General features: G+C 40.9%; 63 protein-coding genes and 1 riboswitch (2 of these 64 running past the window's edge). Of the genes, 5 read left to right on the top strand and 58 right to left on the bottom strand.

Going from position 1 to position 57,671, the window contains the following annotated elements:
- The 7 genes from ACTQX6_RS06720 to mraZ all read right to left on the bottom strand — a co-directional run.
- Positions 1-54, bottom strand: partial view of a hypothetical protein gene (locus ACTQX6_RS06720; protein WP_117445653.1) — the 5' end (the start) only. The gene continues 381 nt to the left of window position 1, outside the view; only the first 54 of its 435 coding nucleotides appear in the window; the start codon lies at positions 52-54; its stop codon lies beyond the left edge, outside the window.
- Entirely contained in the window at positions 54-1,145 is a 1,092-nt protein-coding gene (gene ftsZ / locus ACTQX6_RS06715; protein ID WP_022789730.1) for a cell division protein FtsZ, read from the bottom strand. The genes ACTQX6_RS06720 and ftsZ overlap by 1 nt, the downstream gene beginning before the upstream one ends.
- A 15-nt stretch (positions 1,146-1,160) precedes the next feature.
- Entirely contained in the window at positions 1,161-2,426 is a 1,266-nt protein-coding gene (locus ACTQX6_RS06710) for a cell division protein FtsA (protein ID WP_294689034.1), read from the bottom strand.
- A 73-nt stretch (positions 2,427-2,499) separates the two neighbouring features.
- Positions 2,500-4,740, bottom strand: a complete 2,241-nt coding sequence (locus tag ACTQX6_RS06705; protein WP_294689032.1) for a penicillin-binding protein — start codon at positions 4,738-4,740, stop codon at positions 2,500-2,502.
- A 19-nt stretch (positions 4,741-4,759) separates the two neighbouring features.
- A complete protein-coding gene (locus tag ACTQX6_RS06700) occupies positions 4,760-5,077 on the bottom strand; it encodes a hypothetical protein (protein ID WP_022789733.1) in 318 nt (105 codons plus the stop codon).
- Between the two features lies 1 nt (position 5,078).
- Entirely contained in the window at positions 5,079-6,011 is a 933-nt protein-coding gene (gene rsmH / locus ACTQX6_RS06695) for a 16S rRNA (cytosine(1402)-N(4))-methyltransferase RsmH (RefSeq protein WP_117445656.1), read from the bottom strand.
- Position 6,012: 1 nt separating this feature from the next.
- Complete coding sequence (gene mraZ, locus ACTQX6_RS06690) at positions 6,013-6,438, bottom strand: division/cell wall cluster transcriptional repressor MraZ (RefSeq protein WP_206198251.1); 426 nt, start codon at positions 6,436-6,438, stop codon at positions 6,013-6,015.
- Between the two features lie 230 nt (positions 6,439-6,668).
- Here mraZ and ACTQX6_RS06685 point away from each other — a divergent pair, with 230 nt between their 5' ends.
- Positions 6,669-8,195 carry an L-lactate permease gene (locus ACTQX6_RS06685; protein WP_294689031.1) on the top strand — a complete coding sequence of 509 codons (1,527 nt, stop codon included), beginning with the start codon at positions 6,669-6,671 and terminating at the stop codon, positions 8,193-8,195.
- Positions 8,196-8,234: 39 nt separating this feature from the next.
- Here the strand turns inward: ACTQX6_RS06685 and mscL are convergent, their stop codons facing one another.
- From mscL to ACTQX6_RS06490, 39 genes are all read right to left on the bottom strand, one after another.
- Entirely contained in the window at positions 8,235-8,648 is a 414-nt protein-coding gene (mscL, locus tag ACTQX6_RS06680) for a large conductance mechanosensitive channel protein MscL (protein WP_117445658.1), read from the bottom strand.
- A 22-nt stretch (positions 8,649-8,670) separates the two neighbouring features.
- Entirely contained in the window at positions 8,671-9,072 is a 402-nt protein-coding gene (locus tag ACTQX6_RS06675) for a hypothetical protein (protein WP_195222061.1), read from the bottom strand.
- A 72-nt stretch (positions 9,073-9,144) separates the two neighbouring features.
- Positions 9,145-9,435: an HU family DNA-binding protein gene (locus tag ACTQX6_RS06670; RefSeq protein WP_181965569.1), complete on the bottom strand. Its 291-nt coding sequence runs from the start codon at positions 9,433-9,435 to the stop codon at positions 9,145-9,147.
- Positions 9,436-9,574: 139 nt separating this feature from the next.
- Entirely contained in the window at positions 9,575-10,564 is a 990-nt protein-coding gene (locus tag ACTQX6_RS06665) for a dipeptidase (protein WP_294689028.1), read from the bottom strand.
- Positions 10,551-11,381 carry an HAD-IIB family hydrolase gene (locus ACTQX6_RS06660; RefSeq protein WP_294689026.1) on the bottom strand — a complete coding sequence of 277 codons (831 nt, stop codon included), beginning with the start codon at positions 11,379-11,381 and terminating at the stop codon, positions 10,551-10,553. The genes ACTQX6_RS06665 and ACTQX6_RS06660 overlap by 14 nt, the downstream gene beginning before the upstream one ends.
- A gap of 79 nt (positions 11,382-11,460) precedes the next feature.
- Positions 11,461-11,988 (bottom strand): DUF4256 domain-containing protein, encoded by a 528-nt coding sequence (locus ACTQX6_RS06655; protein WP_294689024.1) that lies wholly within the window; start codon positions 11,986-11,988, stop codon positions 11,461-11,463.
- A gap of 96 nt (positions 11,989-12,084) precedes the next feature.
- Positions 12,085-13,104 carry a DUF7309 domain-containing protein gene (locus ACTQX6_RS06650; RefSeq protein WP_195222058.1) on the bottom strand — a complete coding sequence of 340 codons (1,020 nt, stop codon included), beginning with the start codon at positions 13,102-13,104 and terminating at the stop codon, positions 12,085-12,087.
- A gap of 74 nt (positions 13,105-13,178) precedes the next feature.
- Positions 13,179-14,492, bottom strand: coding sequence for a phosphopyruvate hydratase (gene eno / locus ACTQX6_RS06645; protein WP_022789742.1), 1,314 nt, complete (start codon positions 14,490-14,492; stop codon positions 13,179-13,181).
- Between the two features lie 66 nt (positions 14,493-14,558).
- Positions 14,559-16,643 (bottom strand): peptidase U32 family protein, encoded by a 2,085-nt coding sequence (locus ACTQX6_RS06640; protein ID WP_294689020.1) that lies wholly within the window; start codon positions 16,641-16,643, stop codon positions 14,559-14,561.
- Positions 16,644-16,682: 39 nt separating this feature from the next.
- Positions 16,683-17,051 (bottom strand): metal-dependent transcriptional regulator, encoded by a 369-nt coding sequence (locus tag ACTQX6_RS06635; RefSeq protein ID WP_022789744.1) that lies wholly within the window; start codon positions 17,049-17,051, stop codon positions 16,683-16,685.
- Positions 17,052-17,417: 366 nt separating this feature from the next.
- Positions 17,418-17,834: a hypothetical protein gene (locus ACTQX6_RS06630; RefSeq protein WP_117445666.1), complete on the bottom strand. Its 417-nt coding sequence runs from the start codon at positions 17,832-17,834 to the stop codon at positions 17,418-17,420.
- 127 nt (positions 17,835-17,961) lie between these two features.
- Positions 17,962-18,603 (bottom strand): CBS and ACT domain-containing protein, encoded by a 642-nt coding sequence (locus ACTQX6_RS06625; protein ID WP_117445667.1) that lies wholly within the window; start codon positions 18,601-18,603, stop codon positions 17,962-17,964.
- Positions 18,604-18,606: 3 nt separating this feature from the next.
- Entirely contained in the window at positions 18,607-19,311 is a 705-nt protein-coding gene (locus tag ACTQX6_RS06620; RefSeq protein ID WP_027969049.1) for an ABC transporter ATP-binding protein, read from the bottom strand.
- A 7-nt stretch (positions 19,312-19,318) separates the two neighbouring features.
- Positions 19,319-20,098 carry an ABC transporter ATP-binding protein gene (locus ACTQX6_RS06615; RefSeq protein ID WP_117445668.1) on the bottom strand — a complete coding sequence of 260 codons (780 nt, stop codon included), beginning with the start codon at positions 20,096-20,098 and terminating at the stop codon, positions 19,319-19,321.
- A complete protein-coding gene (locus ACTQX6_RS06610; RefSeq protein ID WP_117445669.1) occupies positions 20,098-21,051 on the bottom strand; it encodes a branched-chain amino acid ABC transporter permease in 954 nt (317 codons plus the stop codon). Before ACTQX6_RS06610 ends, ACTQX6_RS06615 begins: the two co-directional genes overlap by 1 nt.
- A gap of 3 nt (positions 21,052-21,054) precedes the next feature.
- A complete protein-coding gene (locus ACTQX6_RS06605; protein ID WP_117445670.1) occupies positions 21,055-21,933 on the bottom strand; it encodes a branched-chain amino acid ABC transporter permease in 879 nt (292 codons plus the stop codon).
- A gap of 58 nt (positions 21,934-21,991) precedes the next feature.
- The gene (locus ACTQX6_RS06600; RefSeq protein ID WP_294688496.1) at positions 21,992-23,170 is read right to left on the bottom strand and encodes an ABC transporter substrate-binding protein; all 1,179 of its coding nucleotides are present in this window, start codon (positions 23,168-23,170) and stop codon (positions 21,992-21,994) included.
- A gap of 139 nt (positions 23,171-23,309) precedes the next feature.
- Complete coding sequence (locus ACTQX6_RS06595; RefSeq protein WP_117445672.1) at positions 23,310-23,957, bottom strand: site-2 protease family protein; 648 nt, start codon at positions 23,955-23,957, stop codon at positions 23,310-23,312.
- Positions 23,958-23,959: 2 nt separating this feature from the next.
- On the bottom strand, positions 23,960-25,063 hold the full coding sequence (ychF, locus tag ACTQX6_RS06590; protein ID WP_117445673.1) for a redox-regulated ATPase YchF: 1,104 nt from the start codon (positions 25,061-25,063) through the stop codon (positions 23,960-23,962).
- A 2-nt stretch (positions 25,064-25,065) separates the two neighbouring features.
- The gene (locus tag ACTQX6_RS06585; RefSeq protein ID WP_167697901.1) at positions 25,066-25,266 is read right to left on the bottom strand and encodes a DUF951 domain-containing protein; all 201 of its coding nucleotides are present in this window, start codon (positions 25,264-25,266) and stop codon (positions 25,066-25,068) included.
- Positions 25,259-26,119 (bottom strand): bifunctional methylenetetrahydrofolate dehydrogenase/methenyltetrahydrofolate cyclohydrolase FolD, encoded by an 861-nt coding sequence (gene folD / locus ACTQX6_RS06580; protein ID WP_272006701.1) that lies wholly within the window; start codon positions 26,117-26,119, stop codon positions 25,259-25,261. The genes ACTQX6_RS06585 and folD overlap by 8 nt, the downstream gene beginning before the upstream one ends.
- Complete coding sequence (gene dtd, locus ACTQX6_RS06575) at positions 26,119-26,565, bottom strand: D-aminoacyl-tRNA deacylase (protein ID WP_195222051.1); 447 nt, start codon at positions 26,563-26,565, stop codon at positions 26,119-26,121. The genes folD and dtd overlap by 1 nt, the downstream gene beginning before the upstream one ends.
- Positions 26,562-27,038, bottom strand: coding sequence for a 2-C-methyl-D-erythritol 2,4-cyclodiphosphate synthase (gene ispF / locus ACTQX6_RS06570; RefSeq protein WP_117445677.1), 477 nt, complete (start codon positions 27,036-27,038; stop codon positions 26,562-26,564). The genes dtd and ispF overlap by 4 nt, the downstream gene beginning before the upstream one ends.
- A gap of 71 nt (positions 27,039-27,109) precedes the next feature.
- Entirely contained in the window at positions 27,110-28,162 is a 1,053-nt protein-coding gene (locus tag ACTQX6_RS06565; protein ID WP_117445678.1) for an NlpC/P60 family protein, read from the bottom strand.
- 101 nt (positions 28,163-28,263) lie between these two features.
- Entirely contained in the window at positions 28,264-29,010 is a 747-nt protein-coding gene (gene tpiA, locus ACTQX6_RS06560; RefSeq protein WP_167697905.1) for a triose-phosphate isomerase, read from the bottom strand.
- Positions 29,011-29,027: 17 nt separating this feature from the next.
- A complete protein-coding gene (locus tag ACTQX6_RS06555) occupies positions 29,028-30,212 on the bottom strand; it encodes a phosphoglycerate kinase (protein WP_117445680.1) in 1,185 nt (394 codons plus the stop codon).
- Positions 30,213-30,305: 93 nt separating this feature from the next.
- Positions 30,306-30,779, bottom strand: a complete 474-nt coding sequence (locus ACTQX6_RS06550) for a 23S rRNA (pseudouridine(1915)-N(3))-methyltransferase RlmH (protein ID WP_294688488.1) — start codon at positions 30,777-30,779, stop codon at positions 30,306-30,308.
- Positions 30,776-32,002, bottom strand: a complete 1,227-nt coding sequence (gene glyA, locus ACTQX6_RS06545; RefSeq protein WP_117445682.1) for a serine hydroxymethyltransferase — start codon at positions 32,000-32,002, stop codon at positions 30,776-30,778. Before glyA ends, ACTQX6_RS06550 begins: the two co-directional genes overlap by 4 nt.
- A gap of 67 nt (positions 32,003-32,069) precedes the next feature.
- The gene (locus tag ACTQX6_RS06540) at positions 32,070-32,285 is read right to left on the bottom strand and encodes a hypothetical protein (RefSeq protein ID WP_117445683.1); all 216 of its coding nucleotides are present in this window, start codon (positions 32,283-32,285) and stop codon (positions 32,070-32,072) included.
- Entirely contained in the window at positions 32,272-33,207 is a 936-nt protein-coding gene (locus ACTQX6_RS06535) for an NlpC/P60 family protein (RefSeq protein ID WP_294688485.1), read from the bottom strand. Before ACTQX6_RS06535 ends, ACTQX6_RS06540 begins: the two co-directional genes overlap by 14 nt.
- A gap of 208 nt (positions 33,208-33,415) precedes the next feature.
- The gene (locus tag ACTQX6_RS06530) at positions 33,416-34,594 is read right to left on the bottom strand and encodes a phosphopentomutase (RefSeq protein ID WP_272007574.1); all 1,179 of its coding nucleotides are present in this window, start codon (positions 34,592-34,594) and stop codon (positions 33,416-33,418) included.
- 2 nt (positions 34,595-34,596) lie between these two features.
- On the bottom strand, positions 34,597-35,313 hold the full coding sequence (deoD, locus tag ACTQX6_RS06525; protein ID WP_272007578.1) for a purine-nucleoside phosphorylase: 717 nt from the start codon (positions 35,311-35,313) through the stop codon (positions 34,597-34,599).
- Positions 35,314-35,326: 13 nt separating this feature from the next.
- Complete coding sequence (locus ACTQX6_RS06520) at positions 35,327-36,061, bottom strand: YczE/YyaS/YitT family protein (protein ID WP_411161869.1); 735 nt, start codon at positions 36,059-36,061, stop codon at positions 35,327-35,329.
- A 24-nt stretch (positions 36,062-36,085) separates the two neighbouring features.
- Positions 36,086-36,790, bottom strand: a complete 705-nt coding sequence (deoD, locus tag ACTQX6_RS06515; RefSeq protein ID WP_168965397.1) for a purine-nucleoside phosphorylase — start codon at positions 36,788-36,790, stop codon at positions 36,086-36,088.
- On the bottom strand, positions 36,791-37,399 hold the full coding sequence (locus tag ACTQX6_RS06510; protein WP_294688482.1) for a hypothetical protein: 609 nt from the start codon (positions 37,397-37,399) through the stop codon (positions 36,791-36,793). It lies immediately after the preceding gene.
- 1 nt (position 37,400) lies between these two features.
- The gene (locus ACTQX6_RS06505) at positions 37,401-37,727 is read right to left on the bottom strand and encodes a PTS lactose/cellobiose transporter subunit IIA (RefSeq protein WP_022789768.1); all 327 of its coding nucleotides are present in this window, start codon (positions 37,725-37,727) and stop codon (positions 37,401-37,403) included.
- A 3-nt stretch (positions 37,728-37,730) separates the two neighbouring features.
- Positions 37,731-38,024: a PTS sugar transporter subunit IIB gene (locus tag ACTQX6_RS06500; protein ID WP_022789769.1), complete on the bottom strand. Its 294-nt coding sequence runs from the start codon at positions 38,022-38,024 to the stop codon at positions 37,731-37,733.
- Positions 38,025-38,040: 16 nt separating this feature from the next.
- Positions 38,041-39,975 (bottom strand): BglG family transcription antiterminator, encoded by a 1,935-nt coding sequence (locus tag ACTQX6_RS06495; RefSeq protein ID WP_441657361.1) that lies wholly within the window; start codon positions 39,973-39,975, stop codon positions 38,041-38,043.
- 33 nt (positions 39,976-40,008) lie between these two features.
- Positions 40,009-41,301 carry a PTS sugar transporter subunit IIC gene (locus ACTQX6_RS06490; RefSeq protein WP_294688475.1) on the bottom strand — a complete coding sequence of 431 codons (1,293 nt, stop codon included), beginning with the start codon at positions 41,299-41,301 and terminating at the stop codon, positions 40,009-40,011.
- Positions 41,302-41,527: 226 nt separating this feature from the next.
- Here ACTQX6_RS06490 and ACTQX6_RS06485 point away from each other — a divergent pair, with 226 nt between their 5' ends.
- Entirely contained in the window at positions 41,528-42,136 is a 609-nt protein-coding gene (locus tag ACTQX6_RS06485) for a hypothetical protein (RefSeq protein ID WP_022789772.1), read from the top strand.
- Between the two features lie 88 nt (positions 42,137-42,224).
- Here ACTQX6_RS06485 and ACTQX6_RS06480 read toward each other — a convergent pair whose 3' ends face one another.
- The 7 genes from ACTQX6_RS06480 to ACTQX6_RS06450 all read right to left on the bottom strand — a co-directional run bounded on the left by ACTQX6_RS06480 (position 42,225) and on the right by ACTQX6_RS06450 (position 51,259).
- Positions 42,225-42,983 carry a Fic family protein gene (locus ACTQX6_RS06480; protein WP_168965403.1) on the bottom strand — a complete coding sequence of 253 codons (759 nt, stop codon included), beginning with the start codon at positions 42,981-42,983 and terminating at the stop codon, positions 42,225-42,227.
- A gap of 110 nt (positions 42,984-43,093) precedes the next feature.
- On the bottom strand, positions 43,094-47,383 hold the full coding sequence (locus ACTQX6_RS06475) for a PolC-type DNA polymerase III (protein WP_294688474.1): 4,290 nt from the start codon (positions 47,381-47,383) through the stop codon (positions 43,094-43,096).
- Between the two features lie 11 nt (positions 47,384-47,394).
- Entirely contained in the window at positions 47,395-48,105 is a 711-nt protein-coding gene (rnc, locus tag ACTQX6_RS06470; protein ID WP_441657708.1) for a ribonuclease III, read from the bottom strand.
- Positions 48,075-48,551: a pantetheine-phosphate adenylyltransferase gene (gene coaD / locus ACTQX6_RS06465; protein WP_294688470.1), complete on the bottom strand. Its 477-nt coding sequence runs from the start codon at positions 48,549-48,551 to the stop codon at positions 48,075-48,077. The genes rnc and coaD overlap by 31 nt, the downstream gene beginning before the upstream one ends.
- Entirely contained in the window at positions 48,548-49,099 is a 552-nt protein-coding gene (gene rsmD, locus ACTQX6_RS06460) for a 16S rRNA (guanine(966)-N(2))-methyltransferase RsmD (protein ID WP_294688467.1), read from the bottom strand. The genes coaD and rsmD overlap by 4 nt, the downstream gene beginning before the upstream one ends.
- Positions 49,080-50,366 carry an FtsW/RodA/SpoVE family cell cycle protein gene (locus tag ACTQX6_RS06455; protein WP_117445707.1) on the bottom strand — a complete coding sequence of 429 codons (1,287 nt, stop codon included), beginning with the start codon at positions 50,364-50,366 and terminating at the stop codon, positions 49,080-49,082. The genes rsmD and ACTQX6_RS06455 overlap by 20 nt, the downstream gene beginning before the upstream one ends.
- A 53-nt stretch (positions 50,367-50,419) precedes the next feature.
- On the bottom strand, positions 50,420-51,259 hold the full coding sequence (locus ACTQX6_RS06450) for a hypothetical protein (RefSeq protein ID WP_294688463.1): 840 nt from the start codon (positions 51,257-51,259) through the stop codon (positions 50,420-50,422).
- Positions 51,260-51,531: 272 nt separating this feature from the next.
- On the opposite strand from ACTQX6_RS06450, the gene ACTQX6_RS06445 reads away from it, so the two are divergent.
- Both ACTQX6_RS06445 and ACTQX6_RS06440 read left to right on the top strand, forming a co-directional pair.
- On the top strand, positions 51,532-51,849 hold the full coding sequence (locus ACTQX6_RS06445; RefSeq protein WP_294688461.1) for a hypothetical protein: 318 nt from the start codon (positions 51,532-51,534) through the stop codon (positions 51,847-51,849).
- Positions 51,813-52,058: a Fic family protein gene (locus ACTQX6_RS06440; protein ID WP_294688460.1), complete on the top strand. Its 246-nt coding sequence runs from the start codon at positions 51,813-51,815 to the stop codon at positions 52,056-52,058. Before ACTQX6_RS06445 ends, ACTQX6_RS06440 begins: the two co-directional genes overlap by 37 nt.
- Before the next feature lie 95 nt (positions 52,059-52,153).
- Here the strand turns inward: ACTQX6_RS06440 and rnjA are convergent, their stop codons facing one another.
- From rnjA to ACTQX6_RS06425, 3 genes are all read right to left on the bottom strand, one after another.
- Positions 52,154-53,944 (bottom strand): ribonuclease J1, encoded by a 1,791-nt coding sequence (rnjA, locus tag ACTQX6_RS06435; protein ID WP_259295313.1) that lies wholly within the window; start codon positions 53,942-53,944, stop codon positions 52,154-52,156.
- 102 nt (positions 53,945-54,046) lie between these two features.
- On the bottom strand, positions 54,047-54,598 hold the full coding sequence (def, locus tag ACTQX6_RS06430) for a peptide deformylase (protein ID WP_117445710.1): 552 nt from the start codon (positions 54,596-54,598) through the stop codon (positions 54,047-54,049).
- A 47-nt stretch (positions 54,599-54,645) separates the two neighbouring features.
- Positions 54,646-55,599 (bottom strand): L-lactate dehydrogenase, encoded by a 954-nt coding sequence (locus ACTQX6_RS06425; protein ID WP_117445711.1) that lies wholly within the window; start codon positions 55,597-55,599, stop codon positions 54,646-54,648.
- A gap of 793 nt (positions 55,600-56,392) precedes the next feature.
- A riboswitch (TPP riboswitch) is annotated at positions 56,393-56,493 on the top strand.
- A gap of 34 nt (positions 56,494-56,527) precedes the next feature.
- Between ACTQX6_RS06425 and ACTQX6_RS06420 the strand changes: the two genes are divergently transcribed.
- Positions 56,528-57,046 carry an energy-coupled thiamine transporter ThiT gene (locus tag ACTQX6_RS06420; protein WP_022789785.1) on the top strand — a complete coding sequence of 173 codons (519 nt, stop codon included), beginning with the start codon at positions 56,528-56,530 and terminating at the stop codon, positions 57,044-57,046.
- Positions 57,047-57,094: 48 nt separating this feature from the next.
- Here ACTQX6_RS06420 and ACTQX6_RS06415 read toward each other — a convergent pair whose 3' ends face one another.
- A complete protein-coding gene (locus ACTQX6_RS06415) occupies positions 57,095-57,250 on the bottom strand; it encodes a hypothetical protein (RefSeq protein ID WP_181965572.1) in 156 nt (51 codons plus the stop codon).
- A 6-nt stretch (positions 57,251-57,256) separates the two neighbouring features.
- A protein-coding gene (locus tag ACTQX6_RS06410) for a M20 family metallopeptidase (RefSeq protein WP_168965419.1) crosses the window boundary here: on the bottom strand, positions 57,257-57,671 show its 3' end. Its footprint extends 764 nt past the window's final position; 415 of the gene's 1,179 nt are visible here — the last part of the coding sequence; its start codon lies off the right edge, out of view; its stop codon occupies positions 57,257-57,259.

Below are 57,671 nucleotides of genomic sequence, written 5' to 3'. Positions count from 1 at the left end.
CCGGGAGAAATCAGATGTCCCAAAGAAAGAATCATCAATATAAATGACAAACATTAGCGGTTAAAGAAGAAATTAGGAATCGTATCGTCCCCGTTTGTTTCCTCAACACTTGTGACAACACCGGCTGTAGCAGGTGCCTGTACAGAAGGCTGTGTGAACAAAGATTCCTTCGGTTTTGATTCACTGCGCTTTTTGGAAACTTTCTTTGGTTCTTCAAATCCTGTAGCAATTACAGTAACGATAATGGCATCTCCCAACTGTTCGTTGATCGCAATACCAAAGATACAATCAACATCACCACCGGCTGCATCCTGAATCACCGCAACGGCATTCTGGGCATCAAACAAAGATACTTTGTCGCCACCTGTGATATTGATAATTGCACTTGTAGCACCGTTGATCTGTGCTTCCAATAACGGAGACTGAATGGCTTTTTCAGCTGCGTTAACGGCTTTATCTTCTCCTTCAGCCATACCGATACCAATCAAAGCACGTCCCTGATTCTGCATAACGCTGCGAACATCAGCAAAGTCTAAGTTGACTAAAGCCGGTACGGCGATCAAGTCAGAGATGGTCTGTACACCTTGACGCAATACATTATCGGCTGCCTGGAAGGCTTCTTCGATCGGTTTACGTCCGATGACTTCCAACAAGTTATCATTTGATACGATAATCAAAGAATCTACGTGTTTTTTCAGTTCTTCAATACCTTCAGCAGCATTGTTGGAACGTCTTCTTCCTTCAAATGTAAATGGTTTAGTCACAACGGCAACCGTCAGAGCGCCTTCTTCTTTAGAAATCTTGGCAATTAACGGTGCAGCACCAGTTCCGGTTCCACCGCCCATTCCGGCTGTGATGAAAACCATGTCGCTTCCTTTAATTGCTTCACGAATTTCGCTTTCACTCTCTTCAGCTGCCTTACGTCCGAATTCCGGATTTCCTCCGGCACCCAGACCCTTTGTCGTTTCACGACCTAATACGATCTTATTTTGACATGGAGAGTTTTTCATGACCTGCACATCTGTGTTGCAGATATAGAAATCTACTCCCTTTACGCCATCGGCGACCATGCGGTTCACGGCATTGGAGCCTCCACCACCGACACCGAGCACACGAATCGTTGCTACCTGATTGAATTCTGTCATCCTATTTACCTCCATTTATTCTTTTTCCGTTAGAATCGCATTCTTCAATTTTTGTGTAAATCCGCCATCTGCTCCACTTTTGGCACGTTGATTGATCGAATCAATACTGGCTTCCAGTTCGTTGTTGTTGACGCTGATCTTATCATCATGGCGAATCTTGTTGACATATTGCCAGGCATAAGCCATACCTAAGCCACATACAAAGGCTCCATCTCTGGCCCCTATAGTCTGTTCTTCAAATACAGTGGTCGGAGCATTAAAGGCCGAAGGCATCATCGACAATACTCGAATATTGGCACCTTGTCCGGTCAACACATAACGCATGGATTGTACCGACTGACCGGCAATCGGAGCACATGCCTCATTGATATCTGAAATCCAGAGACGAATCTTGGAAAGACATGACTGCGCCAGCTCTTTTAATGTGATTTCTACGCGCATTTCTTCTTTTTGTTCGATGTAACAGATCACATCGCTGGCTTCATCCTGATCCTCTGTAAAGATATTTTGCAGCAGGCGATAACAGATCGCATCACTCAAATGATATTTCTTCTGTAATTCTTCCGTAAATGTTTTATAACCATGTTCCAATGTCGTCGTATTTAATAAGCGTCCATGTTGGAAAAGCGCCAATGTACAATGATCCTGTTCCAGATCAACGACAACGATCGGACGACTCGGATCGGCAATCAAAGCTCCTGTTTCCTGAGCAATCGCATAAGCATCGATACATACATCCAGAATCTGAAGATTGGACTGTTCTACACAACGGGCATAAGCGTACATCGTTTCCTTATCCGCATACAACAAATCCACTTCCATAAAGAAATCATCACATTCTTTGCCAATCGGCCTTTTTGTTGTCTGTTCACCATTCACAATATACGATACTTGATTGATGTTGACAAAAACGACTTCCTCACTCAACTGTTTTTCCACGGCTTTATTAAATCCCTGCTGAATATGGAACAATCGAATTGTCTTTGTTCCATCCGGAATCTGCACATGGATCTTTTGAGAACAGCGTTGTACATTGATGCTTGGAATAGCCAAAAGCACTCTTTCTATGCGAAAACCTAATGCACTCTGGGCATTTTTGCAGGCTTCCTGTATAGCTTTGACGACTGCAGCTTCATCTATGATCTTTTGATTTTGAACACCGGAACAGTGCACACGTTCTACGCGCAATACATTGTTTCTGCCTTCAAAGATCTCCAGAACGATTAGGCGTATTTCCTGATCTGCGATTTCTAGAGTCGCATACACTTTTTTCTTACGCATTCGCATTCTCCTTTTATCTGTTTTCAAATCATGTTTAATTATATCAAATTTCTTTTTAGAAGTTTAGTACTATTTACTCCATTGTGACAGAAATTGCCGTATCTGCGGATATCGGCGTCTCTGGCTCCACGCTTTGGGAAGTCACGACTCCATAGCCATCGGTCTGAATCTGGATACCGGTCAGTTCCCAGAAAGCTGTAATATCTTTTCTTGTCCAGCCAGTCATATCCGGCATGGTGATCGCATTGCCATCGGTCAGCAGGAACACTCGATCCTGACTGCTGATGGTCGATCCCGCTTGTGGATATTGACGTAAGATCGTAGAACCTCCGCCAATATAAACCATCTGACATTTCCAGTTTTCTGTTTTTGATCCCGCATAACTGACGGAATGATTGACTAGGTTTGGCATCGTGTAAGTTTCCCACTTTTCTTCTGCCTGGGTCTTATCGCTTTCTTTGGTTTCACTGCTGACACCATAAGCAATCAAAGCAGCGCGCATGATATCTTGAAACTGCTTGGCGCTGTAGGCTTCATAGTTAGGACCGATCATGCCCCAGTAAACCATGATCTTAGGATCTTCAGCCGGTGCAGCAGCCATGACACTGGACGTATAGTTGACTGTATCGTATTTTCCCTGCTCTACATTATAAATCTCCCCGGTACCTGTTTTGGCAGCCATACTGACACCATCGATCGCAAAACGATCTCCGGACATGCCTTCGTCCAAAACATGCTTCATCATCTCGGTAACTTTGTTTGCGGTTTCCTTTGAAATCGGAGTTCCCTTGGCCTTGGTCGAATATTGTTTTTTGACTTCCCCGGTTTTGGCATCTTCAATGGAATCGACCACATAGGGGCGTACCATCACACCATCATTAAAGATGGCAGAATACGCCTGCATCAACTGTAAGACCGTGATGGAACTGGACTGTCCAAATCCGGTACGAAGATAATCCATCGGAACATCGATGTTTTTAGTACCTGTCTGCTCACTGATATAAGGAATGCCTGTTTCCTGGAAGAAACCAAAACGATCCAGATATTTACCCAGTGAATCATAATTCATATAATTGGCCAGCAATTCACAAATACCTACGTTACTCGATAATGCCAGACCATCTTCAAAAGTCAGCGTTCCATAATCATTTCCCTGTGCATCGTAAATGGTTGGATAGCCCGTAGCGACACCACTTACACGATTGATTTTATTATTGGCGGCATCATAGCCATATTCAAAACTGCCGGCGCGATACATGGTATTATATGGGAAAGTTCCTGTATCAATAGCCGTTGCATATGTAAAAGGTTTCATAACAGATCCCGGCTCATACACCATAGAGCTGACGGCATCTGTATAAGAAGGAATTTCCTTATGTTCATTTTGGTCATACGTCGGATAACTGGCCCAGGCCAATATCTTACCGGTCTCCACCTCCATAACAACCGCCCAGGCACTGGTGGCCCTGTTATTTTCTATGGTTTCTTTCATAGCTTTTTCAACGACCGATTGTAAAGAACTATCCAATGTCAATACGACATTATCTCCATCTACCGCTTCTTTATATACCGTTGTAGTTCCAGGAAGGATACTTCCATCGACCGTCTGCTGGTATTGCACATGCCCATCTTCTCCGGCAAGGAGATCATTCATGGTCTGTTCCAGCCCCATCTTACCAACGATTTTCTGCTCATCTTCATCATAAGCCGCAAAACCAACCATCGTGCTGGAATATGGTGTCGTCGGATAATAACGATTGGTCGTTTCGATAAAATCAATTCCCGGAAGATCTAAATCTTTTATCTTTTCCATCGTTTCTTCATCCAAACGCTTTGTTCCCGTACCTAATTCTGTTTGGCTCAATCCTTGATCCATCGCTTTTTCAAGGATCTTTTCGACATTAGATTCCTTGGCATCCGGCAAAACTTTACAAAGCTTTTCAGCCGTCTTTTCGGCATCTTTGACATAATCCGGATCGCCATTTTCATCGACGACGCTTTCATCCAGATAAGCCACGATGGTCCAGGCATCCACTTCCTGGGCAATGACTTGATGATTACGATCATAGATCGTTCCTCTTTTAGCTTCCACTTCCGTATCCACGATGGAAGAAGAAATCTTTGAATTTAAAACACTTTCCTGTGACCAGATATGTGTTTTCGTGACCATAGTGAAAAGAACATTAGCAATCACTAATGTTCCTATGATACTCATCACTTGAATCATTCGATAAAGCTGGCGGTTACTGCGGCGAACACTTAAACGCTGTGTTCGCTTATCCAGCTTTCTTCTAACTTTACGTTTTATGGCCATTCATATCCATCCTGTTCAACTAGTTATTGATCACATAGACATTGTCCTGATTTTCATTCAGGTCATCGCCAGCTAAGCCTAACATCTTATTCTTATCTTGTAAAGCTGAAATATCTGTCTTCAACGAATGCACTTCGTCTTGTTTTTCAGCTACCTGACTGGCAAGCTTTTGTTCTTCTACAGATAACGTAATATTGTATGAATTCAAGCCGATTTTGGAAAAGCAATAGAAGACGCATGAAAGAGCAAACGCTAAAATAAGCAGCTTCTCCGGACGAAGCTGGCGCAGTTTTCTTCTTTTTCTATTATGCTTCTTTGTTGTACCTTTCTGCACCATTTTAGTTTGCCCCCAATTTTTTCAATCCCCTAAGCTTGGCACTGTGTGATCTGAAATTTTCTTCCAGCTCCTGTCTTGATGCCGTTACCGGTTTTTTTGAAATCAACTCATATTCTAATTTTTCTATCCCTAATTGCGGCAGCCTTCGATCTGCCTTTTTCTGAACAGCTACATCCCGAAACATTCGTTTTACGATCGTATCCTCCAATGAATGAAACGTGATCACGGCCAGTCTTCCACCCGGATTTAATAAACTTATCGCATCCTGCAGTACGATCTCAAGCTGTAAAAGCTCGCGATTGACTTCAATGCGAACCGCCTGAAAGATCTGCTTGGCCGGATGTCCTTTTTTACTTAAAACCTTGGCCGGTAAACAACTTTTGATCACATCCACTAACTGAAACGTCGTATCGATCGGATGTTGCTGACGAGTTTTGACGATCTGTGATGCGATTCGATATGCATTTGGGTCCTGGCCATAATCTCTAAAGATCCTGAACAAGTCTTTTTGATCATAGGTATTGATCACTTTCCAGGCATCCATTTCCTGACTCTGATCCATTCGCATATCAAGTCGTGCATCAAATCGATAGCTGAATCCTCGAGACGGATCGTCAAACTGCGGGCTGGATACCCCCAGATCCATCACGATGCCATCGACACCAAATACACCTTCTTTGGCAAGAACTTCTTTGAGATTTTCAAAAGATGTATGGATACATTTAAAATTATTTGAAACCTTAAGCAGACGTTTTGTACTTTGATCAATTGCTTCCTGATCACAATCCAGGCAGTACAAAAATCCCTGTGGACAACGTTTGAGGATCTGTTCACTGTGGCCCCCTCTGCCCAGTGTACAATCCACATAAATGCCATCCTTTTTCACATCGAGCATGTCGATTGTTTCTTTTAACAGTACACTTTGATGTTCCATACTACTCCATAAAGCCATTCAAGGCTTCTGCAGCTTCTTCAAATGAACCGGACTGTTCTTCTTCCAACTGCATCCAACGCTCTTTTGACCAGATCTCCAAATGGTTAGCCATACCTACGATCAGGCATTCTTTTTCCAGTCCTGCCAGTTCAATCAAGGTACGAGGTATCAAAATTCGTCCCTGACTGTCCAGATCTACCTCCGCTGCTTTCGACAACATCATACGCTGAAACATACGCGCATCCTTATTTGTTGATGGCAGCGCCGATAACTTTTGATATACTGTTTCCCATTGCTTGGCAGTATATACATACAAGCAGCCATCCAAACCACGGTTAACGACAACGTGTTCACCAAGATCTTCACGAAATTTTGCAGGCATAATCAATCGCCCCTTACGATCGATGTTATGTGCATACTCCCCCATGAACACGTGCCATCACCCCCACATCTAGACACTTTGTGCTACTTTGTACCACCATGATACATCATTCCCACCATTTTTGCCAACTATTTTTTATAGAAATATAATTATTTACAATACTGTTGAACCTTCAACTTTTTTTCTTGCGTTTTTTTCAAGTTTTCTCTAGATTTCCCCGCAGTTTCACGTATAATTGAAACGGTTTATTTGAGATTGATAGGAGAGGTGAAATCTTGGAATTTTTGAATTTTCTTTTAGCCCTTCTTCCCATATTGTGGTTAGTTGTGGCTCTAACCGTTTTTAAATGGCCTACCTTTAAGGCCGCTATTGGCTCCCTTGTCATCAGCGCTATTCTTGCGATCACCAAGTGGCAGATGCCGGTGATGGATATGGCAAGTGCTGCCTTAGAAGGCTTTGCGATGGCTTTGTGGCCGATCATTCTTGTGATCATCGCCGCTGTCTTTACGTACAATTTGACATTAAAAACCGGCGCCATGGAAATCATTAAGCAAATGATTGCTTCGGTCAGCAGCGATAAACGAATTATCGTCTTATTGATTGCCTGGTGCTTTGGTGGATTTATGGAAGGCATGGCCGGTTTTGGAACCGCCATTGCGATTCCTGCCAGCATGCTTGTTGGTTTGGGATTTAATCCTTTGTTTAGCTGTCTTGTCTGTTTGATTGCCAATGGTGTTCCCACACCTTTTGGATCGATCGGTATCCCAACTGTGACATTAGCCAATCTGGTGGGATTGGAAAACACAGCGCTTTCCTTTATGACCAGCTTACAGTTGGCGCCCTTTGTCATTGCCGCTCCATTTTTGATCGTCATGGCAACCGGAAAAGGCCCAAAAGCTATAAAAGGAATGTTACCGGTAACACTGGCCAGTTCTTTAGGTTTTATCCTTCCACAGCTTGCCGTCAGCTACTTTGTGGGTGCTGAACTGGCCGTTGTCGTAGGAAGTGTATGTTCTTTGGCATTAACGATCCTGTTCGCATCCAAAAAGAAAAGCGATCCGCAATACGAAATGCAGATCGCCAAACAGGAAAACATCACTTTATCAAAGGCTTTGATTGCCTGGTGTCCGTTTATCCTGATCTTTGTATTCTTATTATTAACCAGCAAGATGGTCATGCCAATCAATGAAGCTTTAAGTGCTTTTGCCACACAAACAACGATATACACCGGTGAAAACCCTACGGTGATCTCGTTTTCCTGGATCAATACACCGGGAGTATGGATCTTTATTTCCGCATTGATCGGTGGTCTTATCCAAAAGGCAAGCTTAAAAGACTTCGGCAGAGTATTGGTAGATACGCTTAACCAGATGAAAGAAACGATGATCACCATGTTGTCGGTATTAGCCGTTGCCAAGATCATGGGCTATGCCGGCATGATCAGCGATATATCTTCGTTTGTAATTGCGATTACCGGTTCTTTCTACCCATTCTTTGCCCCTTGGTTTGGTGCTTTGGGAACCTTTGTCACAGGCTCCGGGACCAATTCCGGCGTTCTGTTTGGCCAGGTGCAGTTAGAAGCCGCCCAGGCCTTAAATGCCAACAGCCTTTGGATCGTAGCTTTAAACTCCCTGGGTGTAGCCGTTGGAAAAATGCTCAGCCCACAAAGCCTTGCGATTGCCTTGAGCAGTGTGGATTCCAAAGGACAGGATTCCAAACTGTTATCTATGGTACTTCCATATGGCACTGGCATGATCATACTGATGTCCGTTCTTGCCTTCGTCGGCAATATGGTATTATAAAAAAATGTGTATCTCTGAGCTTTCAGGATACACATTTTTTTACGCTTCTAATTGTGAAGTACAATGAGGACAGCGAGTGGCTTCAATACTGATCTCACTTTTACAGTAAGGACACACCTTCGTTGTAGCCGCTTCTTCTATTTCCTCTTCTTTTTTCAATTTAGAGGTTGCTCTGTTCATAGCTTTTACCATACAGAAAACAATCAAAGCCATGATCAGGAAATTGATAATAGCTGTAATAAAACTTCCATATTTAATCGCTACATCGCCAAATTTTAATGAGTAGGCACTGAAATCATATCCACCAAACAATCCAAGGATCGGTGAAATAATATCATTCGATAAACTTGTTACAATTGCCGTAAACGCACCACCAATGATAATACCAATCGCCATATCTAAGACATTTCCACGATTGATAAAATCACGAAACTCTTTCATAAAACTTTTCATATTTTCTCCTTAACACACTTTCTTATTCTACCTTATTCCGAAACAATTTAACAGCATTGTGTACATAATAATACGGTACAATCAATGTTAATGCGTGAATTATAATTTCTATGATGTTTGTAGTATGCATAAAGAACTCTACTAAATTCATCAAAAACAAGATCACGCCTAAAAGAACTGTGAGCAATGAACCTTTTTTTGATTTCACAATGCCAATCAATCCGGCAATAATTTCAAACACATGAATCGCATACAGACCGATGACCTCCATAAAAGCCTGCATAGCCTCTGCATCCTCCATATGGCCTGGATCATCATGTCCTAATAACTGCCAGACAAAAATGATCATACTTATGCCGATCAATACCTCCAAAAAGCCGGCTATTCTTTCAAGCGTAAATCCTGTACCACCGACAAAGTTCAATTTTCTGTCCTCTTTTACCCATCCTAAAAAGAGCTAAGCAAACAAAAAGGCAAAAAATCTTGCCTTTTTAATTTACTTTTGTTTCAAAGCTTCTTTTAATGTCTTGCTGGATTTAAATTTCGCATTACGGCTAGGCTGAATTTCCATCTTTTCCCCAGTGGATGGATTAATGCCTATACGCCCTTTTCTTTCCGTAACAGAAAATCGTCCAAATCCAAAAATATCGATTTCTTTTCCTTCTTTCAATATCGAAGTGATTTCATCAAATACAAACTGAATATAGTCATGAGCTTCTGCTTTTGAAATATCAAATGATTCACTCATTCTCGCTTCCAGTTCTTTTCGATTGATTGTTGCTGACATACTGTTCCTCCTGTGTTTTGCCGACCACTGATAGTTTACTTTAAAAGTCAAATATCGTTCAACTAAAAATACAGAAAAACAGTAAAAATCATAAATTCGTTAAATTAAAATACATTATTTTAAATTAATCATTCAATCCTTATAAGATTTCTTTATAAACACGTAATACGTTTTTATAAAATACCTTTTCGATTTCCTCCTGTGTAAAACCATTTTCCGATAAAGCCTGTGCCAATTGATTCATGTAGGAGGCATCCGGTATTTCCAAGTCGGAATGAATTCCATCAAAATCCGTGCCTAATCCGATACAATCAATACCGGCAATCTTTTTGATATGGCAAATATGACGTACCATAGCTTCTATGTGGCTTGGCCCGTTTGGACTTTCGTGTTCTTCTAAAAAGTCCCCACAAAAATTGATGCCCATGACACCACCTCGAGCATGCAAAGCCTGAATCATCTCATCGCTCAGGTTTCGAGCTACCGGACAAATGCTTCTGGCATTGGAATGAGAGGCCACAAAAGGTTTTGTTGTATTTTTTAAAACATCATAAAAACCGGCATCATTTAAATGGCTGACATCAATGATCATGCCCAGACGCTCCATCTCTTGTACATACTGAATCCCAAACCCTGTCAATCCGTGCACTGTATCGATCTGCTGCAAAGGGCTGGCCTGCTTATAGTCCGTAAAATCATCCATGGAAAAGTTTGGATAGCCGATGCCATTGGGATAATTCCATGTCAAGGCAATCATACGAACACCCAAACGATAATAATTTCTAAGCATAGAAAGATCATTAAAGACAACACCGCCATCTTCCAATGTCAACAAAGCAGACAACTTTCCAGCCTTTTCATTTTTCTCAATATCTTCATAACTGAATACCGGTGCGATATATTCTTTATTTTTTTCCATTTCATTCCAGAAGACATCCATCAATCGCATCGTTTGTTGTTCCGGAATGGATAAAACTTTTTGATCGGTAAACAAGGCAAAATTTTGAAGCAGGTAATTTCCCTTCTGCAGTTTTTGAATGTCAATACTCAAATCGTTTTGAAACAATTCTTTTTCAGGATGATTCAAAAGTTCCAAAATCGTATCACAATGCATATCAACGACTTTCATACGTTTCCTCCAATAATCGATCTAACCAGACCAGACATCCATCTTCATAACACGAAGGCACGATCATATCGGCCACTCTTTTACACTCTTCCTTGGCATTTTCCAAAGTACAGCCCAAAGCGGCCAAACGTATGCTTTCAACATCGCTGTAGCCATCACCAATGGCAGTCACCTGATCCCAGCTTGTATGCAGGCTTTTCAAAAGTTTCTCCAACGCACCTTGTTTAGAAACTTCTTTATGTAGAACATCATACAAAGTCGGTGTACTGCGAATTACTTGAAAATCAGTATTTTTTTCGATTTCTTTTTCAATATCATCAATAACTGCTTCCAGTTCTTCCGGCTTGGCCGCAATGGAGCACTTTACTACATCAGCTTTTAAATATCGTTTAGGATGCATTGTCGTAATATAATCAATATCACAGTTTTTTTGATCCAGTTCAAATCCCATACGCATTTGATTACATATAACCGCATCCGGCTGGGTAAATCCGATTCCGATATTGTGCTTTTTCATTTCTTCCCATAGCCACAAGACTCGGTCCGCATCCATTTTTACACGATCAATTACTTGTTTGGTTTTCATATCATAGACATGCGATCCATTGGAAGAAATCAAATACCCACCAAATTTATCCATACCAATCTGCAACGCTAAAGGATACACACCCTGAAAAACACGGGCGCTGTTTAAGATCACCGTATTCCCCTTTTCCTGCAAGGCAATCATCTTTTCCTGAACAGCTTTTGATACATATAAGCCATCACTGGGTGGCATTAAAGAGCCATCTAAATCACATACGATCCATCGTTTCATACTATCCCTCGCTTCTTGTAGATTCATTATACAAAAAAAGTCACTCTGTGAGAATGACCTTTCAGATACACAAAGAGACCTACTTCGTCTTTAATACGACTTTAGCACGATAGCCACGACTGGAATAATAGGAATCCGCTCCATTACAGTAGATAAAAGTTCTTCCATAACGTTTACTGCCAAATAATGCACCACCTTGTTTACGCATCGAATCTTCTGTTTTGATCCAGCTTGATGTCTTCAAATCCAGATCTTCCATCGACTGCAGCCATAAATACTCTGCTTCCGTCAATAAAAGCAGCTTTCTTTCCTGTGCATCTTCCATGACACTGGAAACCGGTGCATTTTGTTTTCTTCTGACTCTGGCTTCTTTGTCATAGCACAAGCTTCTTCTTTGCGGACTCTCCCTGGAAAAGTCACAGATACAAAGCTGGCCCTCCAAAAAGACAACATCGGGTTCTCCCTTTGTTTCCTCCATATAAGAAACAGCTTCTAATATATCTTTGGTCAGCAGATTTTCTACATCTATCCATCTTATAGCAGAATGACGTTGTATATGGGATTCAAAACGTTCTTTTAAAATGCTTTTAATCACTTGCTCGTTCATGATGATCCTCCCTGCTTCTATTGTACCAAGGCCAAATCGTAATCCCTACTCATATACTCCACAAAATGAAAAGACAACTGACTTGCAGTTGCCTGTCTAGATCGTTTGTTGTATGCCTTGATAAATATCATCTAATTCCTGCAGCGGATCGTTGACAATCTCAATATTCAACTGATCGCAAAGATATTCCATACCGATTAAGATACGTGGATTGCGTGCATAGAGTTTTTTAGGAATACCGTAGTTTTCAATGATATGAAAGAAAATAGAAACCACTCTTTCCATTTCATCATGATCCAATGTCAGAACATCGCCTGCCAAAATGCTATCTTCTTTTAAATCATAAGCCAAGACCAACAATGGATTGATTGGACGATCATAGTCCGGATCATCGATTGGAGTAAACAAATAATTCAGATCCATGACCAGTTCCATATCCGATCTTTCATATTCTTTAAATTCTCCCAGCACCGAATCCTCCACTTTTACCGTAAGAAAGCGCGGAATCGAATTTGGCAAAGGCAGTGGATATATCGACAAATTAGGTTCTTCACCTTCTTCAACAAAATCCCATTCAGCCATTAAGAGCTCCCCTTTTTCAAAATTAGGAAGCCATTCTTCATCTTCCATGACCATATCCACGGTTTTATTTAAAACTTCCATAATTCTGGTACATTGTATAACTTCATCACGATTTAAATTTACCGGGACATAGCGAGGTTCAAACGAATAAAAATACGGCCAGTCATTAGCACCCTCATATTTCAGTCCTAAATCCTGAATTATTTTTCTCTGGTCCGGTTCCATTTCATTTTTATCCCCATAATAACAAGTCATACAAGTAATATCACCCATGATATAAGTTGTCGGAGCCGAGTATTGGTACGAATCCATGATCATACATAGATCAGAATACCCATCCATCCCGTAATACATCGTTATCCCTGGACAGTTTCCTTGTTTACCCATGATACTGCAGAAATATGGTTCTCTTTTTCCTTCCAGCTGTACTGCAATCAAATCGATATCTTCAAAGATCGTCCATGGCCTTTTTTCCTTTAGCGCATCTGCTTCTTTATATAATTTCTTCCATTGTTCCAGTGTTGCCTGTTGCATAAAAATTCTCCTTGTTTTCTATTATTATGAAGGAAAATCAACAAAAAGAAAAGACCCCTTACGGGGTCAAGATCTTACTTATACAAGTTGTAGAAAGATTTCTTTCCTTTGTACTGAGCAATAGAAGTAGCTCCACGCTGATTCAATTCGTCTTCGATACGCATCAAACGGTTGTATTTAGCGATACGGTCTGTACGAGACAATGAACCAGTCTTAATCTGTCCGGCATTGAATCCAACAGCGATATCAGCAATTGTAGAGTCTTCTGTTTCTCCGGAACGGTGAGATACTACACAAGTGTAGTTATGTTTCTTAGCTAATTCCATAGCATCGAAAGTTTCTGTCAAAGTACCGATCTGGTTAACTTTGATTAAGATCGCATTGGCGATACCTTTTTCGATACCTTCCTGTAAGATAGAAGGGTTTGTAACAAACAAGTCGTCACCAACCAACTGAACTTTGTCACCTAAACGATCAGTCAGTTTCTTCCATCCATCCCAGTCACGTTCACCAAGTCCGTCTTCGATAGAGATGATAGGATATTTTTCGATCCATTCAGCATACATATCGATCATTTCATCACTTGTCTTAGTTCCCTGACCAGATTTCTTCAATTCATACAATCCAGTTTCATGGTTGTGGAATTCGCTGGCGGCAACGTCCATCGCAATGCACATATCTTCACCAGGTTTGTATCCGGCAGCCTGCATAGCTTCTACTAACAATTCAAGTGGTTCTTCGTTTCCATCTTTACAGCTAGGAGCAAATCCACCTTCGTCACCAACGTTCGTGTTGTATCCTTTGTCTTTTAATACTTTCTTCAACGCATGGAATGTTTCAGCAGCCATACGGATTGCTTCTTTTTCAGAAGTTGCACCAACCGGCATGATCATGAATTCCTGGAAGTCAACTGTAGAGTCGGCATGACTACCACCGTTGATTACGTTACACATAGGTACCGGCATAGTCTTCGCATTGAATCCACCGAAGTAGTTATACAATGGCATACCATAGAAATCAGCAGCTGCCAAAGCACAAGCCATAGATACACCTAATGTAGCGTTAGCACCTAAGTTTTTCTTGAATGGAGTTCCATCCAGATCTAACATTGTTTTATCAATCAGAACCTGATCACGGCAATCCATACCGATTACCTTTGGTGCGATAATGTTGTTTACGTTGTTTACAGCTTTTGTTGTTCCTTTTCCTAAGTAACGAGTTTTGTCACCGTCACGTAATTCTAATGCTTCTCTTTCTCCTGTACTTGCTCCACTTGGAACCATGGCACGTCCATAAGCACCAGATTCAGTAGTTACTTCTACTTCTACTGTTGGGTTACCACGAGAGTCTAATACTTCACGAGCATATACATCAACAATAATAGGCATATATTAAGTTCCTCCTTTGCCTTAAGCTACAAAAATAATACCACTTTAGCGCTTTAGATTCAATATCTACTCCTGTACTCCAGCCTGAAATTCCTTGAGAATTTTTGCTTTTTTTAGTGCATCTTCCCGTAAGAAGAACAAGTGAAAATTCTGTATGCCAAGCTGCTTATAGTACGCTATTTTATCCAAGTCATTCCATGCTTCTTTTTCAAAAATGCACATATGACATTTCGCATCCCCTTCCAGCAGATACTCCTTTTGATCCTTTCCCTTTAGATAAAAAGAATGCCTATGACATAAAGCACAATTCTTTCTTTGTCCATCTTTTAAGGCCGTATTGACAACACAATGATTCATGATCATCAGCCTTCTTTTTCCATAAAGATATACCATGACCGGGGCCTCAAAGCCGTATCGTTCTTTAAAACCTGTAAGCATGGCCTGTATATCCTTATCTTTACATTCCAAAGAAAGCTCGATGCAGGAAAATCCCAACCGCAATAAACACGCGATCGCATAAGAGTTTGTGACATTGTATCGCAGATCTGCCAAGCCTTCCATCGAAGAATGAATCTTCTCTTGTATCCAGTGCCTTTCCACAATTTTTTGCGGTTCTATTTTCACATCGTATGTTTTTTCTATGATAGGATTAGCCTTTGTCTTTTCTTCATAAAAAGCATCGATAGCCTGATTGCGGATATGATTGAGCGCACCTAGCGGAAAAAAGAAAGGGACATCCAACGCAAAACGAAACGATTGAATTTCTATAAAGCTGTCTTTTGTCTTTGAAAACTGGCGTCTTAAAACCTCTTCGTCACAAGGTCTGTTTTTGGCAACATCAGCCAGCTCTTCACTAATCCAAGTCACACAATGACCGTTTTCAGACAAAGTGCATTCCAACGGATATCCGGGCCCTTTACATGCCAAATGACAAGACACTGCTACTTTTCGCTGTTTCTTTTCAATAGTTTGATCAATTTCCTTTTGAAGCGTTGTATCGATCGTCTTTATCAACTTTGTTTGTGCAGGAAGTCGATCCTTCATATTGATTTCTACAATTTGACCTGCTTTTGCCTGCGCAATCAGCTTTCCCTGCGTGTCATAGAGATAATTCAAGCGAAAGCCTAGCGAGCCTGTCTTCCATACAAAGCGGATTCCATCATTTTGATGTAAAGAATCCTGCAGCTTGACGCGTACACGTTTTCCTTTTTGTCCAATCACATGACCAATCAAGATTCCCTGATGATTGCTGGTTTGGGTATTCATCAAAGCATTACCTCTTTGATCGTAAAGATGACCTTTGGTAAATCCACGATTAAAGGTGACCTGCAGCTCCTTCTGTTCTTTTTTACCCAATGTTTTTCCGTGCAACACCTCATATACCTGATGCACACACTCATACACATATTCCTTGGATTTCATACGTCCTTCGATCTTAATGGAACAAACTCCGAGCTCTTCTAATTCTCGAACTTGTTCGATCAGGGATAAATCCTTAGGGCTTAAAAAATACTGTTCTTTTTCTAAAATCGGCTTTCCATCCTGATAAAGCTTATAGGGCATACGACATGGCTGCGCACACATACCACGATTTCCGCTTCGATCATATTCGATAGAGCTGAAAAGGCATTGCCCGCTGTAACAGATGCAAATGGCTCCATGGACAAAAACTTCCACTTCCATTCCCGTCTGAACCGCTGCCTTTACCTGCTCCAAACTACATTCTCTTGCCAGTACCACACGCTTAACACCTAATTTTTTTAACTGTTCAATCTGCTCAACCTGTGTCACGGAAAGCTGAGTAGAGGCATGTACGACAAGCTGTGGCAATCTTTCATGAAGAAGATGAATTAAGCCTAAATCTTGTACGATCAAGGCATCTACGCCCATTTCGTGAAGGCGTTTTGCCTGTTGATAGGCTTGTTCGATCTCCTGCTCAAACAATAATGTATTCATGGTCACATGCACTTTAATGTTCAAACTATGGCATCGCTTCAATACTTCCTTCATCTGTTCCCAGGTAAAGTTATTGGCATAGGCCCTGGCTCCAAAAGAAGGAAGCGCACAATATATCGCATCACATCCAGCCTGGATTGCAGCTTCTAAGACTTCCATGCTGCCAACAGGCGCTAATATTTCTATATTTTTCATAAGACTAGTATATATAAAGAAAAGCCATGTTTCCATGACTTACTTCTTATTTTCATAATAATTTTGAATCGCATCAAACGTTTCCTGCGAAATCACATGTTCCATACGGCAGGCATCATTTTCCGCAATGGTCTTTGGTACACCGATCTCTTCCAACATTTCTCTAAAAAAGCGATGTCTACGATATGTTTCGGTTGCGATACGGTTTCCTGCATCTGTCAGATATAAAAATTTATTTTCATCTAAATGAAGATATCCATCTTTTTCCAAAAGTTTGACCGCATGCGATACACTTGGCTTAGAGAACCCTAAATAGCTGGCTACATCCACACTGCGAACATGATCGATTTTTTCACTCAATACCAGAATTGATTCCAGGTAATCTTCCAAAGATTCGCCTAATTCCATAGTTCTCACCTCTTCTATGCCATTTTAAAGGTTTACAACACTTCTGTCAAACAGATTGCCATCACAGAAAGTAAACATTATGATTCGCCCAGTAAAATTTCTTTATCCCTTATTTCAAAGCTAGTTGATATGTAGAGATTGTAAAATAATTGGTCTTGATGAAGTTTCTACATCTAACATATTCATGGCTTCGTTAATATTAAAAACAACACGATTTTTGATTAAACTCTATATATTGTTTATAGAATTTATTAAAATCCCCTCTTATTTACCTTCTACTCTTCCTATGCTAATTCTTTTTTCACAAATCCATCGCTAAATGTACACATCTTTCATCTCGTTTTCTTTATATGTTCCAGTCTATTTCTAATGCATCTGTATAGATTTTAAAATAGCCGGTCGTAAAGATGCTTCTACTCCTAATAAATCCATGGCTTCTTCTATGTTGGAAACAACATGTTTTTTGATTAAATTCTGTACATTATTTATCGAAATGATTAGACTTCCTTCTTTTATCCCTCTTTCCATACCTTCATCTCTTCCTTTTTCTATTCCCTTTTTCCAGATCGCATCACTGAATGTGCACATCTTCCTCATCTCGCTTTCTGTTTCCTTTTCCAATAGTTCCTGTATCTCTTCCAGGGAAAGATCCTTATATTCTTCCAGACAGGACTGGAACAAATAGGACAGGATCTGTTTATACGACAGGATCTTCTTGCACTGTTCATCATACAGTCGTTTTGACTCCTGCATGATTTCTTTCAATTCTTTTTTGTCTTCCATTGAGTTCCCTCCTTTTCTCTACACTATTTAATACGTATGAAAAAGAGAAAACTATTAAAAATTCTTTTAAAAACTGTAAGTTAAAACTAATTTAAAACTTATGACAAAAAAGAACCAGCCGTAACAGCTAGTTCTTATACGTTTCTAATACTTGATATCCATGTTCTTCTAATGCCTGAATCAAATTCTTTGGATCTTCCGCATCACATCGTACTACCATATTAGCAATACCATCTTTAAATGAATAAACACCAATATGCGAAATATTGACCTTCTTTTGAACAAAGATATCCGATAACTTCCCGATAGCGCCCAATTCATCTTTGACCGCAATTGTAATACGAGTTCCTTTATCTTCCCAACCAAGTACACTTAAGAAGCATCCAAATACATCATTTTGAGTCACGATTCCTACCACATTATTCTGATTATCGACAATAGGGATACAACCAATATCGTGGGATCGCATGGTTTCAGCACAGGATTCCATCAATTCCTCTTCATTCATGGAAATTACATTTTTGATCATCACTGTGCTAACCGTTGTCTTCGACAATAGATAATTCAATTCATAGATACTTAATGAAGTAGCCGATGAATGGGATGTCGCAATCATACCTTCTGTGATCAATCCCACCAGTTTTTGGTTTTCCACAACCGGAACACGATGAATTCCATGTTCTTTCATTAACTCCAATACTTCTGAAATCGTGGCATCTTTTTCCGTACAAATGACATCTTTTGTCATATAATCTTTGACTTTAAACATTTTTTATCCTCCCAGATACGCTTTTTGGATCTCCGGACTTTCCGCCAGTTCCTTACCGGTTCCACTCAATACAACTTTTCCTGTTTCCAGTACATAAGCACGATGAGCGATTGACAGAGCCATTTTGGCATTTTGTTCGACCAATAACACAGTCGTTCCCTGCTTATTGATTTCTTCGATGATCGAAAAGATCTCTTTGACAAGGATAGGTGCCAACCCCATACTTGGCTCATCCAACAATAAAAGCTTCGGTTTTGCCATCAAGGCTCTTCCCATGGCCAACATTTGTTGTTCTCCACCAGATAAAGTAGAAGCATCCTGATTGATTCGTTCCTTTAAGATTGGAAACTGTGCATACACTTTTTCCAGATCTTGTTGAATACCCTTTTTATCCTTGCGTAAGAAAGCACCCATCATCAAATTTTCATAAACGCTCAAGCCGGTAAAGATACGTCGTCCTTCCGGAACCTGTGTGAGCCCTTTTTGTACGATGAACTTTGGATTCTTCTTAAAAATCGATTCACCTAAAAATAGTATATCACCACTGGTCTTCTTTTTGATACCACTGATACTTTGCAGCATCGTTGTTTTTCCGGCACCGTTGGCTCCAATCAAAGAAACAATCTCTCCTTCATTCACTTCCAGGTTGATTCCTTTCAATGCCTCGATCACTCCATAGTGTACATGAAGATCTTTTACTTCCAGCATCGCCATATTAGATTTCCTCCCCTAAATAAGCCTTAATGACAAATTCATTGTTTCGGATTTCTTCCGGATTTCCATTGGCAATCAGCTTTCCATAATCCAGAACATAGATTCTTTCACAGATCTTCATAACCAAAGACATATCGTGCTCGATCAAGATGATCGTCAAACTGTATTTGTCACGAATACGATAAATCAGATTTGTCAGTTCAGCAGTTTCCTGTGGGTTCATACCGGCGGCAGGCTCATCCAAAAACAAAATTTTCGGTTGAATTGCTAAGGCACGGGCAATCTCCAAACGACGCTGTTCTCCATAAGGAAGATTGGTGGCCTGTTCATTACGTTTTCCATACAATCCAACTTCTTTTAACAGCTCACAGGCTTTTTCTTCTACCCATTTTTCTTCATTATAATAAGAAGGTAAACGCAAAATGGCAGCTAAGGTTCCATAACGAATATTTTTATGCATCGCAACCTTTACATTTTCCAAAACCGTCATTGTCTTAAACAATCGAATATTCTGGAAAGTTCGGGCAATTCCATAAGCTGTGATCTTATAAGGTTTTAAACCACCCAATTGAATTTTTTTACCATCTTCATTGAATTCGATCAAACCACTGCTTGGTTCATATACTCCGGTCAATAAGTTAAATAACGTAGTCTTTCCGGCACCATTGGGGCCGATCAAACCAATCAGCTCTCCCTGGTTGATCTGCATAGATACATTGGATACGGCACAAAGCCCTCCAAAGTTTTTGGTCAGATTTTTGATTTGAAGAATTGGTTCCATTAGCGATTCCCCTTTCTTTTCTGAAACAGCTTTTTAAAGGAGAACTCTTTAGTTCCCAATAAACCAGACGGCTTGAAGATCATGATAATGACTAAAGCCAAACCATAGATGATCATACGAATATCGGAAAAGTTTTGTAAGATCATATTTAAGATTCCGATAGCAGCTGCTGCAATCACACTGGAAGTCATCGATCCCATACCACCGAATACGACCATGACCAAAATATCAATAGAACGATTAAAGGTAAACTGTGTCGGGTTGATGACATAGAAGTTGCAGGCAAATAACGCACCGGCCATACTGGCCAATATAGCACCGATCACAAACGCAATGACCTTATAGCGAGTCGTATTGATTCCCATGGCTTCGGAAGCAATTTCATCTTCACGAATGGAAAGACAGGCACGCCCCGGCGCACTACGGGTAAAGTTACACACAACGACCAGTGCGATGACAACACCGATGATCAATAAAGGCCAAGTGGTTAAACGAGGAATGCCACTCAATCCGGCAGCTCCATTGGTAATTTTCATATTTTGTACAATGATACGAATGATTTCGGCAAACCCTAAGGTCGCAATGGCCAGATAATCCCCTTTTAATCGCAATGTTGGTATAGAAACGATCAATGCCACGATCGCAGAAATCACAAATCCAACCAATAAACCTAAGAAAAGGCCGCCCAGATTCGGCATCATTTTCGTAACAATTCCGGCACTGTATGCACCGATACACATAAAACCGGCATGGCCTAAGGAGAACTGACCACAAATACCAATGACAAGATTTAACGAAACCGCCAAAATGATATTGATACAGATATTATAAAGGGTAATCTGATAGTAGGAGTTGATGATTCCGGCATTCATTAAAACACTGCACACCAGAAAGATCACGACAGCACTGGCAAGCCAGGCGATATTTTCTTTGTTCAATAATTGTTTCGGCATCAATTACACCTTCTCTCTCTGGTTCTTTCCTAACAAACCATCTGGTTTGATGATCAAAATCAGGATCAAAATCAAATATACGATCGCGTCACGATATAACGAGCTTCCATAAGCGACAACCATTGTTTCGGCAATTCCGATAAACAGTCCACCGATCATGGCGCCCGGAACACTTCCAATTCCACCGAAAACAGCGGCAATAAACGCTTTTAAACCGGGAACCATTCCCATTAACGGATCAATCGAATTATAATAAATACCAACTAATATACCGGCAACACCAGCCAAAGAACTTCCCAAAAGGAAGGTAAAGGAAATCGTAGTGTCCACATTGATTCCCATCAGTTTGGCCGCATCCTCATCAACACTGACCGCACGCATGGCACGTCCCATCTTTGTCTTTTTGATAATCAGCTGTAAGGCAATCATCAAAACGATCGTAATCGTAAAGATATACACCTGCTGCATGGAAATCGTAACCGGCCCTAAACTAAAGGAAGAATTGCTTAAAAGAGTCGGATACGTCTTAACTTCACTTCCCATAACATATTGTGTCGTATATTCCAGCACATAGCTGACACCGATGGCGGTAATCAAAGCCGCAATACGGGTCGCATGTCGCAAAGGCTTATAGGCGATTCGTTCAATCAGAACACCTAAAATTCCGCAAACCACCATACTGGCAATCATCGCCGGGAAAAAGCTGAAACCAAAATAGGTCGTTGTGATAAAGGCCACATAGGCCCCCAACATATAAATATCTCCATGGGCAAAGTTGATCAGTTTGATGATTCCGTAAACCATGGTATATCCAAGGGCTATCAAAGCATAGATGGAACCCAAAGACAGACCGTTGATAACTTGTTGTAAAAACTGGCTCATAGTTTCTCTCCTTCTACTAGAAAAAAAGGGGAAGTTTGCTTCCCCTGATACATCTGGATTACTGTTCTACTTCGACTTCAGTAGCCGCTGTCTGTACACCGTTTTCCAGTTCAACGATCATAACCGTCTTGATTGGAGAATGTGTATCATCAAATGTGAACGATCCGGTAATTCCAGAGAATTCAATACCTTCCAACATATTCTTTAGTTCTTCACCGGTAGCTCCGGCTTCTTCTAATGCCTGTAAAGCCAGGTTAGCCGAGTCATAAGCTAATGCAGAGAACATATTTGGCGCTTCACCATATTCTTCTGTATAGGAGTCAATGAAGTTCGTCAATTCGTCACTGGCATTCAGTGTTGTATAACATGTTGTGTAGTAAGTATTACTTAAATTATCAGCACCAGCTAACTGAGAAAGAACTTCCGATTCAAATCCATCTGCACCAATGATCGGTGTATCAATTCCCATATCACGAGCCTGCTTAATGATCAAACCAGCTTCCTGATAATATCCGGCAATATACAAAACATCAAAATCTTTTGATTTCATGTCTGTTAAAATCGATGCGAAATCTGTATCTCCGGAGTTGTAGCTTTGTTCCGCAACAACTTCTCCACCCTTTTCCGTAAATACATCTTTGAATGTGGAAACAAGCCCTTGGCCATAATCACTTACTTCATTGATAATGGCCGCTTTTTTGACGCCCAGGGTATCATAAGCATATTGTGCCATGGCGGCACCCTGATAAGAATCCTCGAAACAAATTCGGAATGCATATGGATACGTTTCGCCATTATCATTAGTTGTCGCATCAATCTGTGTAGCTGATGGTGAAATAACCGGAACGGCATTGTCGCTGGCTACCTGATATGTCGCAATGGATGTACCGCTGGTTGCAGGTCCGATAAGAATAGAAGCACCATCTTCGGTAATCAGACGAGTAGCCGCTGTTGTACTTTCCGCGTTATCTCCTTTGTTGTCCTGTTCGGCAATTTCAATTTTATATTTGGCATCATCACTGGCATTGTATTGATCAATGGCAAGTTTTGCTCCGTTATACTCGGCAGTACCATAGCTTGCGGTTCCACCACTTAACTCAAAATTCAATCCAATCATTACTGTATCGCCATCTGCCAATGTCTTTCCGGCACCGGCACCTCCGCCAGAACTACATCCGGCTAATAATCCTACGGCTAAAGCTGAGGATGTAAAGACCTTAAAAACTCTTCCCTTCATATCGTTTCCTCCTGTACAATCATTAAATATGTTTATATTCTAAACACATTCTCACATATTTTCAAGAGATTTGTGAAAATATTTTGAAAATAGGGAAAAATCTATGAAAAAAGTTTCAAAGACAATAAAAATACTGGGATCATAGTCCCAGTATCATAGAAGAAATATTGATAAAGAATTGAAGGATGTTATTCTGTAACATCGCCAATGGAACATTTAACACATTCATATAGATCAACAAGATCAACACCAGCATAAAGAACGGAGAGCCTTCGATAAAGCGGTAATACTGCTCATCCGGTAAAAACGCGAATAAGATCTTCGATCCATCTAATGGTGGAACCGGAATCAGGTTAAAAAGGCCAAATCCAACATTTAAGGTTGCCGATGTTGATAAAGTAGATACGATAAAGCTTCCGATACCGCTATATACAAATTGTGGCAAAAAAACAATAAGCAAAATGTAAATAAAGACACATATGAAGGCCAGTAAGAAGTTGGCAAGTGGACCGGCAAAGCTGGTCCAGATGATTCCGGTCTTTCTATCTTTATAATAACTGGCATCGATAGGTACCGGCTTGGCCCATCCAAAATGAAACAGTAACAGACATAGCACACCTAACCAATCTACATGGGCAAATGGGTTTAATGAGATTCTTCCCTGCATTTTGGCCGTAGGATCGCCCAGCCAGTACGATACCAGGCCATGTGCCATTTCATGAATGGACATAGCCAATACGACCGCAATAACTAAAGACAACAAGCCTTCCAAATCTATATTAAACATAATTATACATTAAACCGGAAGTGCATGACATCCCCATCCTGCACGACATAATCCTTTCCTTCCAATCGAAGCTTGCCGGCTTCCTTGATCGCATGCTCACTGCCCAGCTCATCCATATCGCTAAAGGCATAAACTTCAGCACGAATAAAGCCTTTTTTGAAGTCTGTGTGAATTACACCGGCACAATCCGGTGCCTTCATTCCCTTTTTAAAGGTCCAGGCACGGCATTCATCTTCACCGGCTGTCAGGAAAGTACAAAGATTCAAGATATGGTATGCTTTCTGAATCAGCGTATCCAGACCACTGGTTGAAATTCCTAACTCTTCTAAGAAAGCAGCTCTTTCGTCTGGTTCCAATCCGCTCAGTTCTTCTTCCATTTTGGCACATAGGCTTACAACTTCGCTGTTTTCCTGCGCTGCATATTCTTTTACCTTTTGATAATACGCATTGGATTCTGGATCCATAGCTCCTTCTTCATCCAGGTTGCAGACATAGATGACCGGTTTTGCCGTCAGCAGGTTATACATCTTCATCAACGCCTGCTCATCTTCTGTTAATTCTAAAGAACGAACTGGTTTCCCTTCTTCCAGACATGGCTTTAACTTGGCCAAAAGTTCCATTTCCATCTTAGCTTCTTTATCCGAAGTCGTCTTGGCCTTACGCTCCACTTTCGCAATACGATTTTCGATCGTCTGCAAGTCTGCCAGCGTTAATTCCAAATTGATGATTTCAATATCTCGAATAGGATCGATGGAATTTTCCACATGCGTGATGTTGGGATCATCAAAACAACGAACGACCTGACAAATCGCATCTGTCAGACGAATATTGGATAAAAACTGGTTTCCTAACCCTTCTCCTTTGGAAGCTCCTTTGACCAAACCGGCGATATCCGTAAACTCAAAGGTCGTATAGATCGTTTTTTTCGGATGAAAGATTTCGACTAAACGATCAACTCTTTTGTCCGGTACTTCGACGACACCTACATTTGGCTGAATCGTCGCAAACGGATAATTGGCAGCCTCCACCTGACTCTTTGTAATGGCATTAAATAAAGTTGATTTTCCGACATTGGGCAAGCCCACGATTCCTGCAGTTAATGGCATTCTTATTCACTTCCTTTCGATACGACCCGCTTTAGCTTCTTTTCAAACTTACTACGGGGCATCAGCACACTGGCACCACAACCTAAACATTTGATTCGAATATCAGCACCCATGCGGATGATCTTCCATTGTTTTGATTTATGACACGGATGTTCCTTTTTCATTTCGATGATATCATTTAAATCATAACTTTTTTCATCCATAGATTTTCTCATGCTCCTTATACGCTTTCAATGTATTCTTCAGTAACATACATACCGTCATTGGCCCTACACCTTTGGGTACCGGTGTAATGGCTTTGGTCTTTTCTTTGACCGCTTCAAAATCCACATCTCCGCAAAGCTTTCCATCCTCCATGCGATTGATGCCAACATCGATCACAACGGCTCCTTCCTTGATATAATCAGCCGTGATCTTCTTTGGTTTTCCAATCGCCGCAATCAAGATATCCGCCTGTTGACAAAGCTCTTTTAAATGCGCTGTTCGCGAATGAGCCATCATGACTGTCGCATTTTGTTTTTGCAGTAGTAAGGATAATGGCTTGCCGACCAGGTTGCTGCGACCGATCACCACGGCATTTAAACCACTTAAATCAGTATAACCGATAGAAGCTAACATCTCCATGACACCTAATGGTGTACATGGCACAAAACCATCTCTTCCCGTCAGCAGCTTACCTGCATTCACAGGATGCAATCCATCCACATCTTTATCCGGTGATATCGCATCGATAACGCTGACTTCATCTAAATGAGATGGCAAAGGCAGCTGAACCAGGATTCCATCAACTTCCGGATCCTCGTTCTGTCTTTTGACCTCTTCCAACAACTCTTGTTGTGTTGTTGAGCCTGGCATACAAATGGTTCGATTTTCCATACCTATGGACGCACAGGCATTGGCCTTGCTTTTGACATAACTTTGACTGGCCGGATTATCGCCTACCAGGATTACACTTAAAACCGGAAGTCGTTTTCCTTCCTTTTGCAGCTTTTCAATTTCCTGTTTTAGTTCTTCTTTTATCTTTTGTGATAACTCACTTCCATAAATGATTTCCATTACAATTCCTCGCTATCTAATACGATGGTAACCGGTCCATCATTACACAATTCGATCTGCATATCAGCACCAAATACACCTGTTTCTACATGTAACCCATTATTTCTTAATTCTTCATTAAAATAATCGTATAAGGGAATGGCCAGGTCCGGTTTGGCCGCATCCGTAAAGCCGGGACGATTTCCTTTTTTACAGGAGGCATATAAAGTGAATTGAGAGATAGATAAAATCGAGCCTTGTATATCTTGAATAGATCGATTCATCTTTCCCTGTTCATCAGAAAATATACGAAGACCGCATATTTTCTTAACAACCTTATCCACAATCGCTTTCGTATCGGTATGTGTAAACCCTACAAGGATACAAAAACCCTGATGAATCTGTCCGGTGATCTCCTGATCGATCGTGCATTTCGCATAGTTTGCTCTTTGAATTACGACTCTCATTTTACTTCCTCCAACAGGCAGACCGAGAATGCCGCCGCCCCTTCTTCATGACCGATAAAACCCATTTTTTCTCCCCTTGTCGCTTTGATGGATATTTGATCCAATCTACAATGAAGAATCTGAGCTATATTATTTCGCATCTGTTCTATATAAGGTGCAAGCTTGGGTCTTTCCATCACAATGGTCGCATCCACATTGCCGACTTTATACCCCTTTTGTACCATCATTTCATAAACACAAGTACAGAGCTGTAAGCTATTGGCTCCTTTATAGCTTGGATCTGTATCCGGAAAATGTTTTCCTAAATCACCCAGACTTAAAGCACCCAAGATACTTTCCATGATCGCATGTGTCAACACATCCGCATCTGAATGCCCATCTAATCCTTTTTCGTGTTCAATAGAAACACCACCTAAAATCAGTGGTCTTCCTTGTTTGAGTTGATGTATATCGATTGATTGTCCTATACGCATGTCGTCACCTCAGCTTAACAGAATCCATTATACAAAAAAAGACCTGACTTTCAAAGTCAGGTTCTAAACAATTATCGAGTTACCTGAATAAACTGAGGAGCACCTCCACCGCCATTATAAACGCTGGAGATAATGGTCTTGCTGGTGCCGTCTGCTGTCCAGAAGTTTCCATGTACACACAGTCCATTTCCGATATAGATCGCAATATGGTCAACTCCACGACCACCATTGTTGTAGTAAACTAAGTTACCAGCCTGTGGTGTATCTGTGTAATATCCATACATAATGTATTGATCCGGCCATAATTGATAAGCATCACTTACACCGGCTAAAGCCAATGCCTGCTGTACAACTTGTGTACACTGCTGTCCATCCGTTACACCAACCAATGTTTGTGCAGCTGCCGCAATACGTGCGTTCAAATCAGCATAAGCCCCTGTTGTATCACCCGATCCCGGTGTTGTAGTATCCTGGGCCGGAGGTGTTACTGGCTGAGATGGTGTTTCTTCTACCGGTGTACTTGGCGTTTCTTCCACTGCCGGCGGCGTTGTTGTAGTATCCTGAGCCGGAGGTGTTACCGGCTGAGATGGTGTTTCCTGTGCCGGATCGCTTGGTGTTTGATCAACCACTGGTGTTGTTGTGTCTGCAGGTGGTGTCTGCACAGTTGTATCTTCAGTATAAGTTGGCTGTGATACATCCGCTGTTGTATCTTCCACTACAGTTACGCTTTCCTGTGCTGCAGCCTGTTCCTGCGCTAAAGCTTCCTGTGCGGCTTTTTCTTCAGCTTCTTTCTGTGCATCTACTGCTTTTACTTCTTCTGTAACAACTTCTTTAGTAACAGTTGATACATTTTTCTGCACCGACTGCGATACATCTTGTGATACAGTGGCAACAGTGGCCTGCTGTGTCGTTTCTTCGTCCACTTCACCGCTTTCATCAAAGTAATAACTTTTTCCTTCGATTTCCTGCCATCCAACAGCTACGGTTGCATCTGTATTAATATAACGGTCTCCGTGCCAGCCTGGCTCCGTTTCCATCGCGTATACGGCTGCTACAACCGGAAAACAACTTGCGACACATAGAACGGCTGCCACTTTTTTACCATGCTCTTCAATGTAATTCATAGAATAACCCCCTTAGTTAATCCAATAGTTACCATAAATTTATCATAAAAAAAGAGGGCATTCAACCCTCTTTTTAAACAATCTGTTATACTTTTTAATAATTACTTTGTTTTTTCGATGATTTCCATGAAAGAATCTGCTTTTAAGCTGGCTCCACCGATCAAAGCACCGTCGATATCCGGGCATGCCATGTATTCAACGATGTTTCCTGGTTTTACACTTCCACCATACTGTACACGTACAGAATCAGCAGCTTCCTGACCATACATTACTTTAACCTGATCACGAACGATGGCACAGCAGTTTTGTGCATCTTCTTTTGTAGCTGATTTACCGGTACCGATAGCCCAGATTGGTTCATAAGCGATAACCATGTTAGCTACATCTTTGGCATCCAAATCAGCAATGGAACCTGTCAACTGATCACGAATGACTTTTTCAGTTTCTCCGGCATCGTACTGTGCTTCCGTTTCACCGATACAAAGAATTGGTGTCATTCCGGCAGCAATCAGACGTTTTGCCTTTTTGTTGACTGTTTCATCCGTATCACCAAACATCTGACGACGTTCACTGTGTCCGATGATGCAGTATTTGATTCCTAATTCTTCCAACATAGGAACGCTGACTTCTCCGGTGAAAGCTCCACTGTCTTCAAAGTGGCAGTTTTCAGCGGCAACGATCAAGTTTTTGGCATTGTCGGCAGCCGTTCTTAAATCAGTAAACGGACAACCGATTCCATATGTTGCGTTTTCACTTGCGGCAGCAGCATCTACTTCCTTGAAGAAAGCTTCTGTCTCCGCATTGTTTTTGTTCATTTTCCAGTTTCCAACAATAATTGGTTTTCTCATTTTTATTTCCTCTTTTCTTACTTCTCACTGATGATTGCGATACCTGGCAATGTCTTACCTTCCATGTATTCCAAAGAAGCTCCACCACCGGTAGAAACATGAGAGAATTTATCGGCATAACCTAACTGTTTGGCTGCAGCGGCTGAATCACCACCACCGATAACAGTGATCGCATCCGGCAATTCAGAAATAGCCTGGCATACTAATTCTGTACCCTTGGCAAATTTCTTCATTTCAAATACACCCATTGGACCATTCCATACAACCGTTTTTGCGCCGGCCAATGTTTCCTTGAACAATTCTACAGAGGCAGGACCGATATCCAATCCCATCCATCCTTCAGGGATTTCTCCGGATTTACATACCTGTGTATTAGCTTCTTCACTGAAAGCATCTGCACATACGTTATCCACCGGCAATACCAGCTTGTCACCGGCTTTTTCTAAATATTCTTTAGCCAGTTCTAATTTGTCATCTTCTACTAAAGAAGTACCGATGCTTCCACCCTGTGCTTTCATGAAGGTATAAGCCATACCACCACCGATGATAACTTTGTCGGCTTTCTTCAATAAGTTGTCGATAACATCGATCTTGCTGGAAACTTTTGATCCACCGATGATCGCAACAAATGGATGTGCTGGATTATCGACTGCTTTTCCAAGCATTGTAACTTCTTTTTCCACAAGGAAACCTAAACCGTTTTCTTTGATGTTTGTTGGGATTCCGACAGTCGATGCATGAGCACGATGAACAGAACCAAAGGCATCTTCTACAAAGACTTCACCAAGGCTTGCCCAGTAAGCACCTAATTCAGGATCGTTTTTGCTTTCGCCCTTTTCATAACGCGTATTCTGCATCAAAACGATTTCTCCGTCTTTTAAATTATTGACAGCTTCTTCCAATTCTGGTCCACGAGTTACCGGACAGAAAGAAACTTTTGTATCTGGTAACAGTTCCTGTAAACGAACAGCTACACATTCTAAGTTATTTTTAGCTTTATCTTCTTCTGTTTTTACTTTACCTAAATGTGACATCAAAATGATCTTTGCGTTATTTTCCACTAAGTATTTAATGGTTGGTAAAGCCATGACGATACGGTTGTCGTCTGTGATCACACCGTCTTTTCTAGGTACGTTAAAATCGCAACGTACGATGACCTTTTTTCCAGAAACCTGAAGGTCTTTTACAGTTCTTTTAGACATTTCCATTCCTCCTACTGTACTAAACGTTTTTATTATATCACTTGATTTTTTGATTTCCTAGATTTTGTTTTTAATTCCCTGATAAAAACGCCCTTACTTGTGGTAAGAGCGTCCATTTTGAATCATAAAAGCACGATAGATCTGTTCTAAGACAAGAATTCTTGTCATCAGATGGGTAAAAGTCAGATCACTGAGCTTCCAGCGAACATTGGCTCGTTTGACCAAATCGTTGCTTGGTCCAAGAGAACCGGCAATCACAAAAACTAAATCCGACGATTTCATAAACCAGCTTTCCAGCTGATTAGAAAACAAAATGGAATCCAGCATCTTGCCATGCAGATCCAACAAGATCACGAAATCCTGTGGACGAATCTTCTCCAGGATGCGTTTTCCTTCTTTTTCCCTGATCAATTCAGCTTCCTTATCTCGTTCCATATGTACATTGGATTCGTCCTTGACCTCAATGACCTGAAGCTTTGAAAACGGCTGGATACGCTTTACATACTCATTTTCCAGCTGGCACAGCGCTTTTTCTTTGTTTTTCCCAACACAAAGAAGCGTGATCAAATTTGTGCCTCCACCGGATAGTTGGCTGTCAAAGCCTGCACTTCTTCTTTAACACGGGCACAAACAGCCTCATCACCGGCCTTTAAGACTTCAATGATCCAGTCTGTCACTTTTTCAAATTCAGCTTCTTTAAAACCACGGCTTGTCATGGCAGCCGAACCAATACGGATACCACTTGTCACAAACGGTTTTTGTGTATCATATGGAATCGTATTTTTATTGACCGTGATGCCCGCCAGATCCAACAATCTTTCCGCTTCTTTTCCAGTCATACCGATACTGGACATCACATCCAACATCAACAGATGGTTATCACTGCCGTTAGATACAACTCTAAAGCCCGCTTTCTGGAAACCAGTTACCATCACTTGCACATTTTTAACAACCTGCTGCATATATTCTTTGTATTCCGGCTGCATAGCTTCATACAGGCAGATGCCCTTAGCAGCAATCACATGTTCCAACGGTCCGCCCTGCATACCCGGGAATACTTTGGAATCCAATTTTTTGGCAAATTCTTTTTTGCAGAAAACCATACCTCCACGAGGGCCGCGCAATGTTTTGTGTGTTGTTGTCGTCACAAAATCGGCATAAGGGATCGGACTGGGATGTAAACCGGTAGCCACAAGACCGGCAATGTGTGCCATATCGACCATCAAATAAGCACCACAGGCTTTGGCAATCTTACCAAATCGTTCAAAATCGATGATACGAGAATAGGCGCTGGCGCCGGCTACGATCAGCTTTGGCTTTACTTCCATAGCCTTTTTTTCTAACGCATCATAATCGATTTCTTCCGTTTCTTTATCCACCATATAAGGTACAAAGTTATACAGCGTACCTGAAAAATTCATCGGATGTCCATGTGTCAGATGCCCACCGGCCGCAAGATCCATTCCCATCACCGTATCGCCCGGCTCTAATAATGTATTGTACACTGCCATATTGGCCTGCGAGCCGGAATGTGGCTGTACGTTGACGTGTTGGGCCCCAAACAATTCACAGGCTCTTTGTCTTGTAAGCTCTTCGGCTTCATCAACATGAACACAGCCGCCATAATAACGCTTGCCCGGATAGCCTTCGGCATATTTATTGGTCAGCACACTACCTTGTGCTTCCCGTACTTCTTTGGATACAAAATTTTCACTGGCAATCAATTCAATATTTCTTTTTTGTCTTTGTTCTTCCTTTTCAATGATCGAAAACATTGTCGCATCTCTCATAGCGCACCTCCATTTTTTGTCATTCTACCACAAGGAGCAAAAAAAAAGAAAGAGCGGCGCTCTTTCTTCAAATGTTTTTCATTTCTTTATCAATCAACCCTAGTGCAATCATCAAAGCTTTGATCCTTCTATGGGCCAGCGTGATCTGTGATCGATAGCGTTGTGGTTCTTCTTTTGATTCTATAGTTTGTACTGTTTTCTCTAATTTATGTACGATCGAATCAATTTGCCGCCTGGCCTCTGCCAATTCTTCGATCGATGGCTCTTTACTACTGTCGCACATGCACATAACCAATCAACGAGTTGGAACAATTTACGGAAAAAATCTGTGTGGTATAACCATTCCATCCACCATGGACAGCCTGACCATTGCCAATATAGATCGCCACATGTCCCTGATACACACAAATATCACCCGGTACCGGATCGTTTGTCAAATCACCCAATGATAAATAGGCACTTGGAGCTCCATGAAAGTTGATTCCCACGGCCTTTAAAGAATTGGTCACCAACATCGTACAATCTTGATGGACACCGATCTGTGCCAAAGCCGCATCCGCAATCTTCTGATAGAAGTTTGGATCTTCTTTTTTATCGACCACTACCTGCACTTCCTTACTGGTTTGATTTCCGGCATCGTCGGTTGCGATAATCGTTGCCGTATAAGAACCAGCTGTTGTGGTATCGATCGTGCCTTGTACATCGACAGAAACATCTTCTGTTTCATCACTGACTTTAATTTCTTTAGAAAGATCAAAATCATCTCCCTGCAGGATATCATAACGATCCTGTACCTGAATCTGCGGGGCTGTAGTATCTTGTACATCCAAAGTTGTCTGAATGATAAAATCGCTGGATACACCTTCCAGAGCCTTACCACCCATCTTTTCAAACATCGCCTTGGAATCCTTTAAGGAATACGTAATGGAAACCGGTTGTTTTCCGGTCTGCATCAAATCCAGACCATTAACCTTAATTTCCATCTGATCGTTTTCATAGACCAACGTATCGCCAATTGTCTTTTTGTATGTTAGTTCTGAACCCATAAAAGCATAACGGTTTGTGATCGCATCAATTACAGAATCTTTATCCTTGACCTGACAAGTTTCAACAGTTTCTTTTATCTGTGCCTCTACAGTTTGTCCCTGTATACCAAGAGTGAACAGTAGTCCTAGACTCAATGCGATAAATTTCGTATTTTTCAAGAGTTCTTCCTCCATTCTATTCATGATTTGTGAACATTTTTTTGCACACAATTTGGCATGATACACAAAAGTTGATGATTTGTAAAGTTTTTTGGCAATTTCACAAATTTCCCACATTTTCATTCAAAGTGCTTTATCTATCGCATTTTTAAGCCATTTTGACAAACAAAAAAGACCTTTCTATAGTCTAAAAAGGTCTAAGAAAAAACTATTTTAATTCGTCTAAAAGACTGGAACCAATCGTTCCTTCCGGCATGGAAACGCCAAAGTTATCGGCAATTGTGGCACCGATCACCGCAAATGTTTGTGCATCCGGTAATACACCCATACCCTTCATGGACGGTGAATAGGCCAGTAAAGGAACCATTTCACGCGTATGATCCGTTCCTTTATATGTTGGATCGTTACCATGATCAGCTGTCACCAAAACCAGGTCATCCTCATGCAGCTGTTCTAATAAAGTACCTAAAGCTGTATCAAATTTTTCCAGCTCTTCACCATATCCAATCGGATTTCTTCGATGCCCCCATAAAGCATCAAAATCCACCAGATTCACAAAACACAAGCCAGTAAAATCTTCTTTGACAATTTCATTGGTCTGCTCCATGCCATGTACGCTGCTCTTGGATTTATAAGCCTTGGTAATGCCTTCTCCATCAAAGATATCTCGAATCTTGCCAACGCTGATCACATCATAACCTGCTGCTTTTAAGGCATCTAAAGCGGTCTTGCCATAAGGCTTTAATGCATAATCATGGCGATTGGAGGTTCGTACGAATTCTCCTTTTTTCTTTCCGGTATAAGGGCGGGCAATGACACGTCCTACCTTCCATTCCGGTTTCATAGTAAGATCTCTTGCAGCTTCACAATAGCGATACAAAGTATCGACACCCATTGTTTCCTCATTTCCACAAATCTGTAATACAGAATCGGCAGATGTATAAACGATCAGATCTCCATTGTGGATTTCCTGTTCTGCCAGTTCATCCAGGATTTCGGTACCGCTGGCCGCTTTGTTTCCAATGATCTTACGACCATCACAGCGTTTGCTTAATTCATCCAACAATTCTTTTGGGAAACCGGTTTCGGTAAATGTCTGAAACGGTGTTGTGATATGCAATCCCATCATTTCCCAGTGGCCTGTCATCGTATCTTTTCCGGCACTGGCTTCCTGTAAGCGCAAGGCATAGCCCATCGTCTGTGTATCTTTTTGAATGCCGATGTTGCCAAGCCCTAACTTCATCATATTCGGAATTTTCAAATCCGGCATCTTTTCTAAGATATGTCCAAATGTATGCGCTCCTTCATCATCGAATTCTTTGGCATCCGGCGCATGACCGATCCCAAAAGAATCGACAACGATCGTAAAAACTCTCTTGTATTTCATAACTACCTCATGATGGCAGCTTCTAAAGCCACTTCCATCATCTGCGCAAAAGAAGTCTGTCTTACCTTGGCACTGGCATGTTCATTGGTCACTAAAGAATCGGAAATTGTCAAGATACAGGCGGCATTCTTGTCTAAGATCTTCGCATTGTGGAATAAGGCAAAGCTTTCCATCTCCACACAGACACATCCATGTTCATTATAAAAATCATTATGATCCGACACATTGGCTTCATGATAGAAAACATCACTGGAATGAATGCGTTCTTCTCGCAGCTTGATACCTAATTTGTCGGCGGCTTCTTTGATGGTTTCGTTTAATTCCGGACTTGGATACTGAATGTCCCCTTTTACACCGGCCTGTGCCATGCAGTAAGTGGATTCACTCCAGCAGCTGTTGGCCAACACCAGATCAAAAATATGAAGATCGCTTGTATAAGCGCCGGCACTACCGATACGGATGATATTTTCTACACCATATTCATGAAACAACTCATAAGAATAGATGCCGATGCTTGGCATTCCCATGCCGCTTCCCATAACGGAAATTCTTTTTCCTTTATAGTCCCCGGTATAACCAAACATATTGCGCACGGTATTAAACTGTACGATATTTTTCAGATATGTCTCGGCGATAAATTTCGCACGAAGCGGATCACCGGGCATCAAAACGGTTTTGGCGATATCGCCAGGATTTGCATTGTTGTGTGCAGTTGCCATAAACATTCCTCCTCTACTTGGCTTTTTTCAGTAAAATTCTTTTTATAGGCTGACTTGTCAGCAGTTTCAAACACAGTTGAATACCGCTTCCCATACATACGATGGCAAGCAAAGTACCAATCGCAGCCGGCGCACCTAATACGATTCCCAGGATCGCAAAGAAGATATCCGCACTGGTTCGAACGATACCGACAGCCAGATGAAAACGATCGCATAACGTAAAGACTAACGCTTCATAAGCTCCCTTGCCATAATCCGCAAGGGCATAAAACGCAATTCCAAAGGCAAGGATCAACAATCCCAATACCATCAGAATGATTCGAAGCAGATAGCTGGCCCCTTCAAAATTCAAATTCACAAACGCATCTGTTGTCAGTGCAATCACAATTGGATTTAAAAGGCTTCCCAAATGAATTTGTTTTCGATCCATGAAAAATACGATCACAAGAAGCACGGCACAGACTAACAGATTGGCCTGTCCGACCGTAATGTGTAAGTGATTGGCGATTCCGATCCAAAATAAGGTCATCGGATCGCTTCCCAGATTCACGGCGATCGTTATGCTGATTCCTACTCCCATGATAAAGGAACCCACAATCACAAGCAACAATTTCCTTAGATCCATACTCTCTCCTTTCCCAAAAAAAGATACCGCAAAGATTTTCTTTACAGTATCTTTTGTGGCTTTTCTTTTGACAACATTACTATAAAAGAAAGCTGGAAAGGCTTCAAATAATCTTTTTCCTATCTTTTCGGAAATGTTCCATAAACCTTAGGCAAAGGAAGCTAATGTATCTAACGCAATCTGAATCATCGCATCAAAGTTTTGTTCACGCTCGGCTACGCTCAACTTTTCTTTTTTCAAAGAATGATCACTGACCGTTAAGATCGTAGCCGCCTTTTTCTGTGCCTGATCGGCATTGTGTAATAACGCAAAGCTTTCCATATCGACGGCCAGACAATGCTTCTGTTCACAGATCAAATGCTTGTCTTCTTTTTTCTTATAGTAAAAACAATCACTGGTATGCAGACGACCGGTTTTGTAGTTTTGGGCATGCTCACAGAGCGATTTCCAAAGCGCTGGATCCGGTTCTACAATATCTTTTTCATAGCCGCTGTACGTATGGGCATAGGTCGATTGACTCCAGCAGGAATCTGGAATAAAGATATCCTTTAAATCTAAATCCATGGTATAGGCTCCGCAGGAACCGGCCCGTACAATGACTTCGACATCGTATTTATTAAACAGCTCGTGCGAATAGATTCCCATTGAACCACATCCCATACCACTTCCCATGACAGTGATACGTTTTCCTTTATACATGCCGGTATAAGCCAACATGCCGCGAACTTCATTAACCAAAGCGGCATTTTCTAAAAACTTACCGGCGATATAACGAGCACGATACGGATCACCCGGCATTAAGACCACCGAAGCAATCTGTTCTTTATCCGCTGAATTATGTACCGTTGCCATTTACCATTGCCATCCATTGAATGTAAAGGTGGTTTCGGCCACATCGCTAGGATCGTATTCTTCCAAGAGCTTGGCATAGCGATCTTTATAATCATTATCCACCTGGGCCTGTGGAATGACGATGCTGGCTTCGTTTAAGAAATGGAAAGAATCTCTTCCCATGGCTTTTCCACGTTTTGTATGCTTGTCCAAAGCCACATCCGGAATTTCCGGTAATTTACCCATCGCAAAGCTTTTCATCACGATGTTTTTCAATAAATCACTGGAGCGATCCTTTTCGCTTTGGCACATATAACAAATTGCGTGAATGAAGTAGATCGTACGATCATTATCCCCATAATCAAAATTTAAACGGGCCTGTGATAAGGCGTTGACCACAACGGCAGCCAGAGGATTGCCCATGCCGATATCTTCTACAGAAATTGTCAAAAGACGACGCCACATTTTTTCTTCCAGCTGTGGTGAAGAAATATACAGCTCATAGGCAAACATACAGGCCTCTTCTTCTTTTCCTCTTCGAATACATTTTTGTAATGAGCTGATCACTTCATCGCAGGCATAACCGTTGCGTGTAGTGATCTGTGCCCATGGATCGTATGAAAATGCCATATTATGCTTCCTTTCCTAATTTTTTATAAATCTCGATAATTTCAAGAACCAGAACCTTGATGGTTTCACAACTCATAAACTGGTCTTCCGCATGTAATACCAACATGGAAACCTGCGGTGTGTTTTCCGCCGCTTCCTTTTGAAGCAGCTGCATATGTGTTTCATGTGCTGTCTTTAGCACTTCGTCCCCTTGAAGGATCTGTTCCTGTGCTTGTTCAAAATTTCCTTCTCTTGCCAAACGGGCCGCTTCAATATAAGTCGATTTGGCCACACCCGAATAGGCAATGATCTCCATGGCAATCTGTGAAAGACGTTCCAGATCTGCCATAACTTACCCCTTTAAAGCTTTCGCCTGTTCGTAGGCAGCCTTACCATCAGCCATCGCATACACACGCATATCGACACAATCGGTTGGTACACCAACTTTAGCTTTGATATCGTTGACCATATAACGAATCTGTGGAGCCACCAGGCATACATCCCATTTTCCGGCTTCATCAGAAGCACTGGCAGAGCTTACCGCCTGCACGGATGCATCCTCTCCGATACTCTGTGCATATTCTGCGATCTTCTTAACTAAGATGGAACTGGACATTCCGGCATTGCATACGACTAAGATTTTCATATTTTTTCCTCACTCTCTATAAGACTTGAACGATACGTTCCAAATAATCAATCAGTTCTCCGGAATTTTCAATCTGGGTCAGGACGTTGACCAGTCTTTCCGAAGCCGCGATCTTATTGATAAGATCATAGATATGAATCATTTCTTTATTGATTTTAGGCTCATGCGCCCCTACAAATACGATACGAACCGGTTTTTGCGCATGCGTAAGCGAGTTTTTTATGATTGCCACACAAATTCCTGTTTTCTTTGCCTGATTTTCCAAAGGGTGTGAAAAGTAAACCCCGTTACGAATATGTGTGGAATAAATCTGTTCTCGCTGCAGCGTCATCGTGGAAAAGAGATCCGGATCCTCAATGTTTTGTTGTTGGTAAAGATTGAAAGCACAAGCTTCGATCACCTGTGCAAAAGAAGTCGCCTGATCAAAGAAAAGCACTCGTTTTCGATCAAAGACCTCATGGAAGATCACTTCACTGGAAGTTAATGTCATCGTTTTGACAATAAAAGTTTCCAGACGTTTTCTTTCGCTTTCTCCCGGTAATTGCGTGATTTCTACGATCGGAATGCCGATTTTTGCTTCAATGGGCATATCCGAAATGACCAGATCCGCACTTCCCTGCTTTAACTGCTCTTTGAGCTGATATAAAGGAATCTGTGAAATAATTTCGATTCGTGAGCCAAATTCCTGATGCAGCCAAACATGCAACATATTCGCAAAGCTCTGGGAAGTGCCACTGACCAAAATCGCCTGTACCCTTGCCTTTTGAGCCCTTAAAAACGGCATGACATACATTGTTAAAAACGATATTTCATCTTCGCTCAAATACAGTCCGTAGCGCTCATGAATAATTGGTACGATCAACATCGTGATCTCATACGCAAACGCATATTTGACCTTGACCTCCTGTAACAGAGGATTGGTCAGCTGATAGTCAATCAATAAGCGCTTGATAGTAAACTGCAGATGAATCTTAAAGTTCTCAAACAATGATGGAATCTGAGTAAAATCCATATTGTATTTTGCCTTCATCTGTAAGGTGAATTCTTCGACGATCTCATCGACTTCCGTGCCCGATACCACATTTTGTTTACTGCTGTAAAAGCCAAGTGTTTCAATGTAGTTTTGAAGCAAGTGACAATCCATTGTCGTCAGATCAAAGCGAAGATCCTGCAACAGGCTGGTCAACATGCGAACCAGCACTTCATTAGGCTGAAACAGTTCTACTTTTTTTGTCAGTGCATATCCGTTTTCTGAACGAAGCATGGTAAAGAAGACCATCCATGCAATCACAAACAACATCTGATCAGAAAGGACAATGGAATTGCTTCGACAAAAGCTGCTGATATAATCTGTAATATCGCTTAATTCTTCCATGTCCGCATCTTCTTTGACCATCTGATATAAATGAATATCTACCAGTTGATTGGAGCGATAGATCTCTTCCTTTGCCAAACGATAGAAAAGCGTTCGAATTTCCACTTCATCACTTTTTAACTGTAATTTACCATTTTCTAGTGTTAAAGAGCAGAAATGATACTTCTGCTCTAGATAATGAATCATACTGTTTAGATCCTTGTATATGGTTTGTTCCGAAACATACAACATATCCGCCATATCACCCAAGCTGATCTGTGGCTGATGAATCAATTTTCCCAGCATAAAATATTTACGCTGTTTGGAAGAAGCGGCAGCCTGCGAACGGTTAAACGAATCCATCACCTTTACACACTCTTTGATACGACTGATATTTTCCTGCATGATAAAGTAACCAGAACGCTTGCTGGACTGAATCTGACACTGCGCATTTTTCAAGACCAGATTGATAGCCGCAATATCATTGCGGATCGTTCGGGTACTGACCTGCATTTTTTCGGCGATCTCATTGGCATAGATGCCCCGGCTGTGATTTAAGATCATCTTGATTACATTTTTCTGACGGTCACTTAACAACAGGCATCCCTCTTTTCCATTTTACTGATTCGTTTATGCGTTTTGTGCTTCTTTCTGTGCTTCGATCTCGCGTTCTTTTCTGACCTCATCGGCTTCCATAGCTTTAAAGAACGGATAATAGAAGACACCCATCAAGACGACATTGAAGATTGCCAATACAGCTGCCTTCCAATCCATCGTCAATAAGAAAGCCTGGAATCCCGGAGGCAAAAATCCTGGTGCTTCTCCTAACGGCAAAGAAACTAAACCAGTAGCCATCGCTTCATAAGAAATAACCGCACAAATCACTGGTCCCAATACAAATGGCACTAACATGTAAGGGTTCATGATCATTGGCAAACCAAAGATGATTGGCTCATTGATACCAAAAATAGAAGGAACGATACCAACTTTACCGATAGAGCTTAATGATTTTGCCTTGGAGCGACACATCATGATGACTAACAACAAAGTCATACCGGAACCGGAAACTTGCAGGAATCCAAAATAGAATCCATACGTAAAGATATGTTCCGGTGTTGCGCCGGCTGCAACGGCAGCCGCATTTTCAGCAGCATAAGTGATCGCAAACGGTGCCCAAACACTCTGTGTGATGGCAGCACCATGTAAACCAAATACCCACAATAGCTGTGTTAAGAAGATAATGATCGCCACAGCCCAAACAGAATCCATCGAAGAAATGGCCGGTGCCAACAAACTGATGATGATCTTAGGGAATGTCGTTCCCGCATATGTCTGGCACAACAAAGCAACCGCAACAGCCAAAATAACGTTGACCGCAAATGGAATCAAAGACATGAAACTTTCAGATACCATTGGAGGTACGCTGTCCGGCATACGAATCGTCCAGTTATGTTTCACAAACATACGAGTAATTTCTACTACCAGTAAACCAAAAATAATACTTACGAATAAACCTTCTGATCCTAAAGAAGTAATGTCGAAGATCATACTGTTTTCGGCATCCACCTTCACACAAAGTACTACCTGGCAAAGCATAGCCATAATTCCAAGCATGCTTGGAGATTTCATCTCATATCGTTTAGCTAACGATTCAGCGATGAAAAAGGCCGAGAATAATGACATGATGTTAGTCGTAAAATAAGTTGGAAAGTTAAAAATGAGAATGTGATCATTGACCCAGGCTCCAAAACCTCCCCCGAAAAGGTTTCCTAAGCCTACCGGAATCATACAGAATGAACCGATGATGATGACCGGAATGATCGCAACCACACCGTCTTTCACTGACTGCAGATGTCGCTGTTGTTCCAATTTCTGTGCAATCGGAAACAACCACTTCTGCAGCGCATTTTGAATTGCTTGCATTTTGTTTCTCCTCTCTCTTTACTAAGTCCACTATGTCATGGCACTCTCTATTTTATGTGATTTTTGTGGGAAAACAAATAATTTATTTCCTTTTTCCTTAGGAAATTGAAAAAAAAGTACCCCCAATCAACTTTCCTAAGCCATGGGAAATTGTTTAGTTGAACAAAAAATAGCTCGTGCTTATAATAAATTCCGTAAAACAAAACATATTTAAGGAGGTACTTTCATGAGTAAAGATTATAGCTTATGGGCAGAAGCCAAAACAAAACACGGTTTAATGGCCGATGAAGTCATTTCCGGATTACAGAAATCCATTCGTCGTTCCATGACAGAACTTGCATGCCGTTATGCGTATGAGCTTTACACAACAAGCCCTGTATTATTGGAAAAGCTGTGGAGTCGTTTGTTAACGATCTCTGTTGAAGATGTCGGATTCGGAAATTTAGATGCCGCAAGACATATGTATGTATTAAATCAGATGCGTAAAGAATATGCCTATGATGATCCAGATCAGCCAATGTATTTCATCCATGCAATTCGTATTTTATGTTCCAGCCAAAAAGATCGTTCCAGCGATTTCTTAAAGAACATCGTCATTAAAACGGCTGCAATGGGTGAAGTTCCGGAAATCATCGATTTGGCATTGGATAAACACACAAAGCGCGGTAAAGCAATGGGACGTGACTCAAAACACTTCTTCAATGAAGCCTGCAAGGTCATTCCACAGGCAGAAGTTGATAATGACTATCGTGAACGCTATGGAAAAATCCTGGAAGAATACGATCCAAGCAAAGTCGAAGAGGATGCTTTCCAATATGCGATCGGCCGTGTATAAAAACAAGTAAATAAATTTCCACTATTAAAAAAAGTGTGCATTCCACAAACTGGTTCGTTCAGCTACGTGATCTGCACACTTTTTCTATTTAATCTTTTGAAGATTCTACTACAAATTGTTCCATTCCTTTTCTATCCGGTTTCTTTATTCTATTCCATGTCTTTTCCTGCTCAAACTCAATGAACCTTTTTAATGGTTCCAGATCTTCATTTTCATCATATTGTTCCAAAGCCTCATAGTAAAGTTGTCTATATTCATTATGCACAATGATTGGTGCGATACCATGAATCATAAAATAGTAGTTCATTAAGGTTCGACCTACCCGCCCGTTTCCATCCGCAAAAGGGTGAATGTTTTCAAAACGTGCATGAAAATAGACTCCTGCGATAAATGCATTTTCATCAGATACGTCTTTTATCTCCGATAATAACGACAATACATCCGATGCAACTTCTTCCGGATCAGAGCCTACCTCATTAACACCTGTCACATAGTCATTTTTCTTAAATTCTCCCGGCCGTTCTTTTCGAATGGTATAACGAAATTCATCATACGTTCCTCTAGTCAGTAAATAATGTACTCTTTTTAATAATTCTATACTAATGGGTTCCTTTTTTAGAATATAGGATTTTAAAACATCAAAACAAATCTTTTGGTTTTGAATCTCCATGAGTGTTTTCAGATCACCGGAATATCCTTTCACAGAGCCTTGTTCAAAAATATCTCTTGTATCGTGATAAGTAATCTTATCGTTTTCTATTTTCCCTGAATGATAGGCAAACAAAATATTAAAATCATAGAATAGATGATCTAAATCCCCTTTCGTTTTAAATTGTATGTTTTTCATATGATCACCTCATTTTCAAAGATTATATCATATATAAATATATCTGAATCAGTCGAACAAGCGATAGAATCAAAAAAGACCGGGATTTTTTATCCCAGTCTTACCAACCATTAAAACAATGTCATCTGATTTTCATCGTCCAAACCTTCCAAAGCATTCATCATATCTAAGCGATCTAATAATGATTTTGAAAGCTGGGTACGTTTTAAAACATCTTCCTTCGATAAGAACGGTCTTTCTTCTCTTGCCTTTACGATGGATTTTCCTACGTTATCCCCCAGACCATCCAAACTGGTAAATGGCGGAATAATGCTTTTATCGTCATCAGGATCCATGATAAATTCATTGGCAGCTGAACGATTGATCGAAACATTGGCAAAGCGATAGCCACGACAAGCCATCTCCAGGGCAAGCTCCAATGTGTCATAGATCGCAAGCTCCTTATCACTGACCTTCTGTGTCTTATCTTCTCTGGCTCTGCGAATATCGGTCATCCGTTGTCGAATGGCCTCCTCACCGGCAATCATTGTCGAAATATCATAGGCATCACAACGAATACTAAAGAACATGCAGTAATAAGCTCTTGGCATATGAACCTTAAACCAGGCGATGCGCACGGCCATCATTACATACGCAACCGCATGTGCTTTTGGGAACATGTACTTGATCTTTAAACAAGAATCAATATACCAGTCCGGCACATTATTGGCCTTCATCGATTCGATCCATTCATCTTTTAAACCCTTTCCCTTACGAACACTTTCCATGATGGTAAAGGCTTGTTTGGGTTCCAGACCCATTTGAATTAAATCGACCATGATATCATCACGACAACCGATAACTTCACTTAACACACATGTCCCATTATTGATCAATTCCTCGGCATTTCCCAACCATACGTCCGTTCCATGGCTTAATCCGGAAATACTGACAAGCTCCGCAAATGTCGTCGGTTTAGTCTTTTCCAGGATACCCCGGACAAATTTGGTGCCGAACTCCGGAATACCGGCCGCCCCGGTTACTTCATTGTAGCGTGTCGTATCGATATTCAAAGAATCCAAGCCGGAGAAAATTGCCATCGTTGCTTCGTCATTCATCGGAATCGTACGCACATCTTTTCCGGTAATTCTTTCCAACATTTTCATAGCGGTTGGATCGACATGGCCTAAAATATCAAATTTCAAGATATTATCATGAATCTGATGGAAATCGAAGTGCGTTGTCTTCCACTCCGCATGAGGGTTGTTGGCCGGATACTGCACCGGTGTAAAATCATGAACATCCATATCCAGCGGAACTACAACGATTCCTCCCGGATGCTGACCGGTCGTTCGTTTTACTCCTTCACATTCTTTGGCAAGGTCGATTCGTTTTGCTTCACTGAATGGTTCAATCCCCATTTCTTCTTCATAGCCTTTGATATATCCATAAGCTGTTTTTTCCTGTACCGTACCTACCGTACCGGCTCGGAAAACATGATCCTCCCCAAAAATCTCTTTGGTGAAGGCATGCGCATTGGCCTGGTAATCCCCGGAAAAGTTCAAATCAATATCCGGAACTTTGTCACCTTCAAACCCAAGGAAGGTTTCAAATGGAATATCCTGCCCATCTCCACGCATGATGGTTCCACATTCAGGGCACGGTTTATCCGGCAAATCAAAACCGGATTTGACTTCTTCACCTTCAATAAATTCATAATGATGACACTTTGGGCAAACATAATGTGGCTGTAATGGATTCACTTCGGTAATGTTGCTCATGGTCGCCACAAAGCTGGAACCAACCGACCCTCGACTTCCTACAAGGTAGCCATCTTCGTTACTTTTCTTCACCAACAAATGAGAAATGTAATAAACTACGTAGTACCCGTGTCCGATGATACTATCCAGTTCACGGTTTAATCGCTTTTCTACGATTTCCGGTAATTGCTCTCCATACATCTTATGCGCTGTTTCAAAACAGATGTCTCGCAATTTCTGATCGGATCCTTCGATATCCGGTGGATACAGTTTATCTTTGATCGGATAGATCGGTTCTGTCATTTTCTTGAGTTTGTTGGTATTTGTTACTACGATTTCATAGGCCAGATCTTCCCCTAACCACGAGAATGCCTGCAGCATTTCATCCGTTGTCAACAAATGCTGGTTCGGTGCACTGGTGGCCTTACGCTGTTGTTGATCATACAGATATAAAGGATGTCTGGCATTACCAATGGCCTTGGCATTGATGTAAATATCACGTACTCGCTTTTGATGTGGGTGTACATAATGTGCATCACTGGAAGCAATCACCAGCTTATTCTTCTTTTTGGCTGCATCCAAAATAAATCCAATGATCTTTTTTAGATCATCCACGCTTTGAATGGCTTTACCACGTCTTCGCATCTGAAGAAGATTGCGGTAACAATCCAAAGGCTGCAGTTCAATGTAATCATAAAAATCCATGGCCTCTTCTAACATCTGAGCATCCCTTGTATGTGCCAAATCAAATATTTCTCCGTTTTGGCAACTGGAACCAATCAACAAGTTTCCGTTCTTTCTTTTGGCTTCCAGTTCAAACCGCGGAATTCTCGGTTCACCGGCGGCCGTTTCCGCAGAAAGATATTTAGTATGACTTAACGTGATCAATTCAAACAGTTCTTTTAAGCCATCCTTATTTTTGGCATAGACTGTTGTATGATAATTTCTAACTTTTGTATAGCTGTTTTCATTCTTTAAGATGGCCAGATCATCCAAGGTGACTTCACTGTCATATTCGTTTAGCATATGGCATAAAACCTGCGAGAGTACCTCGGCATCATAATCGGCACGGTGTGCACCCTCTCCATCATAGCTGACACCATAATGACGACACACACTTCCCAGGTTGTAACGCTTGGCATCCGGAATCATGGCCTGGGCCAATGGCCAGGTGTCAATCACAGGATTAGTTAAATGCCCTTTATTGCACTTTTGACAGGCGGCATTCATAAAGCCAACGTCAAAGGATGCGTTATGGGCTACCAGGATAGAATCGCCGATAAACTCCAACAATTCATCAATGGCTTGTTCAATCGTCTTTTGCCCATCCACATCGTGTTGTGAAATATGCGTTAAAGACGTGATACTGGCAGGAATGGTTCGCTTAGGATCGATAAACATCTGCTTTCGATCGATGACCTCGCGATGCCTCATCTTAACAGCACCAAATTCAATGATCTCATCTAAGCGATTGGAAAGACCGGTCGTTTCCAAGTCAAATACGACAAAGGTGGCATCTTCCAACTTACGATGATCATTGTTGAAAATGATCTTATACTCCGGATCGACCATGCTCATCTCACAGCCATACAACATTTTAAAATTACGGTCCGGATCTTGTTTATTTAAAGCTGTGACCTTATGTTGCGCCATAGGAAAGGCCTGTACGACTTGATGATCACAGATACCAATCGCATCCATGCCCCAATCATACGCCGTTTGAATGTATTCCTCGATGGAACATACTCCATCCATTTCCGAAAAGTTGGAATGCACATGCCATTCCGTACGCTTTTCACTCGCTTTATCCTTTCGCTTAGCCGGCTGTATTTCTTCTAAACTTTGAATCATAAAGGAATCGCATTTAGAAAAACTGTCATAGACAACTTCCCCTTTTAAGCGAACACTCATGCCTTTTTTCACACTGTTGATCTCATCGATAGAACAACGTGCATTTTCAAATCGCTTACAGACAATCGCATCCTGATAATCCGATACATACAACATCTGTAACGTCTTTCCGGATTTCATGACACGATTATCGACCGAGAAAATATGACCTTCGATGATCACCGAGCGCATACCCACCTGCAGCTCCGCAATGGCGCAGGAAACGGCTTCTTCTTTACGATATGTCTTTCGTACCGGTTCTTCTTTAGGCGCATGGATTTCCGGTAATTCGATATGTTGTGTTTCAATGACTTTGTCATCCTCGATTTTTTTACACATCATCTCCATTTGAATCCCGACATTTTTAAGATTTTCAATCAATGAAGGGAGTTTACGATTCATCTTGGTAAGTCTTGTTTCATCTTTTGTCGAAAAATATACCATATCTTCTTCTATAAACGGATGAAGAAAACGAAAATCTTTAAACTGTGTATCTTTTTCCACAAAATAACTGACATATTGATCCAGATTGACCATATCCACCTGCGTATCTTTGGAATGAACAATCAAATCCACATGCACATGTGTCTTTACTTTTAATGTATGCAACAAGCGGGAATACACCTCAAATGGAAGCACGTGCTCCAGTAACAGTGTCATTTCCAGCTGTTCTTTTTTCACATGAAAAACAGGCCCTTTTTCAAAAAGAGCATGTTCAAAATAGTTTTTAAATTCTTCCGGCAAAAAATTGCCTATGCTTTCCCAAACCATCGGATCACTCCTTATCTGACCATTTTGCCAAACGCATCTTTAGCCGCCAGCTGCTCGGCTTTTTTCTTTGTCGAGCTTGTTCCGGTTCCCAACAATATATCATCCAAATATACACCCATCGTAAATGTCGGAGCGTTGCTTGGTCCAATTTCCTGCAGACAGCGATATTGAATGGTCTTACGTGTATCTGCCTGAATGACCTCCTGTAAATGGGTTTTATAATCCTTTACATCTTCACTTTTTTCCGCTTTGAACAAAGGAGACATATGCTCTTTTAAGATCGCATCGCAGGCGCCATACCCCTGATCGATATAAATAGCACCCAGGCAGGCCTCAAATTGATCCGCTAAAATACTGGCACGATGACGCCCTCCGTTTTTTTCTTCACCGACACCAAGCTTTAAATATTCATACCAGCCCAGCTTCTGATTTAACTTCGCCAGGGTTGCTTCACAAACTGTTTGGGCACGCAAGGTTGTCATTTGCCCTTCCCGCATGACCGGTTCCATATGAAACAGTTGATCGGCACTCCATATCTGTAAGACTGCATCGCCCATAAACTCCAGGCGCTCATTATCCTTGCCTTTTTTATGATGTTCATTCGCAAAGCTTGAATGTGTACAGGCTTCCTGATAAATTTGCGGATCCTTGACCTGAAATCCATTTTCTGTCATCCATTCTGTAAATTCCTTCATCTTTTCACCTTCTTTAAATCTTGCCATACACATTCCGGCACCATATGGGATACATCTTGTCCGTACCGAAGAAGTTCACGAACATTGGTGCTGGAACAATACAGATGTGCCGGATCACTCATCAAAAATACCGTTTCGATCTCCGGTGCCATCTGATGATTCATCGCTTCCATATTCTGTTCATATTGAAAATCGATAGAGTTGCGCAATCCGCGAATCAAAACTTTGGCACCTTCTTTTCTACAGGCTTCTACGACCAGACCTGTCTGTATGACACAACGTACATTTTTTAAATGAGAAGTTGCCTGTTTGATCCAATGCATCCGCTGTTCTTTAGGAAACAGCTCTTTCTTTTCACTGTTTACGGATACAAAGACAATCACTTCCTCAAAAATACTGGCAGCTCTTTCGATAATATCTATATGCCCTTTGGTCAATGGATCAAAGGTTCCACAAAAACAAGCTTTAGTCATGATTTGGTTTCCTTTCTATAATACGTTATTTTTGTATCCCGATATGTTTTTTCTTTATATTTATAAAAATGACCTACCTGATCCGGCCAAGTTTGTGTGGCAAGGCTTTCAATAACCACGTGTCCATCTTCATTGACCAGATCGTGAGAATCCAATGCTTCCAATAACTTTATATTTTCTTCTTTTTTATAAGGTGGATCGATATAGACCAAATCAAATGTCGTTTGCAGCTGTGACAAAACAGAAAAGATATTTCCCGAAATCACCTTAACTTGATCCGATACACCTAGATTTTTGACATTGGTGCGAATCACCTGCACAGCCTTTTTATTGATCTCTACACATACCGCATGATCCATTCCTCGTGAGATAGCTTCCAATGCCATATTTCCTGTACCGCTGTAACAATCCAACATAGTACCGCCTGAAAATTGATTTCCTAAACTGGAGAAAATGGCACCCTTAACTTTATCCGATGTTGGTCTGGTCGTCATTCCATCCACGCTGACCAGTTTTCGAGAGCCAAATTTACCGGATACGATACGCATTCGATTTCATCTCCTTTAACCGAATTTGGGAAATACACTGCTGGCATAACCCGACAGTGATAAAAGCCGCCATCAAGGAAGAACCACCACTACTGATAAACAAAAGCGGAACACCGGTCGATGGGATCAAGCCGGAAACACCACCTACATTCAGTACAAAATGGATAAATAAATAAGCACTGGAACCCACAAGCACGGTCTTATAGGTAAATTCATTGGTCTTAAATGCATAGTAGAAAAAGCGATAGATCAACAATCCATATAATAAAGAAAGAATTCCCAAACCAAAAATTCCGGTTTCTTCAATAATGACCGCTAAAATGTAATCATTATCTGCCTGTGTCAAATACCCATATTTACGCAGCGAACCACCAATTCCACGACCAAATAAGCCGCCGCTTCCAATTCCATATAAGGCATTAGCCGGCTGATATCCACTTCCGTAAACATCTGTATAAGGATTTTTCGCATTTTCAATACGCGTGGCAATATGTGCCAGAGGTGTATGCGACAAAATGGATGTACCGATGTCCGTCACCCAGAACAAAACAAGTGCCACGATAAAAACCGTACCGATGATCCGTCGCAGCCATTTTTGAAATGTCTCCATTTGCGGGTACGCCGGAATCATCAAACAGATAAAGAATATAAAGGAAATGATAAAGCCGGTTCCATAGTCATGTTGCAGAACAATTCCTACCATCAACATCGCCCAGCAAATGAACGGCTTTCGAAACAAGATCTGCCAATGTCTTGTCATGCTCGCATCCTTTCTGGCCTGATACAAGGAAGTTGCGAACACAAGGATCAACAAAGGTTTTGCGAATTCTGCCGGCTGTATCGTCACACCTCCCGGCAAACGGATCCAGGCATGGGAACCTCCGGATGCGGCAAACGCTAATGGCATCAACATAAAAATAAACGCAAAGATCAGAATCATATTTTGTGCCTTACTGAACCATTTAAAATTAAAAATATGATTGGCTGCCCACATAAACAAAAATGAGATGACCAAATAGACTACTTGTCGAATTGTTGTCGTCAAAACAATATTGGCATTTGAAGTCGTACCACCAACATTGGTGGAAATGATCATGACCGTTCCACACAGCACTAACAAAAGCACCGCTAATGTTACGATCCTGTCACTTTTAGGTGTTAAAGAAAAAAAGTGACGTACTTTATCAAAAAACAGCCCCCATTGCGGTTTTCGCTTCTTTTTTTCTTTTTGTTGTTTCTGCACTTTTTTTACTTTTCTTTTAAACATAGATCCCCCTGACTGGGTTATTTTATCACAATACCAGGCACAACCAAAGCCTATCAGTTCTTATGTGAAAATAAGAAGTAATGAATTTCCGGGTCGGCATTTAAACGCGCATCCACCTTTGTGCATCCCACACCAGCTGAAAGAATCGTTTCAAACGGCAGATTCACAGATTGTGCCCGATTCAAGGAAGTCGCTCCTTCTACGCTTCGGTAAGCACCGAGGAATGGATACGTTAACTGCGTTCCATGTGCATGTCCTGCCAAAGCCAAGGATATCGCAGTCGATTGCAGGCTCTGATCCAACAAAACATCGGGATAGTGACTGACTACGATATTATATTCTTGTGCCGCATTCGCGCTCAAAATGGAATAATCCGGTGTTGTTGCTAAACCGGTCAAACGAATACAGTTTAAAAGCCGAACAGACGTATTGGATAGAATCTCAAAGCCACTGTTATTTAAGATGCTCTGTACCGGCTGTGCCTTTGTTTCATCCTGATCTTTTTCACCCAACACACAAAACTTACCTAATGGTGCCTCGATCTGATTGAAATACTGTATCAACTTTTGATTGGATTCTTCACTGGGCGTATAAGCATCATCATAGAGATCGCCGCCAAAGATCACAATGCCGGGATCTAAATCCTGTATCGTATGAATCAACTTTTCCATACGGGCATCATCTTGAAATTTGCCATATTGCACATCTGTAAAATACACCATGGAAACTACGCCAATATCTTGCGAAATCTTTGTATCTTCAACGCTTTGATAGCGTACATAAAGCTGATCTGGATTGATCATAAAGGCCATAAACAGACTGGATGCGACAAAAACCATAAAAGCTGTCAAAATACTGATCACAACTAAAAGTCGTTTTTGTAATGTTGTCATGTTATCACCAGTATCCATTCTACCATAGATTTAACAAAAGAACGTGAATATACCTGCAAAATGAAAAAGCGTGGACTTTCTAAGTCAATCTAAACTTCTGCTGATTTCTCATTTTATTCCCAAAAATATAGATAAATTTGATGTTTTTTATTCATCTTTACACCCTTAACAAAAAAACTTGTTTAAAAAGGATTACCCGTCATTTTTTAGTAAGATTCTCTACTTAGAATTTTCTTTAAGAAAAAATTTTTATTTTCTAGAAGGAGAATCACATGACAAAGGATATTGTACTATTTAAAAATGGTGAATTGGAATTAGAAGTAACTGTAAGTGAAAATTGTGAGGATGTTTGGCTATCACAAGACCAGATGGCCACACTATTTGATGTAGATCGAACAAGAATCACTCGTCACATTCGAAATATTTATAATGACAAAGAACTTGATGAAACTTCAACATGTGCGGAAAACGCACAAATTCAATTTGAAGGAAAGCTAAAAGGAATTCTTGAAACGATCTATCAAAATGTCTTTGGTCAGGAGCTTATCCAAGCATGGAAGAAAAAGCGGCTCACCTTCTCTATTTTTTGATCAAAGATCATCCGTTTGTGGATGGTTGTAAAAGAATTGGGGTGACAATATTTCTAGAATTTTTAAACAAGAACCATCATCTTTTTGTCGATGGCAAACAAATTATTTCCAATAATACTCTGGTTGCGATTACTTTGATGATTGCTCAATCTATGCCGGAAGAAAAAGAAACCATGGTGAATCTAGTCATGCATTTTCTGTCTACATAAAATTTTAATATCTCTTTTTCTAATTTGTAGGCTTATATTCATTAAAATCGAGTTTTAAAAAAGGAGAGCGTTTCTTGCTCTCCCAGACTACATTTTTATGCTTCTTCCTTCTTACGAACCCGTTGTTTTGCCAAACGCTTCTGTTGAATTTCTTCCATCGTTTGGCGTGAATTGATGATGACCGGAATCACGATTGGATTTCGATGTGTCTTCTTATACAAATAAGGTTCCAAGGTAGAACGAACACAGTTTTTAATTTCTGAGAATGTCGTCTTTTCCTTCATTTTCTCTTGTAAGGAATTATGTACGATAAATTCAGCCTCTTTAATCAACCCCTGTGAGTCTTTAATGAAGACAAAGCCTCGACTCACAATAACCGGACGCATCAAAATTTTATTTGTTTTTGAATCAATCGCGATAATAACAGACACTAAACCATTGTCGGCCAATATGCGACGATCCTTTAATACAGCTGTTGATAAACCGGAAATATCATTTCCATCTACATAAATATCGTCCCCTTGATATCGCCAATCACTTTGAAGGACCTCATGGTTTCGTAAAATCAGGATATCTCCATTGGCGCAGACAAAGATCTTTTCTTTGGGAACACCGACTTCCATAGCTGTCTGTCGGTGCTGCATCAACATCTTATATTCGCCATGGATCGGCATAAAGTAACGTGGTTTGATCAGCTGCAACATCAGCTTTTGTTCTTCTTTAGAAGCATGTCCTGTTGTATGCAGATTGTTTAATATCGACTTTGTCAACACAGTCGCACCGCTTCTAAACAAGTTATCGATCACTTTATTAACGCTGGAAGCATTGCCCGGAATCGGATTGGAACTAAACACAATCGTATCTCCCGGTTTGATATGGATATAGCGATGCGTTCCGTTACTAATACGGCTTAAAGCTGCTAACGGTTCTCCCTGCGATCCGGTACAAATAATGCAGACCTTCTCATCCGGTATATGGGCTAATTCATCCGGACTTAAAAAATCACTGTTTTTTACTTTGATCGTACCCATCTTTCGACCAATATCGACAACATTTTCCATGCTTCGACCAAAGACAATGACCTTACGTCCGCACTTGATAGCCGCTTCTAATATTTGCGAAACACGATGAACGTTAGAAGCAAATGTCGCAACGATCAATCGCTGTTTGGTTTTACGCATAATATCCAGAATTTCATTGGCGACCTTCTTTTCCGAAATCGAAAAATCTTCTACGCCGGAGTTTGTTGAATCGGACATCAAAAGATCCGGCTTCAATACACCGATATATGCCATTTTTTGATAGTCGGCATTGGTTCCAACCGGTGTCAAATCAAATTTGAAATCTCCAGTATGCACGATCGAGCCATTTGGCGTTGTGATCAAAACGCCTAAAGAATCCGGAATGGAATGAATCGTATTAAAGAAACCTACGGTAAAATACTTTGTATGAATGCGGGATTCATCATTGATCTCAATGATTTTTGTACGCTCCAGTCCTTTATGTTCCGAAAGTTTTTTCTGTATCAAAGCTTTGGCAAATCGCGGTGCATAAATGGCATCGATATTGACCTGCTTCAATAAGAAGGGGATACCTCCGATATGATCTTCATGACCATGGGTAATCACTAAAAATTTTCTTTTTTTGTTCATGCGAATCAAATGATGGTAATCCGGAATGACGTAATCAACACCTAAAAGATCATCTCCGGGAAATAACACACCACAGTCAACGATACAAATTTCATTCTCATGTTCGTAACAATACATATTTTTTCCGACTTCACCCAGTCCCCCCAGGGCGTAAATCAATGTATCGTTTTTTTCAACACGATTCTTTGTATGATATGTTTTCTTTGATTGAGCATGACCAAAACTACTGTTCATCTGTTTTGGCATAAATTCCTCTTTTCTATACAATAAACATATGTTAATCTTTCTTAAATTATAACAAAACCCCTATACCTTAACAATTAAAAAAGCAGAGTATTAGATAACTTCTGCTTCTGGATCTTCTTTCCATGGATCGTTTTCATCAATGCGATCATAGAATAAAATACCGGATAGATGATCAATTTCATGTTGAAGGGCTATCGCAAAATAACCTTCTGCACTGATCGTTACATTTTTATCCTGAATCAGATCATAGCCACGTACTTTGATGCGGGCATGACGGAACACATGTCCGGGATGCTCATCTTTAACCGATAAACAACCTTCGCCATTTTCCAAATATCCGTTTTGTACCGATTCGGAAACGATTCTCGGATTGGCTAATGCAGCTTCCTGTACCCCATCTTCTTCCGGCACAACAACCGCAATCAACTGCTTAGGGATCCCCAACTGGATTGCCGCAATTCCTACAGCCGGCTGTAACCCCTCTGCCTGCGCAATCTCATCATTCTGAGAATGGCGAACATAGGTCAGCATATCTTCCAATAACTGACGATCCTGCGCCGATAATGGCAGTTCTACTTTCTCGCTTTTTGTACGAATTCTTGGATCACTGTCTAATATAATGGTTTCACTATTAATTTTCATGAAACTATTCTAATCCATTTCGGTCTGTTTCGCAAATAATTTAAACTCTACACCTGTAAATCTGTATAAATGGACTTCAAAAGTGCAGCCGATTCCAACAAGGCTTTCTTTTCCTTTTCATCTAAGCGAATTTCAACCGTTTCCTTAGCACCGGAACCATTTAAAATGGTCGGCACCGATAAATACACATTCTCAATACCATAAATACCATTGACCAAAACACTGACTGGTAAAATTCGGTTTTCATTAAATAAGATGGATTTTACGATAGCTGTCGTAGAAGCGGCAATCCCATAGCACGTATTTCCTTTGCGGCTGAAAATTTCCCAACCTGCCTGTTTGGTCTGTTCCAATAAACTCTCTTCTGTCTCATTTTGGGTGCGCTCTGCATTATCACTCAATACATCGGATAACAGCTTTCCACCGATCGTAGAAGAAGACCAGGCAACCATCTCACTATCACCATGTTCGCCCAAAATATAGGCATGTACGCTTTTTGAATCCAGATCATACATTGAAGCCAGGCTGCAGCAAAGCCTTGCCGTATCTAAAGCGGTGCCGCTTCCAATGACCTGACTGGCAGGAAGTCCTGAAAATTTCCATACCAGATACGTCATGATATCGACCGGATTGGACACAACAATAAAAATTCCATTGAAGCCGCTTCCCATCACAGATGAAACAATATCTTTCATAATATGAATGCTTGGCTGCAACATTTCTAAACGATCATTCGAATCTTTTGGCATTGGTGCACTAGCCGTAATGATGACAATATCCGCATCCTTACAATCTGCATACTCTCCGGCACGTACCACCATGTTTCGATTCATAAAATGAATGGCCTGCTGCATATCCAGTGCTTCCCCCACTGCTTTTTCTTTATTGACATCGATCAGTACGATTTCTTCGCAGAGTCCCTGATTGATAATACTATAAGCCGTCGTTGCTCCTACATTGCCAACACCAACGATCACAACCTTTGATTTTTGAAATTTCATATTGAACCTCTTTTCTGTTTCGTATTGTATCATTCTTTCATTGTTATATCTATTTATAGGCTTTATATCCTTTATTTCCATGGTATAAAAAAAGATTAATAAGGATAATAAGCATTACATAAAAAAGCAATATCGGCTGTATCGCCGGCACTACATCTTCTAAGGCCGACCAGTCCTGATGCCGGACCCATTCTAAGATTTGATTATAGAGCGATAATAGATTAAAGGTTACAGATAAAAGTGAAAGAACTAACAACAGTGCAGAACCTTTCCTTTTTGATGCTCTATGCCAAATATGAGCTACTGTAAATATCAGACTGAATGCTGTACATAAGATCCACATACAAACTCCTTTTCCTTTCGATTCTTCATTTTCTGCATGCCCTTATTCTTCTGCCGTGGTTTGCAGGGCCGTTTCACTGCTTCGATACACTGTCCAATCTGACATTAGTTTTGCACCCAGAGAAAGATAAAAATCAACACTGGATTGATTCCAATCCAAACGCTCACATCCTCACTACCGCAATGCGAGTTAATTCTCTTAGGATTGCTTTTCCATATTCCTTATTACGATATTATGATTGCAGATACAAGTCTTCATAATCAGCCAGTTCACGCATAAAGTATAAAAGGATTGAAACTGCTCTCTTTGTATCTTTTGAGACATTAACGGTAGCGTATACAAAACCTTCTTAGTGTACGATTTTGATTATACCATAAAAAAATATGAATCTAGTATTATAAAGCTACAAAAAAATGCTTTAAAATCAATTTCTTTTCGATTATAATATACAAGTCAAGACAGGGGCGCCTATTTAGGCTGAGATGTAGTCATACGGTCCCTTATGACCTGATCTAGGTAATTCTAGCGTAGGGAGTCTTCAAAGTTTTTTTGAATTCCTTACGCCTCAAATGGAGGTGTTTTTTTATGGGAAAGAATTTATCAGTCAGAGATGTTGTGTTGATGGCTTTTTATGTAGCCCTCTTTATGGTATTGGATACTTTTATTAATACCATGCCGATCCTGCAAATGCCTAATGGTGGAAGCTTAGGTGTATCCACACTGGCTTTGTTGATTGCCAGTTATCATTTAGGATGGCAAAAAGGATTATTTGTTGCGGTAGTTGCGGTATTTGCCCAATTTATTACCGGGCCTATGTACACACCAACACTCATCGGATTCCTTTTGGATTATCTGCTTGCCTTTGCAGCCTATGGCTTAGCCAGCCTATTTCCAAACTTTGGTTATTTCTATTCCGGTGTCCTTGTAACAAATGCGATCCGCTTTATCTGTTCAACGATCAGCGGTGTTGTGGTTTGGGAAACACCACTTTGGGGTTCCATCACATATCAGGCAACCTACATGATTCCAACCTTTATTCTAGGTATCGTTCTGGTTCCTTTGATGATGAAGCTTTTAGAACCTCATATGAAAAAACAGAAGTAACAAAAAAAGATCAGCCAGATACGCTTTTGTATCCTGCTGATCATTTTTTTATTCATCTTTTGATTCGATATCCTTGGTTCGGAATACAAATCGAACGATGTTTTCCGAATTATCCGGTGTACCCGCAAACGACTTATGTTCCTTGTTTAATGCATCGATTTGATCAAACACAGTTTGTAGTGTGTTAAATTCCGTTGTTGTCAAATCGTTTTAGTTTTCAGTTTGTAACCTTTCTTTAAGTTCTTTTTTAGCCAGTTCTATTAAATTAGGCTTTTGATATAGTCTAATAATAGATTGCGCCATTGCTTTGCTAGCTATTTGAATACATCTTAATCCAGAATCAGATATAGCTAATTCTCTAAACTTGTCTGTATGCCCTGAGATCTTTCTATCAGGATAAATAGTCACATAAGGATTACATATTGGAATATAATGGGAAACATTACCCAAATCCTCACCACCATAATCGTCTACCAAGCCATCCATTAAAGGCTCATCAAGCTTTACAAATTCTTCCCTACAAATATCAGACAAAACACAATTTGGAACTCTTCCTTGATATCCTTCTTCCATTGCAATTTCCACCGTACATTCCATAGCATCAGCACATTTAATTGCACAATTC

This window comes from Faecalicoccus sp. LCP19S3_E2 (assembly GCF_052121255.1).
Classification (GTDB): Bacteria; Bacillota_I; Bacilli_A; order Erysipelotrichales; family Erysipelotrichaceae; genus Faecalicoccus.
The sequence above is the reverse complement of the archived record's forward strand: the minus strand, read 5'-3'. Positions and strand labels throughout refer to the sequence as shown.

What these genes read in the sequence shown, in the direction of transcription:
- ftsZ (WP_022789730.1), bottom strand. Translation starts at nt 1,145, where the DNA reads ATGACAGAATTCAATCAGGTAGCAACGATTCGTGTGCTCGGTGTCGGT.
- ACTQX6_RS06710 (WP_294689034.1), bottom strand. Translation starts at nt 2,426, where the DNA reads ATGCGTAAGAAAAAAGTGTATGCGACTCTAGAAATCGCAGATCAGGAA.
- ACTQX6_RS06705 (WP_294689032.1), bottom strand. Translation starts at nt 4,740, where the DNA reads ATGGCCATAAAACGTAAAGTTAGAAGAAAGCTGGATAAGCGAACACAG.
- ACTQX6_RS06700 (WP_022789733.1), bottom strand. Translation starts at nt 5,077, where the DNA reads ATGGTGCAGAAAGGTACAACAAAGAAGCATAATAGAAAAAGAAGAAAA.
- rsmH (WP_117445656.1), bottom strand. Translation starts at nt 6,011, where the DNA reads ATGGAACATCAAAGTGTACTGTTAAAAGAAACAATCGACATGCTCGAT.
- mraZ (WP_206198251.1), bottom strand. Translation starts at nt 6,438, where the DNA reads ATGGGGGAGTATGCACATAACATCGATCGTAAGGGGCGATTGATTATG.
- mscL (WP_117445658.1), bottom strand. Translation starts at nt 8,648, where the DNA reads ATGAAAAGTTTTATGAAAGAGTTTCGTGATTTTATCAATCGTGGAAAT.
- ACTQX6_RS06670 (WP_181965569.1), bottom strand. Translation starts at nt 9,435, where the DNA reads ATGTCAGCAACAATCAATCGAAAAGAACTGGAAGCGAGAATGAGTGAA.
- ACTQX6_RS06665 (WP_294689028.1), bottom strand. Translation starts at nt 10,564, where the DNA reads ATGAAAGTCGTTGATATGCATTGTGATACGATTTTGGAACTTTTGAAT.
- ACTQX6_RS06660 (WP_294689026.1), bottom strand. Translation starts at nt 11,381, where the DNA reads ATGAAACGATGGATCGTATGTGATTTAGATGGCTCTTTAATGCCACCC.
- ACTQX6_RS06655 (WP_294689024.1), bottom strand. Translation starts at nt 11,988, where the DNA reads ATGAACGAGCAAGTGATTAAAAGCATTTTAAAAGAACGTTTTGAATCC.
- ACTQX6_RS06650 (WP_195222058.1), bottom strand. Translation starts at nt 13,104, where the DNA reads ATGCAACAGGCAACACTGGAACAATGGAAGAAATTATATAAAGAAGCA.
- eno (WP_022789742.1), bottom strand. Translation starts at nt 14,492, where the DNA reads ATGCCTATTATTGTTGATGTATATGCTCGTGAAGTATTAGACTCTCGT.
- ACTQX6_RS06640 (WP_294689020.1), bottom strand. Translation starts at nt 16,643, where the DNA reads ATGAAAAATATAGAAATATTAGCGCCTGTTGGCAGCATGGAAGTCTTA.
- ACTQX6_RS06635 (WP_022789744.1), bottom strand. Translation starts at nt 17,051, where the DNA reads ATGGAATTAGGCGAATCTTTGGAAGATTACCTGGAATCAATTCTGGTA.
- ACTQX6_RS06630 (WP_117445666.1), bottom strand. Translation starts at nt 17,834, where the DNA reads ATGGAAGACAAAAAAGAATTGAAAGAAATCATGCAGGAGTCAAAACGA.
- ACTQX6_RS06625 (WP_117445667.1), bottom strand. Translation starts at nt 18,603, where the DNA reads ATGTTTAAAGTCAAAGATTATATGACAAAAGATGTCATTTGTACGGAA.
- ACTQX6_RS06620 (WP_027969049.1), bottom strand. Translation starts at nt 19,311, where the DNA reads ATGCTGGAAGTAAAAGATCTTCATGTACACTATGGAGTGATCGAGGCA.
- ACTQX6_RS06615 (WP_117445668.1), bottom strand. Translation starts at nt 20,098, where the DNA reads ATGGAACCAATTCTTCAAATCAAAAATCTGACCAAAAACTTTGGAGGG.
- ACTQX6_RS06610 (WP_117445669.1), bottom strand. Translation starts at nt 21,051, where the DNA reads ATGCCGAAACAATTATTGAACAAAGAAAATATCGCCTGGCTTGCCAGT.
- ACTQX6_RS06605 (WP_117445670.1), bottom strand. Translation starts at nt 21,933, where the DNA reads ATGAGCCAGTTTTTACAACAAGTTATCAACGGTCTGTCTTTGGGTTCC.
- ACTQX6_RS06600 (WP_294688496.1), bottom strand. Translation starts at nt 23,170, where the DNA reads ATGAAGGGAAGAGTTTTTAAGGTCTTTACATCCTCAGCTTTAGCCGTA.
- ACTQX6_RS06595 (WP_117445672.1), bottom strand. Translation starts at nt 23,957, where the DNA reads ATGTTTAATATAGATTTGGAAGGCTTGTTGTCTTTAGTTATTGCGGTC.
- ychF (WP_117445673.1), bottom strand. Translation starts at nt 25,063, where the DNA reads ATGCCATTAACTGCAGGAATCGTGGGCTTGCCCAATGTCGGAAAATCA.
- ACTQX6_RS06585 (WP_167697901.1), bottom strand. Translation starts at nt 25,266, where the DNA reads ATGGATGAAAAAAGTTATGATTTAAATGATATCATCGAAATGAAAAAG.
- folD (WP_272006701.1), bottom strand. Translation starts at nt 26,119, where the DNA reads ATGGAAATCATTTATGGAAGTGAGTTATCACAAAAGATAAAAGAAGAA.
- dtd (WP_195222051.1), bottom strand. Translation starts at nt 26,565, where the DNA reads ATGAGAGTCGTAATTCAAAGAGCAAACTATGCGAAATGCACGATCGAT.
- ispF (WP_117445677.1), bottom strand. Translation starts at nt 27,038, where the DNA reads ATGCGTATAGGACAATCAATCGATATACATCAACTCAAACAAGGAAGA.
- ACTQX6_RS06565 (WP_117445678.1), bottom strand. Translation starts at nt 28,162, where the DNA reads ATGAATTACATTGAAGAGCATGGTAAAAAAGTGGCAGCCGTTCTATGT.
- tpiA (WP_167697905.1), bottom strand. Translation starts at nt 29,010, where the DNA reads ATGAGAAAACCAATTATTGTTGGAAACTGGAAAATGAACAAAAACAAT.
- ACTQX6_RS06555 (WP_117445680.1), bottom strand. Translation starts at nt 30,212, where the DNA reads ATGTCTAAAAGAACTGTAAAAGACCTTCAGGTTTCTGGAAAAAAGGTC.
- glyA (WP_117445682.1), bottom strand. Translation starts at nt 32,002, where the DNA reads ATGAGAGATGCGACAATGTTTTCGATCATTGAAAAGGAAGAACAAAGA.
- ACTQX6_RS06540 (WP_117445683.1), bottom strand. Translation starts at nt 32,285, where the DNA reads ATGTGCGACAGTAGTAAAGAGCCATCGATCGAAGAATTGGCAGAGGCC.
- ACTQX6_RS06530 (WP_272007574.1), bottom strand. Translation starts at nt 34,594, where the DNA reads ATGAAATACAAGAGAGTTTTTACGATCGTTGTCGATTCTTTTGGGATC.
- deoD (WP_272007578.1), bottom strand. Translation starts at nt 35,313, where the DNA reads ATGGCAACTGCACACAACAATGCAAATCCTGGCGATATCGCCAAAACC.
- deoD (WP_168965397.1), bottom strand. Translation starts at nt 36,790, where the DNA reads ATGGCAACGGTACATAATTCAGCGGATAAAGAACAGATTGCTTCGGTG.
- ACTQX6_RS06510 (WP_294688482.1), bottom strand. Translation starts at nt 37,399, where the DNA reads ATGGCATTTTCATACGATCCATGGGCACAGATCACTACACGCAACGGT.
- ACTQX6_RS06505 (WP_022789768.1), bottom strand. Translation starts at nt 37,727, where the DNA reads ATGGCAGATCTGGAACGTCTTTCACAGATTGCCATGGAGATCATTGCC.
- ACTQX6_RS06500 (WP_022789769.1), bottom strand. Translation starts at nt 38,024, where the DNA reads ATGAAAATCTTAGTCGTATGCAATGCCGGAATGTCCAGTTCCATCTTA.
- ACTQX6_RS06490 (WP_294688475.1), bottom strand. Translation starts at nt 41,301, where the DNA reads ATGCAAGCAATTCAAAATGCGCTGCAGAAGTGGTTGTTTCCGATTGCA.
- ACTQX6_RS06485 (WP_022789772.1), top strand. Translation starts at nt 41,528, where the DNA reads ATGAGTAAAGATTATAGCTTATGGGCAGAAGCCAAAACAAAACACGGT.
- ACTQX6_RS06480 (WP_168965403.1), bottom strand. Translation starts at nt 42,983, where the DNA reads ATGAAAAACATACAATTTAAAACGAAAGGGGATTTAGATCATCTATTC.
- ACTQX6_RS06475 (WP_294688474.1), bottom strand. Translation starts at nt 47,383, where the DNA reads ATGGTTTGGGAAAGCATAGGCAATTTTTTGCCGGAAGAATTTAAAAAC.
- rnc (WP_441657708.1), bottom strand. Translation starts at nt 48,105, where the DNA reads ATGGCAAGATTTAAAGAAGGTGAAAAGATGAAGGAATTTACAGAATGG.
- coaD (WP_294688470.1), bottom strand. Translation starts at nt 48,551, where the DNA reads ATGACTAAAGCTTGTTTTTGTGGAACCTTTGATCCATTGACCAAAGGG.
- rsmD (WP_294688467.1), bottom strand. Translation starts at nt 49,099, where the DNA reads ATGCGTATCGTATCCGGTAAATTTGGCTCTCGAAAACTGGTCAGCGTG.
- ACTQX6_RS06455 (WP_117445707.1), bottom strand. Translation starts at nt 50,366, where the DNA reads ATGTTTAAAAGAAAAGTAAAAAAAGTGCAGAAACAACAAAAAGAAAAA.
- ACTQX6_RS06450 (WP_294688463.1), bottom strand. Translation starts at nt 51,259, where the DNA reads ATGACAACATTACAAAAACGACTTTTAGTTGTGATCAGTATTTTGACA.
- ACTQX6_RS06445 (WP_294688461.1), top strand. Translation starts at nt 51,532, where the DNA reads ATGACAAAGGATATTGTACTATTTAAAAATGGTGAATTGGAATTAGAA.
- ACTQX6_RS06440 (WP_294688460.1), top strand. Translation starts at nt 51,813, where the DNA reads ATGGAAGAAAAAGCGGCTCACCTTCTCTATTTTTTGATCAAAGATCAT.
- rnjA (WP_259295313.1), bottom strand. Translation starts at nt 53,944, where the DNA reads ATGAACAGTAGTTTTGGTCATGCTCAATCAAAGAAAACATATCATACA.
- def (WP_117445710.1), bottom strand. Translation starts at nt 54,598, where the DNA reads ATGAAAATTAATAGTGAAACCATTATATTAGACAGTGATCCAAGAATT.
- ACTQX6_RS06425 (WP_117445711.1), bottom strand. Translation starts at nt 55,599, where the DNA reads ATGAAATTTCAAAAATCAAAGGTTGTGATCGTTGGTGTTGGCAATGTA.
- ACTQX6_RS06420 (WP_022789785.1), top strand. Translation starts at nt 56,528, where the DNA reads ATGGGAAAGAATTTATCAGTCAGAGATGTTGTGTTGATGGCTTTTTAT.